50 protein-coding genes (1 of these 50 cut by a window edge) are annotated in these 56,500 nt (G+C 75.1%); 30 read left to right on the plus strand and 20 right to left on the minus strand.

Features of this window, described 5'->3' with window-relative positions:
* The 8 genes from ACFXDE_RS17835 to ACFXDE_RS17870 form a co-directional block, all read left to right on the plus strand.
* Window positions 1–203, plus strand: a 203-nt coding sequence (locus ACFXDE_RS17835; RefSeq protein ID WP_380495253.1) for a SpoIIE family protein phosphatase, incomplete at its 5' end; no start/stop codon positions are given.
* An 83-nt stretch (window positions 204–286) separates the two neighbouring features.
* Entirely contained in the window at window positions 287–1,954 is a 1,668-nt protein-coding gene (locus ACFXDE_RS17840) for a sensor histidine kinase (protein WP_380495255.1), read from the plus strand.
* A gap of 82 nt (window positions 1,955–2,036) precedes the next feature.
* The gene (locus ACFXDE_RS17845) at window positions 2,037–2,705 is read left to right on the plus strand and encodes a response regulator transcription factor (RefSeq protein WP_359971371.1); all 669 of its coding nucleotides are present in this window, start codon (window positions 2,037–2,039) and stop codon (window positions 2,703–2,705) included.
* Between the two features lie 553 nt (window positions 2,706–3,258).
* Complete coding sequence (locus ACFXDE_RS17850; protein ID WP_380495258.1) at window positions 3,259–4,077, plus strand: transglycosylase family protein; 819 nt, start codon at window positions 3,259–3,261, stop codon at window positions 4,075–4,077.
* A 222-nt stretch (window positions 4,078–4,299) separates the two neighbouring features.
* Window positions 4,300–4,980 carry a class I SAM-dependent methyltransferase gene (locus tag ACFXDE_RS17855; RefSeq protein WP_380495260.1) on the plus strand — a complete coding sequence of 227 codons (681 nt, stop codon included), beginning with the start codon at window positions 4,300–4,302 and terminating at the stop codon, window positions 4,978–4,980.
* A 107-nt stretch (window positions 4,981–5,087) separates the two neighbouring features.
* On the plus strand, window positions 5,088–5,837 hold the full coding sequence (locus tag ACFXDE_RS17860; RefSeq protein ID WP_380495262.1) for an SDR family NAD(P)-dependent oxidoreductase: 750 nt from the start codon (window positions 5,088–5,090) through the stop codon (window positions 5,835–5,837).
* Window positions 5,838–5,981: 144 nt separating this feature from the next.
* The gene (locus ACFXDE_RS17865; RefSeq protein ID WP_380495264.1) at window positions 5,982–6,590 is read left to right on the plus strand and encodes a TIGR03086 family metal-binding protein; all 609 of its coding nucleotides are present in this window, start codon (window positions 5,982–5,984) and stop codon (window positions 6,588–6,590) included.
* A gap of 95 nt (window positions 6,591–6,685) precedes the next feature.
* Window positions 6,686–7,750 carry a cobalamin-independent methionine synthase II family protein gene (locus tag ACFXDE_RS17870; protein WP_380495266.1) on the plus strand — a complete coding sequence of 355 codons (1,065 nt, stop codon included), beginning with the start codon at window positions 6,686–6,688 and terminating at the stop codon, window positions 7,748–7,750.
* Between the two features lie 59 nt (window positions 7,751–7,809).
* Here ACFXDE_RS17870 and ACFXDE_RS17875 read toward each other — a convergent pair whose 3' ends face one another.
* Entirely contained in the window at window positions 7,810–8,277 is a 468-nt protein-coding gene (locus ACFXDE_RS17875; RefSeq protein WP_380495268.1) for a (2Fe-2S)-binding protein, read from the minus strand.
* Between the two features lie 40 nt (window positions 8,278–8,317).
* Complete coding sequence (locus tag ACFXDE_RS17880; protein WP_380495270.1) at window positions 8,318–10,690, minus strand: molybdopterin cofactor-binding domain-containing protein; 2,373 nt, start codon at window positions 10,688–10,690, stop codon at window positions 8,318–8,320.
* A 249-nt stretch (window positions 10,691–10,939) separates the two neighbouring features.
* Here ACFXDE_RS17880 and ACFXDE_RS17885 point away from each other — a divergent pair, with 249 nt between their 5' ends.
* On the plus strand, window positions 10,940–12,238 hold the full coding sequence (locus ACFXDE_RS17885) for an MFS transporter (RefSeq protein WP_380495272.1): 1,299 nt from the start codon (window positions 10,940–10,942) through the stop codon (window positions 12,236–12,238).
* Here ACFXDE_RS17885 and ACFXDE_RS17890 read toward each other — a convergent pair.
* Complete coding sequence (locus ACFXDE_RS17890) at window positions 12,142–12,420, minus strand: hypothetical protein (protein ID WP_380442706.1); 279 nt, start codon at window positions 12,418–12,420, stop codon at window positions 12,142–12,144. The genes ACFXDE_RS17885 and ACFXDE_RS17890 overlap by 97 nt on opposite strands.
* Before the next feature lie 119 nt (window positions 12,421–12,539).
* Here ACFXDE_RS17890 and ACFXDE_RS17895 point away from each other — a divergent pair, with 119 nt between their 5' ends.
* The 3 genes from ACFXDE_RS17895 (at window position 12,540) to ACFXDE_RS17905 (ending at window position 15,778) form a co-directional block, all read left to right on the plus strand.
* Entirely contained in the window at window positions 12,540–13,292 is a 753-nt protein-coding gene (locus ACFXDE_RS17895; RefSeq protein WP_380495274.1) for a Mut7-C RNAse domain-containing protein, read from the plus strand.
* A 180-nt stretch (window positions 13,293–13,472) separates the two neighbouring features.
* A complete protein-coding gene (locus tag ACFXDE_RS17900) occupies window positions 13,473–13,880 on the plus strand; it encodes a cupin domain-containing protein (protein ID WP_380442721.1) in 408 nt (135 codons plus the stop codon).
* Window positions 13,877–15,778 carry a CocE/NonD family hydrolase gene (locus ACFXDE_RS17905; RefSeq protein WP_380495276.1) on the plus strand — a complete coding sequence of 634 codons (1,902 nt, stop codon included), beginning with the start codon at window positions 13,877–13,879 and terminating at the stop codon, window positions 15,776–15,778. The genes ACFXDE_RS17900 and ACFXDE_RS17905 overlap by 4 nt, the downstream gene beginning before the upstream one ends.
* 25 nt (window positions 15,779–15,803) lie before the next feature.
* Here the strand turns inward: ACFXDE_RS17905 and ACFXDE_RS17910 are convergent, their stop codons facing one another.
* From ACFXDE_RS17910 to ACFXDE_RS17925, 4 genes are all read right to left on the minus strand, one after another.
* Window positions 15,804–16,631, minus strand: coding sequence for a hypothetical protein (locus ACFXDE_RS17910; protein ID WP_380495278.1), 828 nt, complete (start codon window positions 16,629–16,631; stop codon window positions 15,804–15,806).
* A 71-nt stretch (window positions 16,632–16,702) separates the two neighbouring features.
* Complete coding sequence (locus ACFXDE_RS17915) at window positions 16,703–17,557, minus strand: hypothetical protein (RefSeq protein WP_380495280.1); 855 nt, start codon at window positions 17,555–17,557, stop codon at window positions 16,703–16,705.
* Between the two features lie 47 nt (window positions 17,558–17,604).
* Window positions 17,605–18,840 carry a DUF2306 domain-containing protein gene (locus ACFXDE_RS17920; RefSeq protein ID WP_380495283.1) on the minus strand — a complete coding sequence of 412 codons (1,236 nt, stop codon included), beginning with the start codon at window positions 18,838–18,840 and terminating at the stop codon, window positions 17,605–17,607.
* A 121-nt stretch (window positions 18,841–18,961) separates the two neighbouring features.
* Window positions 18,962–19,480: a PadR family transcriptional regulator gene (locus ACFXDE_RS17925; protein WP_380495285.1), complete on the minus strand. Its 519-nt coding sequence runs from the start codon at window positions 19,478–19,480 to the stop codon at window positions 18,962–18,964.
* Between the two features lie 167 nt (window positions 19,481–19,647).
* Between ACFXDE_RS17925 and ACFXDE_RS17930 the strand changes: the two genes are divergently transcribed.
* The 3 genes from ACFXDE_RS17930 (at window position 19,648) to ACFXDE_RS17940 (ending at window position 22,495) form a co-directional block, all read left to right on the plus strand.
* Window positions 19,648–20,175 (plus strand): inorganic diphosphatase, encoded by a 528-nt coding sequence (locus ACFXDE_RS17930; RefSeq protein ID WP_380495441.1) that lies wholly within the window; start codon window positions 19,648–19,650, stop codon window positions 20,173–20,175.
* Window positions 20,176–20,184: 9 nt separating this feature from the next.
* Entirely contained in the window at window positions 20,185–21,369 is a 1,185-nt protein-coding gene (locus tag ACFXDE_RS17935) for a cytochrome P450 (RefSeq protein ID WP_380495287.1), read from the plus strand.
* 85 nt (window positions 21,370–21,454) lie between these two features.
* Window positions 21,455–22,495, plus strand: a complete 1,041-nt coding sequence (locus ACFXDE_RS17940) for a TerD family protein (protein ID WP_380495289.1) — start codon at window positions 21,455–21,457, stop codon at window positions 22,493–22,495.
* A 28-nt stretch (window positions 22,496–22,523) separates the two neighbouring features.
* On the opposite strand, the gene ACFXDE_RS17945 is transcribed toward ACFXDE_RS17940, so the two are convergent.
* Entirely contained in the window at window positions 22,524–23,228 is a 705-nt protein-coding gene (locus ACFXDE_RS17945) for a C39 family peptidase (protein WP_380495291.1), read from the minus strand.
* An 89-nt stretch (window positions 23,229–23,317) separates the two neighbouring features.
* Between ACFXDE_RS17945 and ACFXDE_RS17950 the strand changes: the two genes are divergently transcribed.
* The gene (locus ACFXDE_RS17950) at window positions 23,318–24,913 is read left to right on the plus strand and encodes a phytoene desaturase family protein (RefSeq protein WP_380495293.1); all 1,596 of its coding nucleotides are present in this window, start codon (window positions 23,318–23,320) and stop codon (window positions 24,911–24,913) included.
* Window positions 24,914–24,974: 61 nt separating this feature from the next.
* Here ACFXDE_RS17950 and ACFXDE_RS17955 read toward each other — a convergent pair whose 3' ends face one another.
* Complete coding sequence (locus ACFXDE_RS17955) at window positions 24,975–25,589, minus strand: TetR/AcrR family transcriptional regulator (protein WP_380495295.1); 615 nt, start codon at window positions 25,587–25,589, stop codon at window positions 24,975–24,977.
* A 101-nt stretch (window positions 25,590–25,690) separates the two neighbouring features.
* On the opposite strand from ACFXDE_RS17955, the gene ACFXDE_RS17960 reads away from it, so the two are divergent.
* A complete protein-coding gene (locus tag ACFXDE_RS17960) occupies window positions 25,691–26,728 on the plus strand; it encodes an aldo/keto reductase (RefSeq protein ID WP_380495297.1) in 1,038 nt (345 codons plus the stop codon).
* 121 nt (window positions 26,729–26,849) lie between these two features.
* On the plus strand, window positions 26,850–27,344 hold the full coding sequence (locus tag ACFXDE_RS17965) for a GNAT family N-acetyltransferase (RefSeq protein ID WP_380495299.1): 495 nt from the start codon (window positions 26,850–26,852) through the stop codon (window positions 27,342–27,344).
* Between the two features lie 4 nt (window positions 27,345–27,348).
* Here ACFXDE_RS17965 and ACFXDE_RS17970 read toward each other — a convergent pair whose 3' ends face one another.
* Window positions 27,349–29,424, minus strand: a complete 2,076-nt coding sequence (locus ACFXDE_RS17970; RefSeq protein WP_380495302.1) for an MDR family MFS transporter — start codon at window positions 29,422–29,424, stop codon at window positions 27,349–27,351.
* A 160-nt stretch (window positions 29,425–29,584) separates the two neighbouring features.
* Between ACFXDE_RS17970 and ACFXDE_RS17975 the strand changes: the two genes are divergently transcribed.
* Window positions 29,585–31,054: an MFS transporter gene (locus ACFXDE_RS17975; protein ID WP_380495305.1), complete on the plus strand. Its 1,470-nt coding sequence runs from the start codon at window positions 29,585–29,587 to the stop codon at window positions 31,052–31,054.
* A gap of 78 nt (window positions 31,055–31,132) precedes the next feature.
* Here ACFXDE_RS17975 and ACFXDE_RS17980 read toward each other — a convergent pair whose 3' ends face one another.
* A complete protein-coding gene (locus tag ACFXDE_RS17980; RefSeq protein WP_380495307.1) occupies window positions 31,133–31,966 on the minus strand; it encodes an ABC transporter permease in 834 nt (277 codons plus the stop codon).
* Window positions 31,963–32,874: an ATP-binding cassette domain-containing protein gene (locus ACFXDE_RS17985; RefSeq protein WP_380495309.1), complete on the minus strand. Its 912-nt coding sequence runs from the start codon at window positions 32,872–32,874 to the stop codon at window positions 31,963–31,965. The genes ACFXDE_RS17980 and ACFXDE_RS17985 overlap by 4 nt, the downstream gene beginning before the upstream one ends.
* A 134-nt stretch (window positions 32,875–33,008) precedes the next feature.
* Here ACFXDE_RS17985 and ACFXDE_RS17990 point away from each other — a divergent pair, with 134 nt between their 5' ends.
* Together ACFXDE_RS17990 and ACFXDE_RS17995 are read left to right on the plus strand one after the other, a co-directional pair.
* Window positions 33,009–34,199: a sensor histidine kinase gene (locus tag ACFXDE_RS17990; protein ID WP_380442671.1), complete on the plus strand. Its 1,191-nt coding sequence runs from the start codon at window positions 33,009–33,011 to the stop codon at window positions 34,197–34,199.
* Between the two features lie 8 nt (window positions 34,200–34,207).
* Window positions 34,208–34,915: a response regulator gene (locus ACFXDE_RS17995; RefSeq protein WP_380495311.1), complete on the plus strand. Its 708-nt coding sequence runs from the start codon at window positions 34,208–34,210 to the stop codon at window positions 34,913–34,915.
* Window positions 34,916–35,096: 181 nt separating this feature from the next.
* Here the strand turns inward: ACFXDE_RS17995 and ACFXDE_RS18000 are convergent, their stop codons facing one another.
* The 5 genes from ACFXDE_RS18000 to ACFXDE_RS18020 all read right to left on the minus strand — a co-directional run bounded on the left by ACFXDE_RS18000 (window position 35,097) and on the right by ACFXDE_RS18020 (window position 39,651).
* Entirely contained in the window at window positions 35,097–35,840 is a 744-nt protein-coding gene (locus ACFXDE_RS18000; RefSeq protein WP_380495313.1) for a hypothetical protein, read from the minus strand.
* A gap of 102 nt (window positions 35,841–35,942) precedes the next feature.
* Window positions 35,943–36,632 carry a DUF6304 family protein gene (locus ACFXDE_RS18005; protein ID WP_380495315.1) on the minus strand — a complete coding sequence of 230 codons (690 nt, stop codon included), beginning with the start codon at window positions 36,630–36,632 and terminating at the stop codon, window positions 35,943–35,945.
* Window positions 36,633–36,821: 189 nt separating this feature from the next.
* On the minus strand, window positions 36,822–37,829 hold the full coding sequence (locus ACFXDE_RS18010; protein WP_380495317.1) for a DUF1648 domain-containing protein: 1,008 nt from the start codon (window positions 37,827–37,829) through the stop codon (window positions 36,822–36,824).
* On the minus strand, window positions 37,826–38,173 hold the full coding sequence (locus tag ACFXDE_RS18015; protein WP_380442661.1) for a GntR family transcriptional regulator: 348 nt from the start codon (window positions 38,171–38,173) through the stop codon (window positions 37,826–37,828). The genes ACFXDE_RS18010 and ACFXDE_RS18015 overlap by 4 nt, the downstream gene beginning before the upstream one ends.
* Before the next feature lie 29 nt (window positions 38,174–38,202).
* Complete coding sequence (locus ACFXDE_RS18020; RefSeq protein ID WP_380495319.1) at window positions 38,203–39,651, minus strand: purine-cytosine permease family protein; 1,449 nt, start codon at window positions 39,649–39,651, stop codon at window positions 38,203–38,205.
* Between the two features lie 348 nt (window positions 39,652–39,999).
* Here ACFXDE_RS18020 and ACFXDE_RS18025 point away from each other — a divergent pair, with 348 nt between their 5' ends.
* The 3 genes from ACFXDE_RS18025 (at window position 40,000) to ACFXDE_RS18035 (ending at window position 42,771) form a co-directional block, all read left to right on the plus strand.
* Entirely contained in the window at window positions 40,000–40,554 is a 555-nt protein-coding gene (locus tag ACFXDE_RS18025; RefSeq protein ID WP_380495321.1) for a universal stress protein, read from the plus strand.
* 6 nt (window positions 40,555–40,560) lie between these two features.
* Entirely contained in the window at window positions 40,561–40,983 is a 423-nt protein-coding gene (locus ACFXDE_RS18030) for a hypothetical protein (protein WP_380495323.1), read from the plus strand.
* A gap of 258 nt (window positions 40,984–41,241) precedes the next feature.
* Entirely contained in the window at window positions 41,242–42,771 is a 1,530-nt protein-coding gene (locus ACFXDE_RS18035; RefSeq protein WP_380495325.1) for a hypothetical protein, read from the plus strand.
* A 15-nt stretch (window positions 42,772–42,786) separates the two neighbouring features.
* On the opposite strand, the gene ACFXDE_RS18040 is transcribed toward ACFXDE_RS18035, so the two are convergent.
* The 3 genes from ACFXDE_RS18040 to ACFXDE_RS18050 form a co-directional block, all read right to left on the minus strand.
* A complete protein-coding gene (locus ACFXDE_RS18040) occupies window positions 42,787–44,472 on the minus strand; it encodes an alkaline phosphatase family protein (protein WP_380495327.1) in 1,686 nt (561 codons plus the stop codon).
* Between the two features lie 85 nt (window positions 44,473–44,557).
* Complete coding sequence (locus ACFXDE_RS18045; RefSeq protein ID WP_380495443.1) at window positions 44,558–45,532, minus strand: S1C family serine protease; 975 nt, start codon at window positions 45,530–45,532, stop codon at window positions 44,558–44,560.
* Window positions 45,533–45,636: 104 nt separating this feature from the next.
* A complete protein-coding gene (locus ACFXDE_RS18050) occupies window positions 45,637–46,929 on the minus strand; it encodes a hypothetical protein (RefSeq protein ID WP_380495329.1) in 1,293 nt (430 codons plus the stop codon).
* Between the two features lie 206 nt (window positions 46,930–47,135).
* On the opposite strand from ACFXDE_RS18050, the gene ACFXDE_RS18055 reads away from it, so the two are divergent.
* The 6 genes from ACFXDE_RS18055 to ACFXDE_RS18080 form a co-directional block, all read left to right on the plus strand.
* Complete coding sequence (locus ACFXDE_RS18055; RefSeq protein WP_380495331.1) at window positions 47,136–47,810, plus strand: response regulator transcription factor; 675 nt, start codon at window positions 47,136–47,138, stop codon at window positions 47,808–47,810.
* A 276-nt stretch (window positions 47,811–48,086) separates the two neighbouring features.
* Window positions 48,087–51,719 carry a hypothetical protein gene (locus ACFXDE_RS18060; protein ID WP_380495333.1) on the plus strand — a complete coding sequence of 1,211 codons (3,633 nt, stop codon included), beginning with the start codon at window positions 48,087–48,089 and terminating at the stop codon, window positions 51,717–51,719.
* Between the two features lie 4 nt (window positions 51,720–51,723).
* On the plus strand, window positions 51,724–52,356 hold the full coding sequence (locus ACFXDE_RS18065) for a DUF4255 domain-containing protein (RefSeq protein ID WP_380495335.1): 633 nt from the start codon (window positions 51,724–51,726) through the stop codon (window positions 52,354–52,356).
* On the plus strand, window positions 52,353–54,407 hold the full coding sequence (locus ACFXDE_RS18070) for an ATP-binding protein (protein ID WP_380495337.1): 2,055 nt from the start codon (window positions 52,353–52,355) through the stop codon (window positions 54,405–54,407). Before ACFXDE_RS18065 ends, ACFXDE_RS18070 begins: the two co-directional genes overlap by 4 nt.
* A gap of 109 nt (window positions 54,408–54,516) precedes the next feature.
* Window positions 54,517–55,206, plus strand: coding sequence for a DUF4157 domain-containing protein (locus tag ACFXDE_RS18075; protein ID WP_380495339.1), 690 nt, complete (start codon window positions 54,517–54,519; stop codon window positions 55,204–55,206).
* A gap of 13 nt (window positions 55,207–55,219) precedes the next feature.
* Window positions 55,220–56,500: the 5' portion of a hypothetical protein gene (locus tag ACFXDE_RS18080; RefSeq protein ID WP_380495340.1), read on the plus strand. The gene runs 2,049 nt beyond the window's last position; only the first 1,281 of its 3,330 coding nucleotides appear in the window; its start codon is at window positions 55,220–55,222; its stop codon lies beyond the right edge, outside the window.

Raw genomic sequence — 56,500 nt, forward strand, 5'->3', positions numbered from 1 at the left:
CCCTGTACACGGACGGGCTGGTGGAGGATCCGGCGGTGCCGATCGACCAGGGGCTGGAGCGGCTGCGGAGCGTGCTCGGACGCCCCGGAGGGGAGGGGCTGGAGGGGCTCGCGGACCGGGTGCTGCGGGAGGTCGGCTCCACGCACCGGGTGGACGACGTCGCGCTGCTGCTCACCGAGTTCCGCGGGGTCGCGGAACGGTGAGGCGCGGGCGGCGACTTTCGTCGGGAGGCGGCGCTACGAAGGGTGACGGCGGCGGGCCCCTCGGTCCGGTTAGCCTCGGACGGGTGAACGCGATTGCACGGGCCTGCACGAAGGCGGTACGGACGGCGCTGCCCGGTCCCTGGGGTCCCTGGGCGGTGGTGCGCGAGGTGCTGTCCGTCCTGCTGCTGGGCGGGTTCGCCGTCCTGCTGGAGGTCGTCGGCAGCACCGGCTTCGCGGTGCCGGTCGGGATCGGGACCGTCCTGCTGTTCCTGCTGCGGCGGGCCTTCCCGGCGAGCGTCCTGCTGGTGACGGCGGCCGTGGCCGGCTGGGCCCCCGGACCGCTCCCGCTGCTCGTCGTGGCGGGCTGGGCGGCCGGCGCGCGGGTGCGCCGGGTCGGCGTGCTGGTCGCGACCTTCGTCGCGAGCTGGGTGCTGTTCACCGTGACCGGCGTACTGAAGGACGCCGGCTCGATGTCGCCGAAGGCGATCATCGCGATCTCGCTGGGCGGCTTCCTGATCACGGCGGTGCTGCCCGCCCTGTGGGGGCGCTACCGGGCGCAGCGCCGCGCGCTCCTGGACGCGCTGCGGGAGCGCAACGACCAGCTGGTGCGCGAGCGCGTCATGGTGGTGCACCAGGCGCGGCTGCGCGAGCGGCACCGGATCGCCCAGGACATGCACGACAGCCTCGGCCACCAGCTCGCGCTGATCTCGGTGCACTCCGGCGCGCTGGAGGTGGACCGCACGCTCACCGACCGGCAGCGCGAGGCGGTCGGCGTGCTGCGGCAGGCGGCGGTGGCCGCGATGCGGGAGCTGCGCGAGGTGGTGGGCGTGCTGCACGACGAGTCGACGGCGGTGCCGCCGGCGCCGACGTCGGCGGGTGCGTCCGGCGGCCGGGGCGGGGTGGACGGGATCGAGGGTCTCGTCGAGTCCTCGCGCGCCGCCGGGGCGGAGGTGTCCTTCCGCAAGGAGGGGGAGCGGTGTGCGCTGCCCGCCGCCGTCGACCACGCGGCGTACCGGATCGTGCAGGAGGCGCTCACCAACGCGCACAAACACGCCCCCGGTGCGCCGATCGCGGTCGCGCTCCGGTACGAGCCGGACGCGCTCGTGGTCGAGGTCACCAATCCGCGTGCGCCGGAGCTCGTGGGCGCGCGTGCCGGGGTCGGGCAGGCGGTCAGCGGCGGGCAGGGCCTGACCGGCCTGCGGGAGCGCGCCCGGCTGGTCGGCGGCATGGTGCACGCGGGAGCGACGCCCGACCAGGGCTTCCGGCTGGCGGGGATGCTCCCGTACGAAGGGGCCGCGGACGGCGGGGGCGACGGCGGCGAGGCCGGCCCCGGGATCGAGGACTGGGTGCTGGAGGGCCTGCCCGCCGTCGAGGACGGCGGCCGGCGGCGCAGTCCGGCGCTGGGGTGCGCGGTGGGGGTGGTGGGTGTCGGGCTCACCGTGCTGGGACTGCTCGTGTGGGGCCTGTGGGCCTTCGTCCAGGCCAGCGACAGCGCGACCGTGAAGAAGGACGCCTATGACGGGATCCGGGTCGGGCAGTCGGAGTCGGACGTGCTCGGCCGGCTGCCGCGCGGGGCCTCCTGGCTGACCGACGGCTTCGACAAGGGCGGGCCGCCGGTGCCGGAGGGCGCGCACTGCGTGTACTTCCAGGCCGAGGACTCGAAGGAGAAGTTCGGCGAGGACAACGCGGTGCGCTTCTGCTTCAAGGACGGCGTCCTGGTGGACAAGGAGCACTACCGGGTCAAGGAGTGACCGGGCCGGTCGAGGTCCGGCCGCGTCCGGATGTGAGGATGGTGGCGTCGCCCATCCAGCACCGTTCGAGGAGATGTCCAGCGTGATCCGAGTCCTCGTCGCCGACGACGAGCCGCTCATCCGGGCCGGGATCAGGATGATCCTCGCCTCCGCCGACGACATCGAGGTGGTCGCGGAGGCCGCCGACGGACGGCGCGCGCTGGAGCTCGCGCGGGCGCACCGGGTGGACGTCGTGCTGCTGGACATCCAGATGCCGGTGATGGACGGGCTGACGGCACTCGGGGAGCTCTCGAAGGCCGCACCCGGCGCGCGGGCCTTGATCCTCACCACCTTCGGCGAGCGCGAGAACGTCCTGCGCGCCGTGACCGAGGGGGGCGCGGGGTTCCTCCTCAAGGACACGGCACCGGCCGAGCTGATCCAGGCGGTGCGCGCGGCGGCCAGCGGCAACGCCTTCCTGTCACCCGCCGCGACCAGGCACATCGTCGATTCGCTGGCCTCCGGGCGCAGCGGCTCGGCGGCCGCCCGCAGCGCGGAGGCGCGGCGCCGGCTGGAGGTGCTCACCGGCCGTGAGCTGGAGGTTCTCGCGCTGCTCGGCGAGGGGCTGTCCAACGCCGACGCCGGCGCGCGGATCCACATGAGCGAGGCGACGGTGAAGACCTACGTGAGTCGGATCCTGGCCAAGTTGGGCTGCGAGAACCGGGTCCAGGCGGCGCTGCTGGCACGGGACGCGGAGCTGGACGGGCGCGGCTGAGCGTGTTCCCGTGACGACGGAGCGTGGCGAGTGTGACGCAGGTCACTCAACTGCCGCGCGGAGGCGGGAACTTCGGTTATTTCAATGACGGTCCGTCAGTGATCCGTGACGGTCCGTCGATAGTGCGCGCGGTCTGATGAATGGACAGGTGTGACCGAGCGCACGGGAATTGAACATCTGATCTTGAAAATCCGATCAAATGCGGTCCAACTGGACGTCGCTTCTTGATCGATACCGCCGGTAACAGTCAACTGACCTGCGTACCCGAAGAATTGCTTGCCGTGCCGACCAAACCGCCCCTAGCTTCATTGGCGGCGCAACGAGCGCTACCCGGGTTCACCCCGACGCACGGCCCGCCGACTGACCCCCGGCGCGAGGGCCGTACCGCCGACGCGACCGGCCGTACCCAGGCCGTCGGCGAGCGGAGGTGCCGGGACGGCACGGCACGTCCGACACGTGCCCCGCCGTCCATCGAGTGAGGCGAACGGATTCGACCGGCCCCGTCCAGGGCCTGGTTCCGTCTGCCTGCCCGGGGCTTGTCGAGAGGATCTCCATGAATCCCCGTCACGAGACCGCCACTGCCACCGACTCCACGACCTCCACCCCCGCCTCCGCCAAGCGCAACCGCCTGCGGATCGGGATCGTCGCGGGTGCCGCCGTCGCGGCCCTGCCGGTTGCCGGCCTCGTCACGGCCACCTCGGCCTCCGCCGCGCCCACCTCGGCCTGGGACGCCGTCGCCCAGTGCGAGAGCGGCGGCAACTGGAGCATCAGCACCGGAAACGGGTTCTACGGCGGGCTGCAGTTCGCCTCCGGCACCTGGGCCGCGTACGGCGGGACCGCGTACGCCTCCCAGGCCAACCACGCGACCAAGGCGCAGCAGATCGCGGTCGCCGAGAAGGTCCTCGCCTCCCAGGGCCCGGGCGCGTGGCCCGTGTGCTCGCACAAGGCGGGCCTGAGCAAGGGCGGAGCCCCGGCGGAGGTCGCGGATTCCGTGAACGACGCCCCGGCCAAGCCCGCACAGCCGGCGGCCAAGCCGGCCGCGAAGCCGTCGAAGCCGGCGGCGAAGCAGGGCACCAGGCAGGGTGCCGAGCGGGGCACTGGGCAGGACACCAACCAGGCGGCCAAGCCCGCGACCAGGTCGACGCCGCGGACGCAGCCGCAGGCGCAGCAGGCACCGGCCCAGCCGGCCAAGCCCGCTCCGTTGACCCCGAAGAGCAGCGCGAACGGCGGCTACACCGTGCAGAGCGGTGACACGCTGAGCGAGATCGCGGCCAGGTTCGGCACCGACACCGACACGCTGTACGGCAAGAACCTCCGCACCATCGGCGACGACCCGGACCTGATCTTCCCGGGGCAGGACCTGACCGTCTGACGCATCGTCGCCACCGTTCGACCGCACACCGAGCGGCCATCCCGGGACCCGGGGATGGCCGCTCCGCGCGTTGTGGGGGCGGGGCCGGGGTCCCGGCTCCTCGGCAGGGCCGCGCGGCGCCCCAGGGGGCCCTGCGCGGCCCTTCGGCGTGTCGGGCCCGCGCCGGCGGTCCGCAGGCGGGGCATCGCGCCTGGTCGGACGGCGTGTCGATAGGGTCGCCCGATGGTGCGACTGATACCCGACGACGAGCTGGTGGGCTCGTCCGTGGTGGCCAACAACACGATGAACCGCGAGCGCGGCCTCAGCGGGGTGAACAGCTATGCGCGGGAGCTGGGGTTCGACCCGGCCGAATGGCTGCTCGGGCGCGGCGGGGCCGCGCCGGCCTGGCTGGATCTGTGCAGCGGCGAGGGGCGCGCGATGGTCGAGGCGGCGCGTCGGCTTCCGGCGGGGGCGGTTCTGACGGGCGTGGATCTCGTCGGTCCGCTCGCGCCGCCACCTGATGCCGATTCACTACCGGGACTGCGGTTGGTCACGGCGGCGCTCGCGGACTGGACCTCGCGCCGGTCGTACGACCTGATCACGTGCGTCCACGGCCTGCACTATCTGGGCGACCAGCTGGGCGTCATCGCCAGGGCCGCCGCGTGGCTCGCGCCGGACGGGCGGTTCGCCGCGCACTTCGACCCGGAGTCGGTGCGGTGGGCGGACGGGTCGAGTGCGGGGCGGGCGGTGGTCGCGGCGTTGCGCGAGGCCGGGTTCGAGTACCGGGCGCGGCGGCACCTGCTGGTACTGGAGGGCGGGCGGAGCGTTCACCTGCCGTTCGCGTACGCCGGGGCGGACGCGGATGCCGGGCCGAACTACACCGGGCAGCCGGCGGTGGCGTCGCACTACCGCGCACACTGTTGAACCTTCAACGCAACGTCCGAATACCGCCGGAGGTTTGCGCCGCCGCCGTCGAGGATCGAGTCGTGCCCGACAACGGGCTTTCAGTACTCGCGACTTGGGAGACGGCGATGAACGGTGTGATGGGGCTCGACGGCAAGGTGGCCCTGGTGACCGGCGGGAGCCGGGGGATCGGGGAGGCGATCGCGCTGCGGCTGGCCGAGGACGGTGCGGACGTCGTCCTCACCTACCAGGGGAGCGCCGAGCGGGCCGAGGCCGTCGCGGCGAAGATCACCGCGGCTGGGCGGCGCGGCTGGGCGGTCCGGGCGGACTGCGCCGACCCGCAGGAGGTCCGGGCCGTGGTGGCCGCGGCCGTCGAGCGGTTCGGGCGGCTCGACGTCCTGGTGAACAACGCCGGCGTCGGGGCCATGGGGCCGATCGGCGACATGACGGCGGCGGACGTCGACCGCGTGCTGGAGGTGAACGTCCGGGCGCCGTTCCTGTTCGCCCAGGCGGCCGCGCCGCTGCTGTCCGAGGGCGGGCGGATCGTCACGATCGGCAGCTGCATCGCCAAGCGGGTCGCCTTCGGCGGCGCCGTGCTGTACGCGACCAGCAAGGCCGCGACGATCGGGCTGACCAAGGCGCTGGCCCGCGAGCTGGGGCCGCGCGGGATCACGGTGAACGTGGTCCACCCCGGGCCGATCGACACCGACATGAACCCGGCGGACGGCGAGTCGGCCGCGTTCCAGGCCGGGCTGACCTCGCTCGGGCGCTACGGCACGGGGGCGGACGTCGCGGCGGCCGTCGCGTACCTGGTGGGCGAGGACGGCCGGTACGTCACGGGCGCCGAGCTCGCGGTGGACGGCGGCTTCGCGGCCTGACGGACGCGCCGGGCTCCCCGGCTCCGGCCTCGGCCCCCCGCCCCCGGCCCCGGCGTGGCGCCGGAGCCGGGGGCCGGGCGATGGTTCGTGGTCGCGGTTAGCATCACGGGGACCGATCACCTGCCGTCCCAGGAGGGCCGTGCCATGACCGCGACCGACGACCCGATCGACCTGCTCGCCCGGGCGCTCGCCCAGACCGCCGGCCTGATCGACGGCACCGGCGTCGAGCTGGCTGGCCACCCGACGCCCTGCCGCTCGTGGGACGTCGGCACACTGATCGGCCATCTCCTGTTCGACCTGCGGCAGTTCACCGTCCAGGCGCGCGGCGGCCGGCCGGACTGGTCGCAGTCCTTCGAGCGGGTGGAGGCGGACTGGCTGCACGCCTTCGAGGCCGGCGCCGAGGAGCTGGTCGACGCCTGGCGGGAGGCCGGGGAGCTCACCGGCACGCTGGAGGTGCCCGGGGTGGGGTCGTTTCCGGCCCGCTTCCCGGTGGACCAGGAGGTCGCGGAACTGGCCGTCCACGCCTGGGATTTGGCCAAATCCACCGGGCAGTCCACGGACGGGCTGGACCACGAGGTGGCACTCGCCGCGCTCGCGTGGGCGCGCGGAGCGCTCAAGCCGGGGTACCGGGGCGCGGACGAGGCCTCCTTCGCGTTCGGCCCCGAGGTCGCCGTGCCGGAGGACGCGCCGCCGTACGACCGGCTGGCGGGGTTCTTCGGGCGCGACCCCAAGGCGGTCGTCCCGGGGGCGTGAACCGGCGGGGCGGGGGCGTGCGGAGCGCGCGCGGGCAACGGAGTGCGCCGCGCGCCCCGTTGCACGTGCGCGGCCCGCCTTTCTAACGTCCGGTCATGACCATTTCCACGGAGCCCATCGGCAGCATCCCGCGCTCGTCCGCGCTGCTCGCCGCCATCGCCGAGCACGCCGAAGGGCGGCTCTCCGACGCGGACTTGAAGAAGCTGCAGGACGAGGCCACCGCCGAGACCCTCGCCCGGCTGGAGGAACTCGGCTGCCCCGTCCTGGTGGACGGCGAGCAGGCCAAGCCGAGCTTCGCGACGTACCCCCTGACGGGTCTGAAGTCCCTCGACGGGGGCGGCGCCGTCATCCCGTTCGCCGACGGGCACACCCGGCAGCTGCCGAGCCTGACCGCCGGGCCGTTCCGGTACCAGGTGCGCGCCGACACCTACCTGCGGGACGCGCTGCGCCACACGTCGAAGCCCGTCAAGCAGGCCGTCATCGCGCCGTCCGCGCTCAGCCTCCTCTACCCGGCCGGCGGCATCGACGGGTATGCGCGGGGGGTGTTCCTGGACGACCTGGTCGACGAGGCCGAGGCGGACATCCGGGGCTGCCTGGACGCGGGCGCCCACACCGTCCAACTCGACTTCACCGAGGGGCGGTTGTCGCTCAAGCTGGACCCGTCCGGCGGCCTCCTGGACGACTTCGTGGCCCTCAACAACCGGGTGCTCGAACGCTTCTCCGCGGAGGAGCGGGCGCGCATCGGTGTGCACACCTGCCCGGGCGGGGACCTCGACTCCACCCACAGCCTGGACGTCGACTACGCCGGGCTGCTGCCGAAGCTCTTCCAGCTGAAGGCCGGCAAGTTCTACGTGCAGCTGGCGAGCGAGGCCGACCCTGACCGCGTCCTGGCCGTCATCGCGGACCACCTCCCCTCGGACGCCAAGGTGTTCATCGGGGTGACCGACCCGATCGACCCCCGGGTGGAGACCGCGGAGGAGGTGCGCGACCGCGTGCTGGCGGCGGCCCGGCACATCCCGGTCGACCGGCTGGGCACCACCGACGACTGCGGGTTCTCGCCGTTCGCCGACGACACCTCCACCTCGCGCGAGACCGCGTTCGCCAAGATCGCGGCGCGGGTGCAGGGCACGGCGCTGGCGGCGAAGGAGCTCGGCGTGTGAGCCGGGTGTGAACCTCGGCCCCGGCGGGATTCGGCCTCCGCCGGGGCTGTCCGCTCCGCCTACGACGCCGGCCGGGTGGCGGCCGCGGCCTGCTTGATCGCCTCGCGGATGCGGGGGTAGGTGCCGCAGCGGCAGATGTTCTGGATCTGGTCGATGTCGGCGTCCGTCGGGGCGGGGGTGCGGCGCAGCAGGGCGGCGGCGGTCATGATCTGGCCGGGCTGGCAGAAGCCGCACTGGGCGACGTCGCAGGCGAGCCAGGCCTCCTGGACGGGGTGCAGGGTGTCGCCGTCGGCGAGGCCCTCGATCGTGGTGACGGCGCGGCCCGCGCAGTCCTTGACCGCCATCGTGCAGGGCTGGAACTCCAGGCCGTCCAGGTGGCTGGTGCAGGCGCGGCAGACGCCCACGCCGCAGCCGTACTTGGGGCCGGTGACGCCGAGCTTGTCGCGCAGCACCCAGAGCAGCGGCATGTCGTCCGGCGCGTCGACGGTGACCGGCTGTCCGTTGAGGACGAAGGTGTGGCTGGGCATGGGGAGGCGGGGTCCTTCGACGGGAACGTGGGTGGGAGGGTCAGAAGTTGATCGGGAACGAGCGCGGGCTCGTGCCGGTCGCGCGGGCGTAGGCGTTGGCCACCGCGGCGGAGGCGGCGGGGACGCCCAACTCGCCCGCGCCGCCGGGCGGTCCGCTCGGCGGCATGAGGTGGATCTCGACGACGGGCGGGGAATGCCGCTGCCGCGCGTAGTGGAAGTCTCCGTAACTACCTTCGCGGAAGGCGCCGTTGTCGAGGTGGTTGCCGGCCTGGAGGATCACCGAGATGCCGTCCATCAGCGCGCCGGTCAACTGGGCTTCCAGGCCTCGGGGGTTGACCACCTGGCCGACGTCGGCGGCGATCACGGCCTTGGTGACGCGCGGGTTCTTCGGGTCGGTGGCGTCGATTTCGACGAGGTAGGCGGCGCGCCCGCCGTTCTCGTCGTGGTAGCCGACGCCCTGGGCCTGGCCGGGCGGCATCGGGCGGCCCCAGTTCCCGGCCGTGGCCGCGGCGTCCAGGACGGCCCGGCCGGCGGCGTCGCGCAGCCGGGCGCGGCGGAAGGCCACCTCGTCCTGGCCCATCCGGCGGGCGAGTTCGTCCATCATGATCTCGTCGGCGACCCGGACGGTGCCGGAGTAGACCGAGCGCCAGCTGCCGGTGTGCACGTCCAGGGGTACTTCGGTGAGCAGCTGGGTCGGGAGTCCGACGTTGTAGGGGTTCTTCTCGGCGAGGAGGAAGAAGGCCTGGTTGAGGCTGATCCCGGCGAGCGAGAGGTTGAACCCGGCGGCGGTCAGGGCCTCGCCGAGGCCGTGCCGCATGTCGGTCTTGACGGTGGCGGCGCGGTGCTCGTAGCTGAGCACCTGGCCGAGGGCGTGGGTGGCCCGGACGCGGTGGTGGCTCGCGGGGCGCATGCGGCCGTGGCGCATGTCGTCGTTGCGCGTCCACATGAGCTTGACCGGGCGGCCGGCCGCCCTGGAGATCTGCGCGGCCTCCAGCGCGGCGTCGAAGAACAGCCGTCGCCCGAACGAGCCGCCGCCGCGCACCACGTGGACCGTCACGGCGTCCTGGGGGAGGCCGAGTTCGGCGGCGATGGTCTGCTGGGCGACGATCGGGGTCTGCGCGGCGAACCAGAGTTCGGCCCGGCCCGGCCGCACGTCCGCGATCGCCGTCAGGACCTCCATCGGGGCGTGGTTGACGAAGGCGAAGTCGAACTCGCCGTCCACGTGGGCGGTGAGCAGCGGCGGGACGAGGAACGGCGCGTGGGCGGCGCGGAGCCGGTCGCGGACGTCGGCGTCGGACAGGCCGGCGGCCGGGCCCGGGTGCCAGGTGGTGACGAGTGCGTCGCGGGCCTTCAGCGCCTGGTCGAAGGTCTCGGCGAGGACGGCGACGCCGCTCGGGATCCGTACGACGCCGAGCACGCCGGGCATGGCGCGGGCGGCGGTGGCGTCCAGGGAGTCGAGCGTGCCGTTGACGGTGGTCGGGCGGGCGACGACGGTCGGCACGGCGCCCGGGACGGCCAGGTCCCCGGTGTACTTGGCGCGGCCGGTGACGATGTCGCGGGCGTCGATGCGGCCGGTGGGCCTGCCGACGAGGCGCAGCCGGTCCGCCGTCTTGGGGGCCGAGGGCACGGCCGGGACGGTGATCGCCGCGGCGTCGGCGGCGAGTTCGCCGTAGCCGGCGCGGCGGCCGTCCGGGGCGAGGACGGCGGAGTCGGCGGTGCGCAGGGTGCCGGCGGGGAGGTCCCAGCGGCGCGCGGCGGCGGTCACCAGGCGGGCGCGGGCGGCGGCAGCGGCGGCGCGCACCGGGTCGTACAGCGAGCGCACCGAGTTGGAGGCGCCGGTGAGCTGGTTGAACAGCAGCTCGGGGCGGCCGTCGGAGAGCGGCACGTCGACGTCGGCGAGGCGGGCGTCGAGTTCGTCGGCGACGAGCATCGCGACGGCGGTGGTGAGGCCCTGGCCGACTTCCAGGCGGGGCAGGTGCAGGACGGCGCGCCCGGCGGCGGTGAGCTCCAGGACGAGCAGGTGGGAGGTCGGCAGGCCGGCCAGGATGAGGGCGTCGCCGAGGTCCAGGACGTCCGGGATGCCCGGCAGGCCGATCAACTGCGGCGGTGCGGAGCTGGTTTGAGCATTCCCGGCGGTCATCGCGGCGGTCTTCGCGGCGGCGTTGACGGCGGCGCGCGCGGTGGCCGGGGCGGCGGCGTCCAGGCCGAGCCGGGCGGCGACGGTGAGGGTGGGCGCGGCGAGGAGGTAGGTGAGGAAGCGGCGGCGACCGGGTTCGGCGTCGGGTGCGTCGGCCGCGTCGGGCGCGCCGGGGGCGCCGCCCGAGGGGGCGGTGGAGGTGGTGATGGGAGGAGCCCTTCGAGCCGGTGACGGCGCCGGTACGGTCGGTGCCGGGTCGCGAACGCCGTTGAGCATAGGAGGGCGTTACTGACGGGTCAACACCGGCAAATTTGGTCCGGCGGGCGGGTCGCTTGCGGGCGAACGGATGACGCCGTCGCACGGTGGTTCAGCCGTCGCGTGCCGGTGCGGGTGCCGATGGGCAAGTGGCCCAGGAAAGAGCTTGATCATTGACTCTTCCGGATGGGCCACCGGCTCCCTAGGCTGGCGTGCGAACCGTTGCGAACGGGCGGCCCGCGCGCCGTCCACCGACCTGTCAGGAGCGAAGTGCCGACTCGTCTCGTCCCGCCCGCCGGGCCCCAGCGGACGCTCGCCGCCGCCCAGTTGGCGAGCGCCGTCGGGGACGGTGCCTACTACACCTGCTCCGCGCTCTACTTCACGCACGTCGTCGGGATGTCCGCGGCCCGCCTCGGCATCGGCCTCGCCGTCGCGTGGGCGCTCGGCTCGCTCGCGGGCGTGCCGCTGGGCCAGCTCGCCGATCAGCGGGGCCCGCGCCGCACGGCGGTGGGGCTCGCGCTGGCGACGGCGGCGGTCGTCGCGCTGTTCCTGGTGATCCGCTCCTACCCGCTGTTCCTGGCCGCCATCTGCCTCTACGCGACCACCCAGTCCGGGCTCACCGCCGCGCGCCAGGCGCTCGTCGGCGGGCTGGTGTCGCCCGCGGAGCGGACCGGCCTGCTGGCCCACCTGCAGTCGACGCTCAACGGCGGACTGGCGGTCGGCGCCGCGATCGGCGGCATCGCGCTGACCGTCGGCACCCGCGAGGCGTACCTCGGGGCGTTCGTCGTGACCTCGCTCGGGTTCGTCGTCGGCGGGCTGGTCCTGCTGCGGCTGCCCGAAGTCCCTTCGACGGCGGGCCAGTCGAGGCCGGGGCCGCGCTTCGAGGTGCTGACGGACCGCCGGTACGCCGTCGTCGCGCTCGTCAACACCGTTCTGCTGCTGCGGATGCCGCTGCTGAGCCTCGTGATCCCGCTCTGGCTTGCGCAGCGGGCGTCGGGCCTCGGCTGGCTCGGGTCCGTGCTGTTCGTCCTCAACACCGTGGGTGTGATGGCGTTCCAGGTGCGGGTGGCGCGCGACGTCAGCGACCCCGCGTCGGGTTCGCGCGCGGTGCGCTCGGCCGGTGTGCTGCTGCTCGGCTCGTGCGCGGTGTTCGGCCTCTCGGCGCTGGACGTGCCCGAGTGGGCGTTCGCGGCGCTGCTGCTGGGCGGCTCGGTCTTCCTGCTGGTGGGGGAGATGCGGCAGTCGGCCGGGTCGTGGCAGATCAGCTTCGACCTCGCGCCCGCCGACCGGATCGGGCAGTACCAGGGCTTCTTCGGGACGGGCGTCGCCGTCGCGCGGACCCTCGGGCCGCTCGTCCTCACGACGCTGCTGCTCGACGGCGGACTGCCCGGCTGGCTCGTGCTCGGCGCGGTGTTCCTGGCGGCCGGCTACGCGATGGGCCCGGCCGTCCGGTGGGCCGAGCGCGACCGGCGTCACCCGTCGTCGGGCTCCTCGGCGCCGCTCACCGCCGCGTCCGACGCGCTGACGTCCGCGGCCCCGACGCCGGCCACCGCCGCCGAGGCGCCGTAGAGGTCGTCGTCGCCGCCGTAGGGCTGCTCCTCACCCTTCCGGCGGGGCCCGCGCTCGTCGCGGCCGTCGAAGAGGTCGTCCGGCTCCCCGGTGTCCAGGCGGGCCAGCGGCCCAGCCGCATCGTCGTCCCGCCGGTCGCCGTGGGCCCGCCGGCCGTCGTGGGGCTGCCTGTCACCGGCCATCGCGTGCTCCCAAGGCCGCCGTTGCTCCGGATACGTCCGATCGTACTCCGGCGCTGCACGGCCGGACCGGCGCCGGAAAACGGTGGCCCCGGCTCGCCGCCCGCTGGCATGCTGGCCGCGTGGACACCCCGGACAGACCGCAGATCTTCGTCGACTTCGCCCCTGAGCTGCACCTCTTCGTCGCCGGCCGGCGCCGCGAGGGCCGGTCCGAGCTGCGCACCGACGGCACCTCGACGCTCGGCCACGTCGTCGAGTCCCTAGGGGTGCCGCTCACCGAGGTCGGGGCCCTGCTCGTCGACGGCCGCCCGGTGCCCGACTCGCACGTCCCGGCCGACGCCGAACACGTCGAGGTGCGCGGCGTGGCCCGCCCGCAGCCCGCCCCGGGCCCGCTGCGCTTCCTGCTCGACGTCCACCTCGGCACCCTCGCCCGCCGCCTTCGCCTGCTCGGCGTCGACGCCGCCTACGAGAACCCGGACATCGGCGACGCCGCCCTCGCCGCCCGCTCCGCCGCCGAGCGGCGCGTCATGCTCTCGCGCGACCGCGGCCTGCTGCGCCGCCGCGAACTCTGGGCCGGCGCCTACGTCTACAGCCACCGCCCGGCCGAGCAGCTGCGCGACGTCCTCTCCCGCTTCGCCCCGCCGCTGGCCCCGTGGAGCCGCTGCACGACGTGCAACGGGACGCTGCGCACGGTGGAGAAGACGACGGTGCGCGAGCAGCTGCACGACGGCACCGAGCGCTCGTACGACGCGTTCGCGCAGTGCGCGGACTGCGGCCAGGCGTACTGGCGCGGCGCGCACCACGCGCGGCTGGACGCGATCGTGGCGGACGCGGTCCGCGAGTTCGGCGGGACGGCCGTCACGGCGGGTGACTGAGCGCACCGGGTGACCCGAGGGGTGACCCGGACGGCGGGCTCAGGGTAAAGCCAGGGACCGGTCCTCTGGCGGGCGTTCCGCAGCGCGTGATCCCATCGGCGGTGGGGGGCGAGCCAGCGGTGTTCCGTCGTGGAAGACGTGCCAGAGAGGCCGGGTCCGATTCACATGCATTCGTTGAACGTGCAGCCGTTCGGGACGACAGATGTAGGCGAGGCGCCCGTCGTGGTGGCGCCGGACGGTGCGGCGGTGTTCCCGCTGCTCGACCTGGCCGGGCAGGGGAGCCTCGCGGTCTTCGAGCTCGCACCCGGGGACGTGACGCGCGCGGTGTCGCACGCCACCGTGCAGGAACTGTGGTTCGTCACCGAGGGCCGCGGCCGGCTGTGGCGCCGGCAGGGGGACCGCGAGGAGACCGTCCCGCTCGCCCCCGGGACGGCCGCCTCGATACCGCTGGGCACCGCGTTCCAGTTCCGGGCGGACGACGACGCCGAAGGGCCGCTGCGCATCGCGGCCGTCACGATGCCGCCGTGGCCGGGGACGGACTCCGAGGCCCGCCCGGAGAAGGGTCCGTGGGAGGCGACGGTCCGATGAGCCGTGGAGGGGGGAGGCTCCGCCGCGCCTCGGCGGCGGCGGTCGCGGCACTGACCGTCCTCGGGCTGTCGACGGTCCCGGCCGCTGCCGCACCGCCGGCCGAACCGCACCTGCGGTCGCTGTACGTGCCCATGCCCGACGGCGTGCGGCTGGCCGTCGACGTCCACCTGCCCGCCGGCACCACCGCGGGCGCGAACCTGCCGACGGTCCTGGTCACCCAGCGCTACTGGCGGGCCCGCGTCCAGCAGGGCGTCCCCGACCAGGGCGAGAGCGGCGACGCGGCGGGGTGGAACGCCCGCGGCTACGCCTACGTCGTCGCCGACCTGCGCGGCACCGGCGCGTCCTTCGGCACGCTGGACGCCGAGATCGGCGAGAAGGCCGTCGCCGACAGCGGCTCCCTGAGCGACTGGATCGCCGCGCAGCCCTGGTCGGACGGTCGGGTCGGCACCACCGGCGTCTCCTACGGCGGCGACACGGCGATGCTCGCCACCGCGCTCGGCGACCACCACATCACCGCCGCCGCGCCGGTCTCCTACGACTTCGACCCGTACGAGGACCTGGTGCGCCCCGGCGGGGTGCTCATCGAACCGCGGATCGCGCCCTACGCGATGCTCCTGCGGATCCTCGACCGGTCGGCCGGCACCACCTGCGACACCAGCGCCGAGACCCGGGCGGTGTGCGACGCCACCGGCCTCACCGGCGCGATCCCGCGGCCGGTGGACGGTCCGGACGGCCTCGCGCTGCTGGCCGCCGCCCGGGCCGAGCACGCGGGCAACGCCAACCTCGTCGAGATGGCCCACCAGGGCGCCTACCGCGACTACCAGGACGGCCCGAAGAGCTGGACGGTCGGCAGCGTCGGCGAGAGGACCGACGCCGTCGAGGCGGGCGCGGTGCCCGTCCTGACGGACGCCGGCTGGCTCGACGCGGGCACCGCCAACGGCGTGCTGTCCCAGTTCACCACCCTGTCGAACACCCAGGACGCGTGGATCGGCCCGTGGAGCCACGGCATGGCGTGGATCGCGGACCCGTTCCGGACCCCGCGCCACCTGACGGACGCCGAGCGCGCCCAACTCGACGACCGGACCGTCGCGTTCTTCGACCGGTACGTCAAGAACGGCGAACAGCCGGATGGCAAGCGGGAGTTGCACTACTACACCATGAACGAGGGGGTCTGGCGCACGACCGACCGCTTCCCGCTGCCCGGCACCCGCGACCGCCGCCTCTACCTCGACGGCGGAAACGCGCTCTCCTGGCAGCGCCCGGAGGAGGGCGGCGGCGGCGACGGCAAGGGCAGCGGCGGTACGGGCGGGGGCAGCGACACGCTCCGCCTCGACCCGACCGCCGGGACCGGCGCGTTCGACCGCTGGAACACCAACCTCACCGGGAACAAGGTCAGTTACCCCGACCGCGCCGCCGTGGACACCCGTCTCCTCAGCTACACCGGCCCGGCCCTCGGCCGCGACACCCGGGTGACCGGCCTCGGCCGCGTGGTCCTCGGCGTCACCGGGCTGGAGGGATCGGCGAACGGCGCCCTGCACGTGTACCTGGAGGACGTCACCCCGGACGGCCGCGTCACATATCTGACGGAGGGTCAACTCGCCCTGGCCGACCGCGCGGTGGCCGACCGGGACGACAACCCCGACTGGCGGAGCCTGCGCACGCCCCGCACGTACGCCGCCGCCGACGCGACCCCGTTCCCGCAGGGCCGCCCCGAGCGGGTGACGGTGGACCTGCTCCCCACCTCGGTGCTGTTCAAGGCGGGCGACCGGATCCGCGTCACGGTCGCCGCGGCGAACCCGGACTCGTTCCAGCTGCTCCCCGCCGACGGCCGCGCCGCGTACGCGATCGGCCACGGCGGAGCCCGTCCGTCCTACGTCGAACTCCCCGTCGTGGACTGACAGACGCCCCCGAGTCCTCCGCCCGTCACTGCGGCGGGTGGAGGGCGAGCGTCCAGGTGTGCGTGAGGTATTTGTTCGGCCGCTCGGGGTTGCGCTCGCGGACGACGGCCGTGAGGCGGTCGGCGGCCGTCCGCTCCAGCGTGGCGACGAACCGCCCACTCTCGCCTTCGGGCACGGCGAAGAGCTCGGCGAGCACGGTGTCCGTCAGGTCGCGGCCGACGGCCCGCAGCACGCCCGCGTCCAGGACCAGGACCGTGCCGTCGGACAGCACGACGGGCTCGCGCACCTGCGAGGACGTGAGCAGCAGGGCGCTGCGCTCGATCACGCCGCCGGGCAGGAGGCGCACGACGCGGCTCCCGGTCGGGGTCGCGCGGTCGGCCTCGACGACGCGCACGCCGGTGCCGACGACGTAGTGGCCGTAGCTGCGCCAGGTGTCGGTGACGTTGCCGTCGCGGTCGAACTGCCAGGTGTGGAAGTGGTCGTAGCCCTCCAGCCCGAGCAGGAACCGGCCCCCGCCGAGCGTCGCGCCGCGCTCGCCGCGGAGTTCGGCGACCAGGGTGCCGTCCGCGAGGTCGAGGAGGTAGGCGGGGCCGAGGTGGCCCCACGCGTGGTAGTTGATCGAGCCGGTGGTGACGAGGACGCGTCCGGAGGAGATGTGCGCCGCGTTGGGCGTCCCCGGGACGGGGCGGGTCCACCGGAGGCGCCCGGCGGTGTCGGTGCAGGTGATCTCGCCGGTGCGGCCGCCGATGACCAGGCCGTCGCGCGCGGCGAACGGCTCCTCGCGCACCGCGTAGACCGGGTCCATGCCGCGCTTGCGCTGCTGGTCGATGACGGTGACGTGCCAGTTCCCCATGCGGGTGATCGTAGGGTGTGCCCGGGCGTCGCACGGCAGGCGGGGGTTTGGAGGCGGGCCCAGGGAGCCCGTCAGGCCGGCACGGCCCGCCGGGTCAGCCAGTGGCCGATGGCGCCGGTGGAGAGCAGGCCGGCGAGCAGGACGACGAGCGGGAGCGCCGCCCCGGACGACCACGTGACGTCCCCCGCGCGCCCGGCCAGCAGGACGGCCGACGCCAGCGCCACCCCGGGGACGGAGAGCAGGGCGGGCCGCAGCCGGGCGAGGTCGTCCTCGGCGAGGGCGCCGAGCACGCCCACCCCGAGCGCGAGGCACCACACCCCGAGGCCCTGCGCGTCGGCCCGGCCGACCGCCCACGGCACGAGCCCGCCCCAGAAACGGGGAGCGAGCACCAGGCCGGTACCGAGGCCGAGCCACCCGCAGCCGAGCACCGCCAGCAGCGGCTTCGACCACGCGGGCAGCGGGGCGGTCCGGGCCGGGGGAGCGGTGACCGGCCGCCGGTACTGCACGACGAGGCAGAGCACCGACGCTGCGGCCAGCGCGCCGAGCACGGCCACCCAGCCCAGGCTGAACATCACCAGGACGATCAACCCGCCGGTGGCGACGTGCAGTTCGCGCCCGTCGGCGACGCTGACGGCGAACAGGCCGACGAGCACGACGGCGGTCGGCAGGACGAGCGTGCGCACCTCCTCCCACACCCGCGCGCGGCCGACCACGAGCAGCCCGGGGGAGACGCCGACCATGGCCGCGCCGATCAGCCCGGGGCTGAGCGCCTCCGGCGAGTGCCACGCGCCGAAGGCGTGCCCGGTCAGGCCCGCGACGGCCATCAGCGCGCCGGTCAGGATGCTGACGACCGCGACGACGGCGGACAGCGTCGTGATGGCGGGCGACAGCTCCCGGCCACCGAGGTCCGGGTCCTGGGTGCTCATGTGTACGGTCCTCCCGCGGAGTTGGTCGTCGGCCCGGGCAGAGGTTGCTACAGCGGGAGGGCCGACGTCGGCCGCGCGGCCGACGCCTTGCTCTGACGCGTCGTCACCTCACGCGCGTACAGCACCCGCAGGCTCACCACTGCGGTGGCCGCGAAGGCGAGCATCCCGCAGCCGATGCCGACAGCGGCCATGAGCGCGGTCCGCCCGTCCAGGCGCATCCCGTGCTCGAAGAGCGGTGCCGCGACGGCGGAGAACGCGGGCGCCAGGCACAGGAACGCCAGGTGCAGCCGCCACTCCTCGCGCGCCCAGCCCGTCGTCCGCCGCTGCCGCACCATGATGAAGACGTACGTCAGCAGGAGCGGGATCAGGTAGGCGAGCAGAAGCCGCCGGCCCTCCGGGCCCCAGGCCGCGAACGACCGGACCAGCCACACCACCCCGGCTGCGCCGACGAGTTGGGCGGCGGCCAGGACCGCGGGCGGGCACCACGTGCCGGTCATGCCGCGCACGGTGGTCCGCCGGTCGAGGGCCCGGGAGGCGGCCAGGGCGCCGAACGTCACGATCGACCCGAGGTGCATGATCGCCACCCGGTTGAGCTCGGCGACCGGCCGGCTCCCGAGGACGAGCGGCAGCGCGCCCCACTCCAGGCGCAGCAGCGGCGCCGTCATCAGGTAGCCGTAGCAGAGCAGCAGCCAGCGCTGGTGCAGGTCGGGGAAGCCGGTGAGGGCGGCGCCGATGCCGAGCGTCGTGCTCAGCACCGTGCCGACCAGGATGGTGGCGAGGACGACCCAGAACGCGGCCCCGCTGAACGCCTGGGCCGGCGGGGTGCGGGCCAGGTAGACGGCGGCGCCGGCCATCGACGCGTACACCGTGACGGCGAAGACGACGCCGACGGTGCGGTGCAGCCGGATCCGCCGCCGGACGGCCGACCAGAGCTGGAGCGGGCCGAGCAGCATCAGGACGCCGCCGAGGACCGTGTGCACCAGCAGCGGCACGAAGCTGCGCCGGTACGGTTCGAGGCGGTCGGCGAGCGCCTCGGCCACGTAGGCGGGCGAGACCCCGGAGTGGGCGAGCACCCACCGGCCGGGCGCGAACGCGCCGGGGTGCTCGTAGGGCCAGACGTCGGTCATGGCGATGGGCGCGTAGACGACGCAGAGCCCGGCGACCGCGAGGGCGGCCACCCGGCCCCAGCGGACCTGCCGCGGTCCTTCCGTCCGTCCGCCCCGGTCGTCCGTCGTGCCGTTCAGCCGCCGCATCGCGACCCTCCCGCCTGTGCGGTTCCCCATGGTCCTGATCAGATGGTCCAGAAAGGACTATGGGGACCGTAGGGCCGTCCGACGGTGCGGTCAATGGGTGCGGCGCGGATCGCTACCGTCAGGTAGGCGTGGGGTGGGCGCCGCGCGGGCGTCAGGAGTTGTCGCGGGACTGCACCCACTGCCAGAAGTCCACCATCATCCGCTCGTACCGGATGCCGAACTCCAGCGCCTCGCGCTCCCCCCGGCTCAGCAGCTCGCCGACCTCCTCCGCCAGGTGCTCGTACTCGCCGAGCGTGCGGCCGTGCTCCAGCACCTGCCCCGGCGCGAGGATCCGCGGGCTGCCGCCGAACCACAGCTTGAGGATGTTCCGCTCCCGCGCCTCCACCGGCTCGAAGCCCGGATCGGCCAGCCACTCGGCCAGCGCGGCCCTCCCCCCGTCGGTGAGCCGCATCAGCCGTCGGCCCCGTCCGCCCTCCTGCCGCACCTCGGACAGCAGCCCGCCCTGCAGCAGGCGGTCGCACTGCGCGTACACCTGCGCGTGCGGCACCGACCAGAACGGCGCGACCGTCCGGGCCGCCTCCACCTTGACGTCGTACGGGCTGGCCTCGCCCAGCTTGTCGATGATGCCGAGCACGAGGAACGAGGGGGTGGTCAACCGGGTTTCGGGCATGCGGTGACGGTACCGCGCGCACCCCGCGCCCCAACACGCGTCGCGGGGGGTGGGCAGCGCGGGCCCCCGCGGCGGACAATCGCCACAGGACCGGCGAGGAGGCCGCAGTGGAGGCGCAGGTGGAGTTCGAGGACCGGGGCGGACCCGGGTCGACGTTCTTCGAGGTCATGATCGAGATCCCGCAGGGATCCCGCAACAAGTACGTGATGGACTTCGCCGCGGGCCGCATCCGCCTCGACCGGACGCTCTTCACCGCCACCCGCTACCCGGCGGACTACGGCTACGTCGAGGGCACCCTCGGCGGCGACGGCGAACCGCTGGACGCCGTCGTGCTCGGCGGCGAGCCGGCCGTGCCGGGCTGCGTGCAGACCTGCCGGGCCGTCGGCATGTGGGTCATGCGCGACGAACGCGGCCCGGACCAGAAGGTGTTGTGCGTGCCGGCCCGGGACCCGCGCTACGAGGGCCTGCGCGACATCGGTGACCTGCCGCGCTTCGACCTGCTGGAGATCACCCACTTCTTCCAGGTCTACAAGGACCTGGAGCGCGGCAAGTCCGTCGAGGGCTCGCACTGGGCGGGCCGCGCCGACGCCTACCGCGAGATCGCGGGTTCCCGGGCCCGGGCGGCGGGGACGCGCTTCGCCGGCCCGGCCCGCGCGGCCCGGGGCAGCGGAAACGGGGTCCGCCGCCGGCCGTAAGGTGATCATGTGACGTCATCCGACCTGACCGTGAAGGCCCTGATCGCCGACCCCTACGCGGGCTACGCCGCCCTGCGCGCCGCCGCCCCCGTCCACCGGGTCGTCGGACCGGACGGACTGCCCGTGTGGCTGGTGACCCGCTACGCGGACGTCCGCCAGGCCCTCGCGGACCCGCGGCTGTCCCTCGACAAGGCCCATGCGGCGCCCGGCAACTACCGCGGCTTCAGGCTGCCGCCGGCCCTCGACGCCAACCTGCTCACCATGGACCCGCCCGACCACACCCGCATCCGCAGGCTGGTCACCAAGGCGTTCACCCCGGGCCGGACCGCCGCCCTGCGCGCCCCGATCGAGCGGGTCGCCGAGCAGCTGCTCGACGCGATGGCCCCGCTCGGCCGCGCCGACCTGCTCGCCGCCTACGCCGCGCCGCTGCCCATCACGGTCATCTGTGACCTGCTCGGCGTCCCCGAGGACGACCGGCACGACTTCCGCGCCTGGACCGACGCCCTCATCACCCCCGACCCCGAGCGCCCGCAGGACGCCAAGGCCGCCGTCGGCGCGATGCTCGCCTTCTTCACCGGCCTCATCGAGCGCAAGCGCTCCGCCCCCGCCGACGACCTCCTCTCCGACCTCATCGCGGTCCGCGACGCCGAGGACCGGCTCAGCGAGGACGAACTCACCTCGCTCGCCTTCCTGATCCTCTTCGCCGGCTACGAGAACACCGTCCACCTCATCGCCAACGCCGTCCTCGCCCTGCTCACCCACCCCGAGCAGCTCGCCGCCCTGCGGGCCGAACCGGCCCTGGTCGAGGGCGCGTTCGACGAGTTCGCCCGCTTCGACGGCCCGGCCCCGCTGTCCATCCGGCGCTTCCCGCGCGAGGACGTCACCATCGGCGGCGTCACCGTCCCGGCCGGCGAGACCGTCCTGCTCGCCATAGCGTCCGCCAACCGCGACCCCGACCAGTTCGCGGACCCGGACCGGCTCGACCTGCGCCGCCGCGAGAGCGGCCAGCTCTCCCTCGGCCACGGCATCCACTACTGCCTCGGCGCGCCGCTCGCCCGCCTGGAGACCGAGATCGCGCTCGGCGCGCTGCTGCGCCGCTTCCCCGACCTGGCCCTCGACGTGCCCGTCGAGCAGCTGCGCCACCGGCCCGCGCTGCGCGCCCGCGGCCTGCTGGAGCTGCCCGTCCGGTACTGACCTGTCGGCGGGAACCGGCACGGGCTCTACAGCGTTGTCGAGGTCGGCAGTGCAAAAAGCAAGGGTGTGGAGGAGAGGAAGCGCCATGGGTGTGGCCCTGACGAAGGGCGGCAACGTCTCGCTGGGCAAGCAGGCCCCCGGGCTCGGGGCCGTGCGGGTGGGCCTCGGCTGGACGGCGGGCCCCGGATACGACCTGGACGCCAGCGCGCTGCTGTGCGGGCGCTCCGGGCAGGTCGTCTCGGACGGGCACTTCGTCTTCTTCAACAACCTGCGCAGCCCGGACGGCTCGGTCCGCCACCACGGCAGTGACCTGGGCGCCGGCGGGGACCGCGAGCGGATCGACGTCTCGCTCACCGACGTGTCCGCCGACGTCGAGCGGATCGTCTTCGCCGTCGCCATCTACGACGCGGCGCAGCGCCGGCAGTCCTTCGGCCAGGTGAGCGGCGCGTACATCCGCATCACCGACGCCGACGGCGCCACGGAGGTGGTGCGCTACGACGTCGCCGCCGAGGCGGGCAGCGAGACGGCGATGGTGTTCGGCGAGCTCTACCGCAACGGCGCGGACTGGAAGTTCCGGGCCGTGGGGCAGGGCTACGCGACCGGGCTGGCGGGCATCGCGACCGACTTCGGCGTCGCGCTGCTCCAGCCGGCCGCCCCGGCGGCGCCTGCGGCCCCGCCGGCCGTCCCCTCTGTTCCTCAGGCAGCAACGGTCCAGCAAGCAACAGGGAGTTCCGCAGTGACGTGCTTCTTCGACCCCTCGCACGGCGTCGGCTCGACCGCGGTGCAGTGGTCGCCGCAGTGGGGCGTGCCGCGCCCGATCCAGGCGTGCGCCGCCTGCGCCCAGCGCGTGCAGACCACCCCGCCGCCGTTCTACACCCCGCAGCAGGGGTACCCGCAGCCGGTCCAGCAGGGGTACCCCCAGGGCTACCAGCAGGGGTACCCGCAGGTCCCCGGCCAGGGCCACCCGGAGCAGCAGGGCGGCCGCCGCTTCGGCACCGGCGCCCTGCTGGGTGCCGGTGCCGCGGGCCTGGTCGGCGGCGCGCTGCTCAACGAGGCGCTGAGCGACGACGAGCCCCAGGTCGTCGTCAACAACTACTACGAGGGCGACGACGACAGCTTCTTCTAGGCCGTCCCGCGGCGGGTGGCGGTCCTCGTCAGTCGACGACGACCGCCATCCGGCCGTAGGTCGCGTAGCCGTTCTCGAAGTCCGTCTCCGAGACGGTCGTCCGGCCGCGCGCGGGGTCGTTGACCGACACCGTGCCGTCGCCGAACCCCGTGACGACGACGGCGTGTTCGGCCGGTCCCGCGTAGAGGACCTTGACGTCGTCGTACGCCGTGTAGGTGGTCGACCTGAGGTGGCGCCACAGGTAGTCCACCCACACGATCGCCGGGCGGCCGGCGGCCAGGCTGTCCTTCAGGGTCTGGACCGAGATGCCCGAGCCCGAATGGGCCACGGAGAGCCCGAAGGCGCGGGCGGCCTTCGCCACCGGCGGGGCGTACACGCCGAAGCCGGTGCCGTCCACCTCCGAGCCGTCCGGGTCGCCGACGAAGGCCTCGTACGGGTCACCGGAGAGCGGGCCGGAGTGCCCGAACTCGGGGTGGTCCCAGTCGACGCCGATCCGGTCCAGGACGTCCTGGTCGCTCGCCGTCACGCCGCGCGAGGCCAGGACCATGCGCAGGGCCGCCGCCTCGCAGTCGTTGGCGAGTGCCTGGTGGTAGTACGGCACCGACGCCGCCTCGATGCCGCCGACGCCCCCGCCGACGCCGCCGCCGGCCGTCGCGGTCCCGGTGCCGGCCGCCAGGGTCGCGCCGACGAGGGCGGCGACGCAGGCCGCGCGTGCTTTCGCAATGATCGTCATGGCCATGACGCTACGAAGGACGGCTACGGAGCGCAGCCGGTGCGCCCCGAACCGGTGACGCGGCGTCCGTTCGGTCGTACCGTGGCCGGATGAACACGAACGCGTCCTCGCGGTACGACGTCGTGATCGTCGGCGGCGGGCACAACGGACTGGTGGCGGCGACGTACCTCGCGCGGGCCGGGCGGCGGGTGCTGGTGCTCGAACGGCTGCCGCGGGTGGGCGGGGCGGCGGTGTCGGCCGAGGCCTTCCCGGGGATCGACGCGCGGCTGTCGCGCTACTCGTACCTCGTGAGCCTGCTCCCGCGCGCGATCGTGCGCGAGCTCGGCCTGCGGCTGGAGCTGCGGCGCCGCCGGATCTCCTCGTACACGCCGGTGGTGCGGGACGGGAAGCCGACCGGCCTGCTCGTCGACGCGGCCGACCCGGACCGCACGCGCGAGTCCTTCCGGGCGCTGACCGGCGGCGAGCGCGAGTGGGAGGCCTGGCGCCGCTTCTACGGCACGACCGGGCGGATCGCCGAACGCGTCTTCCCCACGCTCACCGAACCACTTCCCTCGCGCACCGAGCTGCGTCGCCGGATCGGGGACGCAGCCGCCTGGGAGACGCTGTTCGAGCGGCCGCTGGGCGAGGCGATCGAGCGGACCTTCGCCGACGACCTCGTGCGCGGCGTCGTGCTGACGGACGCCCTGATCGGCACGTTCACCCACGCCCACGACCCCTCGCTGCGGCAGAACCGCTGCTTCCTCTACCACGTCATCGGCAACGGAACGGGCGACTGGGACGTCCCGGTCGGCGGCATGGGCGCGGTCACCGGCGCACTCACGGAGGCGGCGCTGGCGGCGGGCGCCGAGCTGCGCACCGGGTGCGAGGTCACGGCGATCGCGACGGACGGCCACGGCGAGGCTGAGGTGACGTACCGTCATAATGACTGCGAAGTCGTCGTGGTGGGTGCCAAGGTGCTGGTGAACGCGGCGCCGGCGACGCTGGCACGGCTTCTCGGTGGCGAGCCTTCAGCTGAACTTCCGCCGGAAGGGGCGCAGTTGAAGGTCAACATGGTGTTGTGCCGACTTCCCGCCCTCCGCGACTCCGTCGTCGACCCGCGGGACGCCTTCTCCGGGACGTTCCACATCGCCGAAGGCTACCGGCAGTTGGAGGCGGCGTACGGCGAGGCGGCGTCGGGCCGGCTGCCCTCGGCGCCGCCGTCCGAGATCTACTGCCACACGCTCACCGACAGCTCGATCCTCGGCCCTGGCGCGATCGGGCAGGGACTCCACACCCTGACCCTCTTCGGGCTCCACATGCCCGCACGGCTGTTCGCGGACCCGTCGACGCGCGAGGACGCCAAGGCCCGTGCGCTGGCGGCGAGTCTGGCGCAGCTGGACGAGGTGCTCGCCGAGCCGGTCGCCGACTGCCTGGCGACGGATGCCGACGGGCGGCCCTGCGTGGAGGCGAAGACGCCACTGGACCTGGAGCGCGAGCTCGGCCTGCCGGGCGGTCACATCTTCCACCACGACCTGTCCTTCCCGTACGCGGAAGGGGATCCGGCCGGCGCCGCCGAACGCTGGGGCGTGGCGACGGCCCACCCGAACGTGCTGCTGTGCGGCGCGGGGGCGGTACGCGGCGGGGGAGTCAGCGGCATCCCCGGCCACAACGCGGCGATGGCGGTCCTGGAGGAGACGGCCCGGTGACCCTGGTGTTCCTGGCCCCTTCGGCCGCACAACGCCCATGCGCTGTGCGGCCGTTCGCGTTTCAGCGGCAGTACGCCCCGGCCCGGGCCGCCGCCTCGGCTGCTGCTGCGGCGCGGTCGGCGGCGGCCTCGTCCAGCGGGTCGGCCGTCGTGAGCATCCGGTAGTAGAGCGGGGCCGAGACGGCCCGCACGACCTCCGCCGGGTCGGTGCCGGCGGGCAGTTCGCCGCGCTCGACGGCCTCGGCGACGCACGGCGCCCACTCGGCGACCCGCACCTCGTAGAAGCGCCGGAGCGCCTCCGCTGCGCCCGCGTCGCCGTTCGCCGCGACGATCACCGCGCGGAACAGCGCGCCCTGGCGCGGGTCGGCGAGGGTGCGCTGGACCAGCCGGGCGTTGGCGCGCAGGTCCTCGGCGAGCGAGCCGCTGCGGGTGCGCGGCAGCGACTGCTCGGCCATGTCCGCGAGCAGGTCGGCGACCAGGGCGCTGGTGCCGCCCCAGCGCCGGTAGACGGTGGTGCGCCCGACCTCGGCGCGCTGGGCGATGTCGCCGAGGTCGAGGCCGGCGAAGCCGTGCTCGACGAGCGCGTCCTCCGCGGCGCGCAGGACGGCGGCGCGCACGCGTGCGGTGCGGCCGCCGGGGCGGACGGTGCCCGGGACGGGCTGGCTCTCGTCGACCATTAACGGGATTCCTGTTCCATTAGCTCGTCGGATTCTGCTACGGTCGAGTCATCCTAACGGAACGACCGTCCCGTTAGCCGCCTCCTGGGGGAGCAACCACCATGGAATACCGTCAGCTCGGCGCGTCCGGCCTCAAGGTTCCCGCGCTCAGCCTCGGCACCGGCACCTTCGGCGGGCGGGGCCCGCTCTTCGGCGCCTGGGGCACCACCGGCGACCAGGAGGCCCGCCGCCTCCTCGACATCGCCATCGACGCCGGCGTGACGATGTTCGACACCGCCGACGTCTACTCCGACGGCGCCTCCGAGGAGGTGCTCGGCAAGGCCGTCCACGGCCGCCGCGACCGGGTCCTCATCTCCACCAAGGCCGGCCTGCCCACCGGTGAGGGCCCCAACGACGCCGGCACCTCCCGGGCCCGCCTCACCAAGGCCGTCGACGACGCCCTGCGCCGCCTCGGCACCGACTACATCGACCTCTTCCAGCTCCACGCCTTCGACGCCGCAACCCCCGTCGAGGAGGTCCTGGCCACCTTCGACGACCTCGTCCGCGCCGGCAAGGTCCGCTACACCGGCGTGTCAAACTTCTCCGGCTGGCAGCTCATGAAGTCCCTCGCCGCCGCCGACCGGCACGGCCGGCCCCGCTACGCCGCCCACCAGGTCTACTACTCGCTCGTCGGCCGCGACTACGAGTGGGAGCTGATGCCGCTGGCCGCCGACCAGGGCGTCGGCGCCCTCGTCTGGAGCCCGCTCGGCTGGGGCCGCCTCACCGGCAGGATCCGCCGCGGCACGCCCGTCCCGGCCGGCAGCCGTCTCCACGACACCGCCGACTACGGCCCCCCGGTCGAGGACGACCACCTCCACCGCGTCGTCGACGCCCTCGACGAGATCGCCGAGGAGACCGGCCGCACCGTCCCCCAGGTGGCGATCAACTGGCTCCTGCGCCGCCCGACCGTCTCCTCCGTCATCATCGGCGCCCGCAACGAGGACCAGCTCCGCCAGAACCTCGGCGCCGTCGGCTGGTCCCTCACCCCCGACCAGGTCACCCGCCTCGACGCCGCCAGCCTCCGCACCGCCCCCTACCCCTACTTCCCCTACCGCCGCCAGGAGGCCTTCGCCCGCCTCAACCCGCCCATGACCGGCTGACGGACGGTGCGGAGCGATCCCGTCTCGGCCGGTCGTGACGGTCCTCCGAACAAGGGCGGACCCGCCCCTCGCCGGATAATGGGCTTGCCGTACCGGTGCCCGGTGCGGCAAGGTCCGCACCATGCTTGAACTGCGAATCCTCTCCTCCGACGACTGGCCCGTCTTCCGCGAGCTGCGCCTCGCCGCGCTCGCCGAGGCGCCGTACGCCTTCGGCTCCACCCTGGCCGACTGGCAGGGCCCCGGCGACCACGAGGACCGCTGGCGCTCGCGCCTGGAGATCCCCGGCGCGCTCGACCTGGTCGCCGTCCTGGACGGCACGCCCGTCGCCATGGCCAGCGGCGTCCCCGCCGACGAGGACCCGACGGCCGCCGAGCTCATCTCGATGTGGGTCGCCCCGCAGGCCCGCGGCCGGGGCGCCGGCGACCTCCTGATCACCGAGATCGCCACGTGGGCCGCCGCCCAGGGCTGCACCACCCTGAAGCTCGCCGTCACGCCCCACAACGACGCCGCGATCGCCCTCTACCGCCGCCACGCCTTCGCCGACACCGACGAGCTCGGCGACCTCCTCGACGACGGCACCGGCCGCGAACTCGTCCTGGCCAAGCCGCTGGTGTGAGGGCCTACTCGGCCGGCACCGTCGCCGAGGCCTTCGGGCGGGCGTGGGTCGGGAGGCCGTTGGTGAGGTCCTCGACGAGGAGGCGCCAGGCGATGGCGTCGGCGGCGGTGCGCAGTCGGGGGCTGCGGGGGCGGCCGGCGTCGGCGTCGAGGCGGGCGTTGAGCCAGTCGGACCAGGCGCGGGCCAGGGCGGTGATCTGCCGGCGGCCGGCCTCGGTGGGGATCAGCTGGTCGCCGTCGCGGGTGAGGTAGCCCTCGTCGGTCATGCGGTCGAAGACCGGTTCCAGGACCTCGGGCGGGACGCGCTTGCGTGCGGCGATGAGGTCGAGGGAGGCCCGGCCGACGGCCTTGGTGTGGCCGGCGACCTCCATGAGGGCCCAGGCGCCGGCGAGGTCGACGCGGGTGTCGGCGGTGGAGACGATCGAGCGGACGGCGTCGAGGTCGACCCCGCGCACGATCTTGCAGACCGAGTACTCCAGGTGCGGGTCGGCGTCGCTGGTGGTCGGCTGGGCGAAGGCCTCGCCGAGGTCGGTGGAGCCGGCCCGCGCGGTGTCGCGCAGCTTGACCTGCTTGAGGAACAGCGCGACGACGAAGCCGACCACCGCGACCGGGATGGTCCACAGGTAGACGGTGTGCAGGGCGTCGGAGTACGCCTGGACGATCGGCGCGGCCTGGTCGGCGGGCAGCGCGTGCAGGCCCTGCGGGCTCTCGGCGGCCTTGCCGAGCACGGCCGGGCTCGCGCCGGTGAGGCGGGCGGAGGAGGCGATGCCGTCGGCGAGTTCGGTCTTCAGGCTGTTGGCGTAGATGGTGCCGAAGACGGCGGTGCCGAAGGAACTGCCGATGGTGCGGAAGAACGTGACGCCGGAGGTGGCGGTGCCGAGGTCCGCGTAGTCGACGGTGTTCTGCACCGCGATGGTGAGCACCTGCATGCTCAGCCCGATGCCGACGCCGAGGACGAACATGTACAGCGAGGCGAGCGCGGTGCCCGTCCCGGGTTTGAGCAGCGAGAGCAGGTAGAGGCCGAGGGCCATCACGAGCGTGCCGGCGATGGGGAACAGCCGGTACTGGCCGGTCTTGCTGACGACGTTGCCGCTGGCGATGGAGGCGAGCAGCAGGCCGATGACCATCGGGAGCATGCGGACGCCGGAGACGGTGGCGGAGTCGCCGTCCACGTACTGGAGGAAGGTCGGCAGGAAGGTCAGCGCGCCGAGCATGGCGAAGCCGACGATGAAGCTGAGCACCGAGCAGACCGCGAACACCGGGTTGCGGAACAGCCGCATGGGCAGCATGGGTTGGGCCGCGCGCGTCTCGACCACGCAGAACAGGCCGAGCGCCACGGCGCCGCCCGCGAACAGGCCGATGATCGTCGCCGAGCCCCACGCGTACTGGTTGCCGCCCCAACTGGTGGCCAGGATCAGGGCGCCGGCCCCGACCGCGACCAGCGCGATCCCCAGGTAGTCGATGACCGGCCGGACGGCGGCCCGCACCGAGGGGATCGTCCGGGCCGCCGCGACGACCACGAGGACGGCGATCGGCACGTTGACGTAGAACGCCCAGCGCCAGGACAGGTGGTCGGTGAACAGCCCGCCGAGCAGCGGGCCGATGACCGTCGCCACGCCGAACACCGCGCCGATCGCGCCCTGGTACTTGCCGCGCTCCCGCAGCGGGATGACGTCGGCGATCAGCGCCATCGCGGTGACCATCAGGCCGCCCGCGCCGATGCCCTGGAGGGCGCGCCAGGCGATCAGCAGCGTCATGTTCGTCGCCAGGCCGCAGAAGAACGAGCCGGTGATGAAGACGATCGCGGACACCTGGAAGAGCAGCTTGCGCCCGTACAGGTCGCCGAACTTGCCGGCCAGCACGGTGGCGACGGTCTCGGCGAGCAGGTAGGAGGTGACCACCCAGGACATGTGGGCGGCGCCGCCCAGGTCCGCGACGATGGTGGGCAGGGCGGTGCCGACGATCGTCTGGTCGAGGGCGGCCAGCAGCATGCCGAGCACGATCGTGGCGAAGACGACGTTCCGCTGCCGGACGTCCAGCACGGGCGGGGCGGACGGCGTGGTCTCGGTGTCGACGGTCATGCGCCCAGCCTCGCCGCGCCCGCGGGCCCGCCGCGCGGCGGTTCGGCCGTCCGGGTGAGCCGGGTGGCCCCCGCGGTCGGGCGGGGCGAGGATGAGGCCCCCAGGGCGATGCCGGGCGTCCGACGATGCCGGGCGTCCGGAGGTCCGGAGAAGGCTCCCCATGAACCCCGATCCCCCCAACAGCACCGCGCGCCCGCCGTCCCGGGGCGCCTCCGCCGTCGGCGGGCGGGCCGGGGCGCGGCGCTGGCGGGCGCTCGCGGTGTGCCTGGTGGCCGGGTTCATGACGCTGCTGGACGTCAGCATCGTGAACGTCGCCCTGCCGACCGTCCGCACCGGGCTGCACATGTCGGAGAGCGGCCTGCAGTGGGTGCTGAGCGGCTACGCGCTGGCCTTCGGGCTCGTGCTGGTCCCGGCCGGGCGGCTCGGGGACGCGCGCAGCCGGAGGGCGGTGTTCCTGACCGGGCTGGCGCTGTTCACGCTGGCCAGCGCGCTCGCGGGGGCGGCGCAGGACCAGACGTGGCTGGTGCTGGCCCGGCTGTTCCAGGGCGCGGCGGGCGGGGTGCTGGTGCCGCAGGTGTCCGGGTTCATCCAGACGCTGTTCCAGGGGGCCGAGCGGGGGCGGGCGTTCGGTGCGCTGGGGTCGACGATCGGGGTGTCGACGGCGGTCGGCCCGCTGCTGGGCGGGCTGCTGATCCACCTGTTCGGGCCGCAGGACGGCTGGCGGTGGGTGTTCCTGGTCAACCTGCCGATCGGGATCGCGGCGCTGCCGGTCGCCTACCGCCTGCTGCCGCCGCCCCCGCCGGCGGGTGAGCGGGCGGGGCACCGGGACTTCGACCCGGTCGGGGTGGTGCTGCTCGGCGGCGGGACGGTGGCGCTGCTGCTGCCGTTCGTCCAGGAGCAGCAGTGGCACAGCCCGGCGCGGTGGCTGCTGCTGCCGGCGGCGGTGCTGCTGCTGGGGGCGTTCGTCGGGTGGGAGCGGCACTACGCGCGGCGGCGGGAGCCGCTCGTGAACATGGAGCTGTTCGCGGTGCGCCCGTACGCGGCGGGGGTGGCGCTGTCGCTGGTGTACTTCGCGGGGTTCACGGCGATCTTCTTCATCTTCACGCTGTACCTCCAGGCGGGGCTGCACTACTCGGCGCTGGCGGCGGGTCTGTCGATCACGCCGTTCGCGGTGGGTTCGGCCGTCTCGGCGGCGCTCGGCGGGCGGGTGGTGACCCGGCTGGGGCGGCGGCTGGTGGTGTTCGGGCTGGTGCTGGTGCTCGTCGGGCTCGGGGCGTCGATCCTGGCGGTGCGGCTGGGGCCGGGGACGTGGGCGGGCTGGGCGACGGCGCTGCCGCTCCTGGTGGCGGGGACGGGCAGCGGGCTGGTGATCTCGCCGAACCAGACGCTGACGCTCTCGCAGGTCCCGCTCGCCCGGGCCGGCAGTGCGGGCGGGGTGCTGCAGACCGCGCAGCGCGTCGGTTCGGCGGTGGGGATCGCGATCGTCGGCTCGGTCTTCTTCGCCCACGCCCGCGGGCGGAACCCGGACTGGGCGGTCGCCTTCGAGCTGGGGGCGACGGTCGCGGCGGGCCTGGTCCTGGCGGCGCTGGTGGTCGCGGCGGCGGACCTGGCGGCCGGGCGCACCAGGTGACGCGGGGCCCGCACCCCCGTGGCGGGCCCCGCTCGTCGTTCGGTGCGCTCGTCGTTCGCCCGCCATTCGGCGCGCCCGTCAGTGGTCCCGGCGCCGGATCGTGAGCGCGGCGATCGCGACCGCCGCGACGGACCACACCGCGAACGTGATCCAGCCGCTCTCGACCGTGGCCGGGTACGGCGACACCCGCTGGTTCGTCAGGTCCACCTGGGCCAGCCGACGCCACGCGGTGAACGGCAGGGCGTGCGCGACGTCGGCGGACCAGTGGTAGGTGTCGGTGAAGAACGACGGCACGAAGAACAGCACCAGGATCGTGCTCACGACGCTCGCCGCCGTGTGCCGGATCAGCACGCCCAGGCACAGTCCGACGAGCGCGCAGACCGGCGCGAACAGCGCGGCCGCCGCGACGAACCGGAACGCGCCCGGGTCGGTGATCGGCAGCCCGATGCCCCGGCCGCCGATGATCGCCTGTGCCACGCCGAAGGCGGTGCCCGAGACCGTGGCGCCCCAGCCGAGCATCACGCCCGTCAGCACGGCCGCCTTGGCGAGCAGCAGCGCCCGCCGGTCGGGGACGGCCGCGAGGCTCGCCCGGATGAGGCCACTGGCGTACTCGCAGACGACGACGAACGCGCCGAGCCCGCCTCCCACCAGCATGACGACGTCGGCGCCGACGGCGCTGAACGCCGAGTCGAGCGCGGCCTGGTGGTAGCCGGCCGTCGGGCCGGGCTCGAAGTGGTCGTACGTGTAGGTGGCGTTCTTGACGGCGGCGAGGACGACCACGGCGGCGCCGAGCAGCAGGACCCACGGGGTCGAGCGCAGCGACCAGAACTTGATCCACTCGGCGGCGAGGAGGTCGCGGAAGCGGGCGCGGCCCGGAGCGGTGGTGGTGGCGGTCATGGCGAGGGTGCTCAACGGGACTCTCCGGCGAGGTATTCGACGCTGTCGGCGGTCAGTTCCATGAACGCCTCCTCCAGGGAGGCGCCGCGGGTGGTGAGGGCGTGCAGCAAGAGGCGGTTTTCCAGGGCGAGTTCGCCGATCCGCGGGGCGGAGAGGCCGGTGACGGCGAGGGCGCCCTCCGGGGCCGGCCGGACGGTGGCGCCGGCGGCCGTCAACACCCCGGCCAGGCAGGCCGGTTCGGCCGCGACGACGGTCACGCTCGACCGGCCGGCCCTCGCGGAGAACTCCGTCAGGCCCTCGTCGGCGATCAGCCGGCCCCGGCCGATCACGACCAGCCGGTCGGCGGTGTGCTCCATCTCGCTCATCAGGTGGCTGGAGACGAAGACCGTCCGCCCCTCGGCCGCCAGGCGGCGGAACAGCCCGCGCACCCACAGGACGCCCTCCGGGTCGAGGCCGTTGAGCGGCTCGTCGAAGAGGAGCACCGGCGGGTCGCCGAGCAGGGCGCCCGCGATGCCGAGCCGCTGGCGCATGCCGAGCGAGTACCCGCCGATCCGGCGGCGCGCGGCATCCGCCAGGCCGACCTCGGCGAGCAGCCCGTCGACCCGCCCGAGCGGGATCGCGTTGCTGCGCGCCAGTGCCCGCAGGTGGGCGCGGCCGGTGCGGCCGCCGTGGACGTCGGCGGCGTCGAGCAGTGCGCCGACGTGGCGCAGGCCGCGCTTGAGGTCGCGGAAGGAGCGTCCGTCGACGGTCGCGGTGCCGGAGGTCGGCTCGTTGAGGCCGAGGACCATCCGCAGGGTGGTGGACTTCCCGGCGCCGTTGGGGCCGAGGAAGCCGGTGACGTGGCCGGGGCGGACGGTGAAGGTGAGGCCGTCCACGGCGGTCCGGCGGCCGTAGCGCTTGGTCAGCTCGGTGACTTCGATCATGGGCAATACGGTGCCGGAGCGGACCGGACCGCCGCATCGGACCGGTGCTGACACCGTGCGGCCCCGGCCGTCATCCCCGGTCGTACAACCACGGTTTGATGACCCGCCGACGATCCGTCGATACGATCACCACCATGATCACGACGCCGACCCCGCCGCTGTTCCGGCGCGTCCCGCCCGAGGCCTGGGTGGGACTCGCCTGGTGTGCGGCCGCCGCCTACCCCGCCGTCGTGCTCGGCGGCACCGCCCGGCAGCACAGCGGCGCCGCCGCGCACGGCGGCCTGGCGTTCACCCTGCTCGACACCGCCGTCGCCTTCGCCGGCGCCGCCCTCGTGCGCCGTCTGCCGGTGCTCTCCGTGGCTCTGCTGCTGATCGCCACCTGGACGGAGACGGACGGCTGGGCCGCGAACACCCAGGTGCCCCCGGCCTCGCTGCTCGCCGTCGACGCCGCCCTCTGCCTGATCACCGCCACCGCGCCGCGCCGGTCCTCCCGGAGTGCGTTCGCCCTGGTCATGACGTTCCTCGTGCTGCACATGGGGCTCGTGCACGGCAACACCGTCGGCATCTTCACCGGCACCCACATCGGATCCGCCGACGGAGCCGCGCTGCTCGCCCTCGTCGCCTGGCTGGCCGGGCGTTCGGTGCGGCAGAACCGCGAGCACGCCGAGGCGCTGAGCACCCGGGCGGCCGCGGCGGCCGTCACCGGCGAACGCCTGCGGATCGCCCGCGAGATGCACGACACCGTCGCCCACAGCATCGGCATCATCGCCCTCCAGGCCGGCGCCGCCCGCCGGGTCATCGACACCCGGCCGGAGCGGGCCAAGGAGGCGCTCGGCGCGATCGAGACCGCCGGACGGGAGACGCTCGCCGGGCTGCGCCGGATGCTCGTCGCGCTGCGCCAGGCCGAGGGGGAGGCCTCGGCCACCGTGCCGCAGGGCCTGGCCGACCTCGACCGGCTGGCCGCCGCGACCACCGCCGCGGGTGTCGCGGTGGAGGTCCGGCGGCTCGGTGAACAGGCCGGGCTCCCGGACGAGTTGGACCTCGCGGTGTTCCGTGTCATCCAGGAGTCCGTCACCAACGTGGTGCGCCACGCGGGCGCGAGCGCCTGCCGGGTGTCCGTCGACCGCACGAAGGAGGACGAGGTGTCCGTCGAGATCACCGACCGGGGCCGGGGCCACGGCACCGCCCCGGGCAGCGGCTTCGGCCTGGCCGGGCTGCGCGAGCGGGTCGCGCTGCTGGACGGCGAGTTCAGCGCCGGGCCGCGCCCCGGGGGCGGGTTCCGGGTCGCGGCCCGGCTGCCCCTGCGGGCGGAGGCGGGTCGGTGAGCGGGTCGGTGAGCGGGACCGCGAGCGGGCCGGTGGAACAGCGGGTGGTCCGCGTCGTACTGGCCGACGACCAGCCGCTGGTGCGCGCCGCGCTGGAGATGGTGATCGCGGAGACGGACGACGTCGAGGTGGTCGGCGAGGCCGGCACCGGCGCCGACGCCGTCCGGCTGGCCGTCGAACTGCGGCCGGACGTCGTCGTGATGGACATCCGGATGCCCGGCACGGACGGCATCGAGGCCACCCGCCTGGTCACCGCCGCCGGCGGGCCGACCCGGGTCGTCGTGCTCACCACGTTCGACGACGACGACCACGTGTACGCGGCGCTGCGGGCCGGGGCGTCCGGGTTCCTGGTCAAGGACATGGCGCTGGACGACATCCTCGCCGCCGTGCGGGTGGTCGCGGCGGGGGAGGCGCTCATCGCGCCGAGCGTCACCCGCCGCCTGATCTCCACCTTCGCGGGGCAGGCCCCGGCACCGGTCTCTGCGTCGGCGCCGGAGCACCCGCGCCTCGCCGCGATCACCGGGCGCGAGCGCGAGATCCTCACCCTCGTCGGGCGGGGCCTGTCCAACGGCGAGATCGCGGCCGAGCTCGTGCTCAGCATCGCCACCGTCAAGACGTACATGACCCGGCTGCTCGCCAAGCTCGACGCCCGCGACCGCGTGCACCTGGTGATCCTCGCCTACGAGGCGGGCCTGGTCTCCGCGACGGGGTCGTGAGGCCGCGCGCTCGGCGCTCGACCGCCACGCTCGCGTCCATCGCGATGTCCCGGTCGCGGCTGGGTGCGACCGCGTTCTTCGTGGTGCGTCCGTCCGTGCTCCGTGGTGCGTCCGTGTCGCGTCCAGCGGGCCGCCGCGCGGGGTCGGCCCCGCGCAGCGGTCACGCGAACCGGTGCGTCGGCTACTGCGGCGCCGGGTCCGCGGTCGGTGCGACGGTGGCGCGCGAGCCGGACGGGCCCGCCGCGGCGGCGAGTTCGACCGCGGCGCCCGTCCAGGCCGCGCCGAAGGCCCAGGTGGCGAGCCATTCGCACAGGTAGACCGGGCGGATCGGCCAGTCCGTGCCGAGGTGGGTGAGCGCGGCGACGGCGGCCAGCAGGAGCAGCGCGGGGATCAGCACGCCGGCCGCCAGGTAGCCGCGGGCGACCCACGGCTTGCGCTCGTACCGCGGGTCGCGGAAGGAGTAGACGGAGAACAGGGCCAGGACGATGTACAGCAGCGCGGCGAGGACGAGGTGGACGGCCCCGATCGTGGCCTGGAACGCCGTCGGGTTCGGTGGCGAGGTCGGGCAGAGCGCGACACCGAGCGCGCACGCCCCGGCCGCCGTGCTCCAGCGGTCGTCCCGGCGGTCGAAGCGGTAGCAGACGAGGAACACCCCGAGGGCGCACAGGCTCCCGACGAAGACGTTCCGCGTGCTGGAGTAGTAGGCGCCGCTCATCGACGCGGGCCAGTAGCCGTTCGTGCTCAGGCCTCTGAGCTCGGCGAACAGCCAGTTGCCCAGCGGCAGGGCGACCGGCAGGAGGATGCCGATCAGCCCGACGCCGAGGCGCAGGAAGGTGACGGTCCGTTCGTCCTGGGAGCCGGACGGGTCGGTCGGGTCGGACGGATCGGGTGAGGGAGTTCTGACGGCACGCCAGTGGGGGATCATGGACGCCTCCTTGAGGCTCGGCGCTGCCTCTGTTGTACCCGCGCCGCCGCACGACCCCACACCACCGGAACGAGTGGTTTCCGCCGGGTGCGGCCTCCGGCCTTACCCCCGGTAGCCGGTGCCCGGTCGGCGGGGCTCGAACTCGGCGCAGTGGAAGGTCTCCTGGGCGAAGCCGGTGCGGCGGTCCCAGAGGCGGAAGATGTCGGCCTTGCCGGTGACGCCGCGGTAGGCGTCTTTTGCGTCGCGGAAGCAGGCCATCGAGCCGATGAAGCCGGAACCGGCCGGGGAGTAGTCGGAGAACGCGCACGCGATGCAGGCCGCGAGGGCGACGCCGGGCGGGAGCCGGCGCTGGAGGTCGAGGAGCGCGTCCTCCATGTCCTCCCAGGGCCCGCCGGAGGCGACGGTGCCGCCGTCGTCGGGCAGGTCGAGTTCGAGGGTCACGTGCAGGGCGTCGAGGCTGCCGTCGGGGTTGGCGTCGCCGAGGACGAGCCGGGCGTGCAGGAGGCCGGGCCGCGGGTCCGGGCCGGGGCCGGTGACCTGGAGCGGGGTGCGCCACTCGATCGTGCAGGAGCAGAGTTCGTCGAGCCGGGTCAGGTCGGGCGGCAGGGCGTCCTCGTCGAGCCGGCCGACGAGTTCGAGGGAGTCGAGGCTGTCGCCCTCGTACCGGTTGCCCCGCAGGAGCAGGGAGAAGGTCTGCCCGTCGTTGACCAGGACGGTGTCGGCACGGCCCCAGCGGTCGGTGACGACGGCGGGCAGGCGCAGCGGCGGCTCGTATCTCAACTCGCTCGGCATAGGGGAATTATGAGGCGCGGGGCGGGGCTCCAGCCATCGTTTCGAAGGACTTCGAAGGGCTGCGCAGGACTTCGGGGAACCACGACACGGCCTCCGCGCCCGGATCCTGGACGGAACGCCGCAGCCCGGGAGGGAACGCCGCAGCCCGGGACGGCACCCGTCCCGGGCTGCGGAAGGTGGCGGGGGAGTTCAGGCGGTCGTGGCCTTCGCCCGTTCGGCGAGGGAGTCGAGCAGCGCGGCGCCGCGTTCGGCGTCGTCGACGCTGACGGCGAACCGGTGGCCCTGGCGGCTCTCGACGACCAGGCAGTCGCCGCCGCGGAGCATCAGGGTGGTGCCGAGGCCGTTGACCCGGTAGCCCCAGCCGCCCGCCTGGGCGGCGGTGCGCCGCTCGGCGCGGGCCGCGCCGATGTCCGCGGGGGACCAGTGCCGCCGGGGCCAGCCGAACGGGCCGAAGCCGATGTCCAGCCCCTTGGTGGTGACCCGGGCCTGCACGGAGGAGCAGGCGAGGACGGTCAGCGCGAGGATCGCGAGCGTGGTGGTGAGCGACCAGTGCCCGGGGGTCAGCCCGGTGGCGCCGGCCAGGGCGGTGCCGGCCGCGCCGAGGCCGAGGACGGCGGCGGCGAGCTGCATCCAGACGTTGGAGGCGCGGGACAGCCAGACCACCCGCTCCCCGGCCGGGAGCGTCATGACCGGGCCGCGCGGGCCGGTGGGGGCGGTGCCGGTGGCGGGCGTGCGGGTCGCGAGCCAGGTGACGAGGCCGGCGGCGCCCGTCGTCAGGACGATGAGGATCACCCAGGCGTCCATCGAGGCGGCGTCCTGCCAGCGTGCGCGGTCGAGGTTGGCGTGCACGATCGACGCCTGGGCGCCGCTCAGCAGCACCCCGCCGGCGGCCAGGATCGCCCCGGGCGCGCCCGGCGCCTGGCGGCTCCGGAAGCGGCGGACGACGGCGGCGAGGGCTACCAGGCCCAGCCAGATCACCGCGGGGAACAGCGCGGCGGCGGTGAGCGACATCGAGCCGTCCGGCCGACTGCCGCTCCAGTGGGTGGCCACCGGGTCCGGCAGCCGGTCGGCCGCCGCCAGCGGGAGTGCGACGAGCAGCCCGAGCACGCCGGCCGCGAAGGCCGCGGCCGCCCAGGGCCCTCCCCGGCGTGGCCCTCGCTCCGTCGCGGTGGGTACTACAGGCTCCGAGTCGTTCACGGCATCCCCCTGATCAGATCCACGAGATCGTTCCTGCTGTAGCCGGCCTGGGCCGCGTCCGCGATCAACTCGCGTACGCGGTCGACCAGTTCGGCGCGCGATCCGGCGTCGGCGGCGATCGTGATGCCGCGGCCGCGGCGGAACTCCAGCACGCCCTCGTCGCGCAGGGCGCGCAGCCCGCGCAGGACGGTGTTGGTGTTGACACCGAGGGCCCGCGCGAGGTCCCGGGCGGGCGGCAGCTTGTCACCGGGGGCGCACTCGCCCTCGGCGACGGCCCGACGGATCGCGCCCGCCACCTGCTCGTGCAGGGGACGGGCGTCGCCGATGTCCAGCTTCAGCAACATGGTGCTACTGACGATAGCACCATGCGGTCTCAGTGCACCGTTTCGGAGGTCGTCTCCCGGACCGCCTCCCGCTTCGGCAGCGCCGGCGCCTTGCCGCGCGCCCCGCGCGAGAGCAGCACGTAGAGCGCGGCCGCGAGCGCGCCCGACAGCACGAAGCTCAGGTCGATCCCGCCGGTCAGCGGCAGCAGCGGCCCCTGGTAGGCCGGGGTGTCCACCGCGCACAGGCCGAGCGCGCTGCCCGCCGCCCAGGCCACCGTCGCCGGGACGTTCCAGCCGCCCCGGTACCAGTAGATGCCGCCGCGGGTGCGCTGGTTGAGCACCTGGAGCGAGTGCTGGTCGTAGTCGCCGCGGAAGCGCCGGTGCCCGATCAGCGTGATCACGGCCCAGGGCGCGCCGATCGCGGTCAGCACGAGCACGAAGGAGGTGACGGCGTCCTGCGCGTTCCACACGAAGTGGCCCAGGAAGACCAGCACGGTCGAGAGCGCCGCCACGACGTAGGTGGCCTGCAGCCGGGTGGCGCGCGGCAGGATCGCGTCCAGGTCCAGGCCCATGCTGTACAGCATCAGGCCGGTGTTGCCCGCGCTGCCCAGCAGCCCGTTGATCAGCAGCGGCAGCAGGAACCAGGCCGGGGCGCCGGCGATCAGCCCGTGCACGTAGTCGTTGCCCGCGCCGGTCGCGACGGCGGTGAAGGTGCCGAACACCTGGGGGATCAGCAGGCCCAGGAACAGGCCCAGGCACGTCGACCACAGCACCTTGCGCGGCGCGTGCCGGGCCGGGGAGACGTACCGGGTGTAGTCGCCCAGCAGGGTGATGAACGCGATCGGCCCGCTCAGCCCGGCCGCGACCACCGCCAGCAGCCAGGTCGGCCAGAATCCGCCCAGCAGGTAGGCGCCGTGCGCCGAGCCGTCGAAGTGCGGGGCGAACGCGAACAGCCCGGCCAGCAGCAGGGCGCCCATCGCCCACATCAGCACCCGCTCCAGCTTCAGCAGCAGCCGGTAGCCGAACACGGCCGCGGTCGCGCTCAGCACCGCCAGCACGCTGTACGTCGCCACGTACGCGACGCCGTCGGCGGGCAGCCCCAGCATCCGGTTGAGCGCCCCGACCACCACGTCGCCGCCCACCCACAGCGCGAGCGCCGTGTACCCGAGCGACAGCAGCAGGCCGACCACCGAACCGATCAGCCGCCCGCGCACGCCGAAGAACGCGCCCGAGCTGGTCGACAGGTTCGTCGCGGTGCGCAGCGACACCAGTGCGAGCGGCGCCGTCAGCACGATCCCGGCGACGGTGCCGAGCACCAGCGCGCTCAGGCTCGCCCAGAACGAGAGCCCGAACGAGACCGGCAGCCACCCGAACACGACGACGCCGAACGCGAGGTTCGAACCGACGAGGATGCTGACCACGTCCCGGGGAGTGCTGGTGCGGTCGGCGTCCGGGATGGTGTCCACCCCGTACTGCTCGATGTGGGTGCTCTGCGGCATGAGGGAAGCCTTCTGGTGCAGGAATCCGCCCGGAATCGGTCACTCCGGACGGCCTGCCAATCCTTCGCCACCCGTCGCCGCCGCAATAGGGGCGATCCGGACGAACCGCCGCCTCCGGATTCCGGACGCGCCTTGTTGCATGCCACAAAGCCGCAGGTCAAAGCCGCCGTCCCGGAGCGAACCCGGCCACGGCCCCGGGCCCGGCGTATGGAACGCGCTCGGAAGGCCGCCCCGGACGTCAAGGAAGCGCCAAGAAACGCCACCCGTGGTTCTTCCGGCGATTGGCTGGAGGCGAACGCGGCACCGCGGTGAACGGCGGCCCGCGAACGACGACCCGAGGACGACACCATGCACGGCAACCGGCGGTACGACGACTGCGGCACCACCCGGGTGGTGGTCGGGGTCAGCGGCTCACTGGGCAGCCTCGCGGCGCTGCACCGCGCAGCCGCCGAAGCCCGGCGCACCGGCGCCGCGCTGGTGCCGGTCCTCGCCTGGGAGCCCCCGGGCGGCGAGCTCGGCTACCGCCGCTCGCCCTGCCCGCCGCTGCTCACCGCCGCCCGCGACGCCGCCGACCAACGGCTGCGCGACGCGCTCGACGCGGCCTTCGCCGGCGCCGACCCGGGGGTGCCGGTGCACCCGGTGGTCGTCCGCGGTGAGACCGGGCCGGCGCTCGTCCACATCGCCGACCGCCCCGACGACCTCCTCGTCCTCGGGCACGGCGGCAACCTGCTGCGCCGCGGCTTCCGGCGCTCCGTCGCGTCCCACTGCCTGCGCGAGGCCGCCTGCCCGGTGCTGACCGTCCCGGCCCCGCCGCTCCAGCGCGAGCTGGAGGCCCTGCACCGGCGCACCCGGTGGCACCTGCCGATCGGCCACGTGCCCGAACTCGTCGGCACGAAGGGGTAGTCGCCCGTGCGGATGTACTCGGCGCGCCCCGGCGGGCAGCGCTACCGCCCGGTCGTGGACCGGCTCGCGGTGGCGGTTTCCGGCACCGTCGCGCTCGTCGCCGGGGGCGTCCTCGCCCTCGGCCTCGGCGCGCTCGGGGAACTGCACTCGGGCTGGTTCGCCCTGGCCGCGTACGCGGCGCTCAGCGGGCTGACGGGCGCGTTCTCCCGGCCGTCGGCGGCGCCGGTGATCGGGCTGTCGGCCTGGCTGTGCTGCAACGCGTTCGCCGAGCACCGGCACGCCGAGCTGGGCTGGTCCGGCCCGTGGCCGGAGGGCGGCCACTTCGCGCTGTTCACGGCCGCGGCGCTGCTGGTGGCGCTGCCGAGCGCCGTGCCACGCCGGACGGTCCGGGTCGCGAGCGTGCGCCTCGGGCGGCGGCCGGGCCTCTGACCCGGCGTCCGGCCTGGGCCCCGGCCCCGGGCGTCCGACGCGGCCGCCAAGGCGGCGTAAAGATCGGCGGGTGGCGCGTCAGGGAGTCGTCAGGAACGGTCGGCCGGGCGCCCGGCGAACCTAGCGTGAGCTGCGCAGAAACGGTTCGGCGCCGGGCTTGCAAGGGCCCGTCGGCGAACCGCGCCGACCCCGGGTCCCGGCCGGTTCCTCCGGGACTCTCGGCAGCCGGTGGAAAACAGGTGAAGGGGGCGCGCGGCGATGCCTACAGGTACGTCGAGCGGTACGGTCGTCGTTCGGACAGCGGAATCGCCCGGGGAGGCGAGCCCCGCCACGGCCGGACCGCCCGCCGGGCCGCGCGCCCCCCGCCCGTGGAAGCCCCGGAGACCGGCGGCACGCCGGACCTGGAGCACGCCCCGACTGGTCCGCGTCCTCACCGGCACCTGCCTCGCCGCCCTCGCCCTCTCCGGCGTCGTCACCGCCACCGTCCTCGGCGGCGCCCACGACGGCACCGACGCCATCGGGCACAAGGCCGCCCCGCAGGTCGTCCGCTCCGCCGACCTCTACTTCGCGCTCAACGACATGGACGCGCAGGCCGCCGACCTCCTCCTCTACGGCGCCGACCCGGACTTCGCCAAGGCCCGCCGCGAGAGCCTCGACACCTACGACCAGCGTCGCAACCAGGCCGCCACCGACCTCCAGCAGGTCGCCGAGGCCACCGCCGACGACCCCGCCGGGCGCGCCGCCGTCCAGACCGTCATCGACGAACTCGGCCGCTACCAGGCCCTCGTGGCCCAGGCCCAGCTCCTCGACGACCAGGCCCACGCCGCCGCGGGACGCCCGCCCGCGGACGCCCTCGCCGCGTACCGCTCCGCGACCGACCTGCTGCGCCAGCGCCTCCTGCCCGCCGCCGACAGCGTCACCGCCGCCAACGCGGGCACCGTGGAACGCCGGTTCGCCGCCGAACGCGGCGACCTCGGCAGCGGCCGCTGGTGGATCGTCGCCGCAGGCGTGCTCGCCCTCGCGGCCCTCGCCGGGCTCCAGCGGCTGCTCGCCGTCCGGTACCGGCGCGTCCTCAACGCTCCGGTCGCCGCCGCGACCCTGCTCGCCCTCGGCGGGCTCGTGGGCGGCGTCGTCCTGGTGAACCGGGCCGCCGACCACCTCGTCGTCGCCAAGCACGACGCCTTCGACTCGGTCATCGCGCTCAGCCGCGCCCGGGCGACCGCCTACGACCTCAACGCCGACGAGAGCCGCTTCCTCAGCGACCCGGGCCGGGCGGCCGCCTACGAGCAGGGCTACTTCGACAAGACGCAGTCCTTCGCCCGCGTCGGCGGCACCACCCTGGCCGGCTACCCCGCCGCCCTCGCCCCGCTCGCGGACCACCACCGGGCCGACCACACGACGATCGGCTTCGGCGGCTTCCTCGGCGACGAGCTGCACAACATCACCTTCGCCGGCGAACAGGACGCCGCCGAGCGGGTGCTGGCGGCCTTCCAGGACTACCAGCGCGACGACCACAAGATCCGCGACCTCAACGCGGCCGGGCGCCTCAAGGAGGCGATCGCCTTCGACACGGGCACCGCCGCCGGTGAGTCCAACGCCGACTTCGCCCGCCTGGCGGCCGCCGTCGACGACGTGCAGGCGATCAACCAGAAGGCCATGGACCGGGCCGTCGCGGCGACGGACGACGACCTGGACGCGGTGACGGCGGCCCTCGGCGCCGCCGTGCTCGCGGTGGCACTGGCCCTCGTCGTCGCGGGTGTCCGCCCGCGCCTGCGCGAGTACGCCTGAGTCCGGATAGGGCCCTCAGCTCCGCGGCGGGCGGGCGATGCGCAGCCCGGCCCGGCCCAACTGCGCGGTGATGTCCGCGAGGTACCGCTCGGCGTCGGCCACCGTCCCGATCCCGCCGGCCCGCCGCCGGATCCGGTCGTGCTCCTGCGGGTGCAGGCGCGCCTCCTGGATCGCGGCCGTCTCGACGAAGCCGCGCAGCGTCGCCGTGACGGGCCGGCCGGGATCGGCGGGGGCGGCGGCCTCCGCCTTCCAGGTCACGCCCGACTCGGCCGGGTCGGGCAGGGTGCCGGGCGTGTCGCGCGGGGCGTCGGCGGAGAGCAGGTGGAGGAAGTCGTTGGCGCGCGCGTCGCGGTCGGTGAGCGGGGCCAGTCCGAACAGCCGTTCCACGGTGGCGAGGAGCGAGCCGTGGTCGTACTGCGTGTGGTCGATCAGGTTGCAGTTCCGTCCGGCCCGGTCGCCCGGCGCGGCCGCCGGGACCCACGGCGAGACGACGACGGCGGGCACCCGGACGCCGAGTCGGTCGAAGCGGAAGCCGTGGGCGCTGTGCTCCGGGTCGGTGCGGTCGCCCGGCGGGACGGCGGCGGGCGGCGGCACGTGGTCGTAGAAGCCGCCGTGCTCGTCGTAGGTGATGACGAGCACGCTGGACTCCCAGAGCGGCGAGCGGCGGAGTGCCTCGTAGACGTTCTTGATCAGGGCCTCGCCGTCGGTCACGTCGTCGAGCGGGTGCTGGCTGTTGCCGCAGCGGAAGTCGCCGCCGTGGGTGAGGACGTGCCCGTAGTCCGGCTCGATGAAGGTGTAGGCGGCCGGGTAAGCGGGGTCCTGGAGGTGCTCGGCCAGGTCGTCGAGGTGGTGGTAGTGCTCGACGGTCGTCGCCAGGTCCATCCCGGCCAGCGCGCTGACCTGGGGGAGCGCGTCGCCGGCGTAGACGCGCCACGGCAGGCCCTTGCCGTCCAGGGCCTCGTAGAGCGTCCCGTGCTCGAAGGTGTAGCCGCTCAGGCGCGACCGGACGGTGTCGACCGGGTCGGGGCTGTGGTCGAGGCCGGCCGAGCTCGCCGCGTGCAGGAAGAAGCGGTTGGGCCAGGTCGGCCCGGGCAGGGCGGAGAACCAGCGGTCGCAGACGGCGAACTCGCGGGCCAGGGTGCTGAGGACGGGGAGCTGCTCGGCGGTGAAGCAGGCCATGACGGCGCCGGGGTCGGCGAGGGCCTCCGCGTCCTTCTTCACCGTCGCCTCGTTGGCGTAGTTGTCGACGAAGCCGCCCAGGGTGATCGGCGGGTAGGTGCCGTCGTAGGCGCACCGGTCGTCGTGCGGGCTGCCGGTGATGGGGGTCGAGGCGAGCTGGAGCCGGACGTCGCAGAACTCGTGCGGCGGGTCGACGGGCAGCGCGAAGGGCGCGCCGATCCGCACGGGGTACGCGGTGCCCGCGTGGTGGTTGCTCGCGCCGGTGTCGGGGCCGTCGACGGTGGCCGGCGCGCCCGTCACCGCGTCCGTGCCGACGCCGTGATGGAGGACGCCGTCGGCCACCGTGCCCGTCGACACCCCCAGCATGTGGTCGAAGGAGCGGTTCTCCAGGACGAGGACGAAGACGTGCCGGATCCGGCCCTGCGGCGCCGGTGCCCGGCCGGCCCGCAGCCCGGCGAGCCAGGCCCGCCACTCCTCGCGCTCGTGGGTGATCGCCTGCCGGATGCGTTCGATGGGCTCCATGGGGCCACCCCAGCACCGGTGGTGACGGACCGTCAAAGACCCACGCCGGTCCGTCCGGGCGGTCGGCCGGATGCGCTGATGGATGTCAGTCGTCCGCGTGGAGCTCGGTGGGCGTGGCGATGACGTCCACGAGGGCGTCGCCGCGCAGGACGGTGAGGGGCAGGGGCCGGCCGATGGCGTCGGCGAGCATGAGGCGCTGGAGGGACTGGGCGGTGCTCATCGGCTCGCCGGCCGCGGTGAGGAGGAGGTCGCCCTGGCGGAGGCCCGCCCGGGCGGCGGGGGCGTGCGGGACGACCTCGACGATCCGCAGGCCCGCCTGTTGCCCGGTGCGCCGGCGCAGCGCGGGCGGCAGGGGTGCGGGGACGCCCGCGAGGCCGAGGTAGGCGCGGCGGATGCGGCCCTCGGCGAGGAGGGCGGCGATGATCTGCCGGCTGGTCGCGTTGATGGGGACGGCGAGGCCGAGGCCGTTGCCCGCGACCGCCGTGGTGATGCCGACCACCTCGCCGTCCGCCGTGGTGAGCGCGCCGCCGGAGTTGCCGGGGTTGAGGGCGGCGTCGGTCTGGATGACGTCGTCGATGACCCGCACGGCGCTGCCCGCCCGCGCGGGCAGCGAGCGGCCGAGGGCGCTGACGACGCCCGCCGTGACGGTGCCCGCCAGCCCGAGCGGATTGCCGACGGCGACGACCAACTGGCCGACGCGCAGCGCCGTGGCCTCGCCGAGCCGCACCGGCGGCGGGGTGGCGCCGTCGGCGCGCAGGACGGCGAGGTCGGAGAGCGGGTCGGTGCCGATGGTGTGGAACGGCGCGGTGGTGCCGTCGCCGAAGGCGAGCGTGCCGGCGTCGGCGTGGCCGACGACGTGGGCGTTGGTCAGGAGGAAGCCGTCCTCGGTGAAGACCACGGCGGAGCCGAGCGCGGTGGAGAACCAGCCGCCCCGGCCGCGCCGGGGCACCTGGAGGGCGGCGACCCGTGGGGTCACGGCCTCGGCGACGGAGATCACGATCCGCGAGTAGGCGTCGAGGGCCGCCGCGCCCTCGTCGGTGGCGCGGCCCGGCCCGGGCATGTCGGTCACCTGGCACCCCTTCGTGAGAGAGGGTTCTCCCCGGTGCCAACAACGCGGAGCCGCCCGGACTTCCGGACGGCTGCGAGGGCCCGTTCCCGCTGCGGCTATTCCAGCGAGCCGCTCAGCAGCGCCGCCGCCGAGCAGGTCGCGGGCGCCGGGCCGCTCGCCGGCAGGCCCACCTGGCGGCAGGTGACGGTGACGGTGAGCTTCTGCTTCTCGCCGACGAGGATCGGCGAGCCCCAGTGGAAGTCCTGTTCGCGGAAGTTCTCCAGGGCGGGCGCGAGCAGGGGCGCGTCGCCGACGGCGATGGTGATGGTGCCGGCGTCGCCCTGCGGGTTCTCCAGGACGAGGTCGGTCAGCCGCAGCGTCTTGCCGTCCGGCACCTGGTAGGTCTCGGTCCGGGTGGAGCCGGCCGGGGCGGTCGCCTTGAGCCGCTGGGAGAAGAGCGCCGCCCCCGGCGCCGGCACCAGGCCGGTGCCGGGCGTCACGGCCGGCACCGGGGAGGCCGTTCCCGCCCCCGAGGCCGCCTGCTGCGCGGCCTGCTGGGCGGCCGCGGCGGCGCCCTGGGCGTCGGCGGCCTTCTGCTTGGCGTCCGCCGCCTGCGACTGGGCGGCCGTGACCGGGCCGGCCACGGCGTTCTTCGCGGTCGAGCGCACGGCCGGCCGGAGCAGCCCGAACCAGGCCGCGGCGAGTGCCCCGGCGAGTGCCACCACCGCGATCGCCGCCTTCAACAGGCCCTTGGGCAGCACCGGTCGCTGGAGGTAGGTGCCGTCCAGCGCGATCGGCTCGCCCTCGCCCGGGGTCACCACGATCTGGAACGCGTGCGGCACGGCGGTGCCGCGCCACAGCCGCCGCGCGGGCCGCACGTCGGCCCGGACGAACACCGCCCGGCCCGGCTCGACCGTCGTCGCGGCGGCCGGGAGCGCGAAGCGCAGCAGCCCGCCCCGGTCGCTGCCGGCGAGCGTCACCGAGACCGGCAGGTTGCCCCGGTTGTCGACCGCCACCTGGTGCCGGCCGCGTCCGCGCCCCTGCGACATGCGGGGCGTCAACTCCGCCGTCAGCCCGGCGAACGGCAGCACCTCGACCACGCCCTCGGGCACCGTCGCCTGCTCCGGCCGCTCCTGCGGCACCACCCGCACGCCGAACGGGACCGGCCCGGCCGGCGTCGTGCTCTCCCGCGGCGGGCGGAAGCGCAGCACGACCCGCCCGGCCGTCCCGGGGTAGAGCGAGAGCGACTCCGGCTCCACGGCCGTCCAGGCCCCGGCCGGGCCGAGCACCTCGAAGCGGTACGCCTCGACGAGCTCGCCGCCGTTGCGCACCTCCAGCGAGGCCTGCGCCTCCTCGCCGGGCAGCACCTGGACGGCGGACGGGTCGAGGTGGGCCGATGTGGTCGTCATGCGCCGAGCGTAGGGAGCCGTCCGGCGGTGGGCAGGTGCCCGGCGGCCAGCCTTCGGGGCAGTTCCGCTGCCCGTTAAGTCGTTGTGGAGTGCCTGATGATTTGCCGGGTGTTGACTCGTCGGGACGGGAAGCGCCCGGCGGTCCGCCGACCGCCGGGCCGGGGGCGCCCGCGGGTACGGCCGGGCGCGCGAGGGCGGAGGACGCGATGCGCTATCACGGCAACACCGGCGGCGACCGGATCCCGGTCCGGATCACCGCCGAGGACCCGGTCTCACGGGCCGGGCTGGCGGGCCAGCTGCGCACCTGCCCGGAGGTCCGCCTGCTGGACGGGGCCGGGCAGGAAGGGCCCGACGAGCCGGACGGGGAGGACGGGCGGACCGTCGTGGTCGTCGCGGTGGACAAGGTGGGGGAGGAGGCGCTGCGCACGCTCCGCCAGCTGCGCCGCACGGCGGCCGGGCGGATCGTCCTGGTCGGCACCGAACTGGACGACGCCGGGCTGGTCGCCGCCGTGGAGTGCGGGGTGGTCGGGGTGGTCCGGCGGCGGGAGGCGACGGCCGAACGGCTGGTGCAGGTGATCACCGCGGCGGCGCGCGGCGAGGGCAGCGTCCCGGCGGACCTCCTCGGCCGCCTGCTGGAGCAGGTGGGCCGCCTGCAGCGCCAGGTGCTCGACCCGCGCGGCCTGGCCTTCACCGGGCTGGCGCCGCGCGAGGTGGAGGTGCTGCGGCTGGTCGCGGCCGGCCGGGACACGGCGGAGATCGCCGAGGAACTCTCCTTCTCGGAGCGGACGGTGAAGAACGTCCTGCACGAGGTGACCACCCGGCTCCAACTGCGCAACCGCTCGCACGCCGTGGCGTACGCGCTGCGCGAGGGGCTGATCTGAGCCGCGTGCGCGAGGGCCGGACAGTGTCGCGTGCGCGCTGCACGAGGGGCTGATCCAAGGCGCGTGCGCGAGGGCCGGACCGCGTCGCGTGCGCGCTGCGCGAGGGCTGATCCGACGGCGGCCGTGGCCCGATCGGGCAGGCACCGCTACCCGGACCGCTGCCCCGGCCGCTGCTGCCGGTCGGGGTGGCGGCGGCCAGGGTTGCGGTGAGGAGGAGCATCCGGATGCCGTCGGCCCGCCCCCGGCGTGCGCGGGGGAACCGTCCGGGGGGACACGGTGCGACGACGCGTTACGACCCAGGGCCCGCTGCGGCGGTCGTTCCTGGCGCTGCTCTCGACGGCGCTTGTGGCGGCCCTGCTGGTGGCCGTCTCGGCGGCGGTCCGCCCGGGGCGCCCGGAGCCGATGGCGCCCGCCGCGGCCGAACCGGCGCCCGGGCGGATCGCCTACACCTCCGAGGACCAGGAGCACCGCGCCCTGGCCCTGGCCGACGGCGGCCGGCTGACCGCGCTGCTCGGCGCCGCCCAGGCGGGCGACGACTGCCAGCCGTCCGCCCGCGGCGACACGGTGGTGTGGGTGAGCGACCGCAGCGGCACCGGTGAGAGCCTGCTGTGGCGCCAGGGCGCCGGGCCGGTCAAGGTGCTGCTGGAGCGCCCGGGTTGGCGGCTCAAGCACCCGGTGCTCTCCCCGGACGGCGCCTGGGTGGCCTTCACCTCCTGGCAACCGGGCGCGTCGGACCCGAGCCGCGACTGGTGCCGGCAGACCTCCCTCGCCGATCCGGACACTCCGGGGGCCGACGGCGCCGACCGCACGGCCTCGATCTGGGTGGCCAGGACCGACGGCGGCGAGCTGCGCCGCGTGGTGGTCGGCGGCGGCTGGGCGAGCTGGTCGCCGGACGGCGGCGCGCTCGCGTTCGAGCGCGGCGGGAAGCTCTTCCGGGTCCCGGTCGCGCCCGGCGGCACGGCCGTGCCCGTCGACACCGGTCCGGACCCGGCGCACCGGCCCGCCTGGGAGCCGTCGGCCGGGGCCGGGCACGACCGGATCGCCTTCGTCACCGTCCAGGGCGGCTACCAGGAGCTGGCGCTCGTCCCGGCGCGGGGCGGGGCCGTGCGGCCGGTCGCCCGGGGGTCCCGGAGCCAGTGGGTGAACAGCGACGTCACGTGGTCGCCGGACGGCGGCGCGCTGGCCTTCCTCTCCGACGGCGTCTTCCGCGTCGATCCGGCGGGCACCTGCCCGGCCTGCCCCGGCACGGCCGTGCTGGACGGCGTCAACAACACCGTGGAGTCGGCCGGGTGGTACACCCCGGCGGGCGGGACGCCGACGGTCCTCGTCACGCGGCTCACCGAGTACGTGCCGCGGATCGAGGGCGTCCACCCGGCGCCGCCGCTGGACCGGCTGGACCTCAGGCCGCAGGCGGTGGACGGCACGGAGAGCACCGCCGACCCCGCCTGGTCGCCGGACGGCCGACGGCTCGCCTTCACCCGGACGGAGTACGCCCAGGGCAGCCCGGCGCCCACCGCCGGCCGGCCGCCGACCCGGGTCATGGTCGGCGACGCGACGGACCCCTCCCGCGCCACCGCGCTCGCCGGACAGGGGATCGACCCGGCCATGGACCAGATCGAGCCGGCCTGGTCGCCCGACGGCAAGCGGCTCGCCTTCGTCCAGACCACCCGGAGCTGCACCGACTGCGTCCAGGGCACGGCCGACCGGATCCTCGTGGCCGACGTCTCCGGCGGCGTCGACAAGGCGAAGGTGGTCCTCACCGTCCCCGCGCGCACCCGGAGCGGCTACAACTGCACCTCCACCGACTCCGACCCCGCGTGGTCGCCGGACGGCAGCCGGCTCGCGTTCTCGCGGGCCGGCACGTGCACGCCGATCATCCACCTGGCGGACCTGCGCGAGGCCCCGGCGCTCGCCGCCGTCAGCGGCGTGCGGCACCTCTGGTCGGTCGAGGCCGGCGCCGGGGGAGACCAGCGGGACCTCACGGCCGCCCAGTGCGGCGACCCCGACTGCCCCGTCCTCGACGAGCGCCCCGCGTACGCGCCCGACGGCGGCGGGCTCGCCTTCGCCCGGAAGCTGCTGGCCGCCACGCCCGACCCGAACTCCCCGCCGCCCTCGTGCACGTCCGGCTTCTGCCCGCCGCCGAACGGCCCGCCGCGCGCGACCAGCCCGCTGCGCGTCCTGCTGGAGCTCGGCCCCGACGGCGCGAGCTGCCACGGCGTCATCCCGCCCGCCCCGACCTGCCGCACCCTCGGCCCGGTCAACGGCTCGCCGCCGCAGCCGGTGGCCTTCTACCAGCCCGCCGACCCCGCCTGGTCGCCCGACGGCAGGCAGCTCGCCTTCGACACCGGGATCCGCAACGGCGAAACGCTGTCCGGGCGGATCGCGGTGGCCGACGCGGCGACCGGGACCGGGCAGGTCCTTCCCGCGCGCTACCTCGCCGATCACCGGCGCCCGTCCTGGCAGCCCACCGCCGACCTCGCCGTCGCCCTGACGGCCGCGCAGCCGCAGGTCTCCCTGGGCGGCACGACCGAGCTCACCCTCACCGTCACCAACCTCGGCCCCGCCCCGGCCAAGGGCGTCACCGCCGGACCCGCCCTGCCCGCCGGGCTCCAGGCGGTCGGCGTCCCCGTCCCTTCCCAGGGCACCTGCCCGGCCTCGACGCCGTACCACTGCGCGCTCGGCGGCCTGGCGAAGGGGGCGAGCGCCACCGTCCGGCTCACCGTCAAGGGCGTGGCGACCGGCGCCCAGCGGGCCACCGCCCAGGCGGGCGGCGACGTGCTCGACCCGAGGACCGAGAACGACCAGGCGGAGACCGTGGTCACCGTCCTCGCCCCCGGCCTCGCCGTCACGGCCACGGCGACGCCCGGGTCCGTCCGGCCAGGCGAGCCCGTGACGGTCGCGTTCACCGTGCGCAACCAGGGCGACGGGACGGCCTCCGGCGTGACGCTGACGCCCGTGGTGCCGGCCGGGCTGCGCGTCGTGTCCGCGACGCCCGCGTGCCCGTCCACCGGCTGCGTCCTCGGCGATCTCGGGCCGGGCGCGCAGACGGTGGTGGAGGTCGTGGTGACGGGTGACGCGGTGTTCGGCGGGCAGGTCACGGGGACGGTGACCAGCTCGAACGGGGAGCCGGTGACGGCCGGGGCGGGCGTCGTGATCACCGATCCCGGGACGGCGACGCCCACGGCCACGCCTACACCCACGGCCACGGCGCCGCCGCCGACCGGCACGCCGACCGCGACGCCCACCGGCACGCCGAGCGCCACCCCGCCCGACACGCGCTCGCCCGAGTTTGCCGTCACCGCCGCCGCCGACCCCGCGCTGATCCGCGTCGGGCAGCGGGCCACCGTCACCCTGACCGTCCGCAACGGCGGTGCGGTCCCGGCGGGCGGCGTCGTACTGACACCCGCCGTGCCGTCCGGGCTGCACGTCGAGCAGGGCTGTCCGCCCGCCGGCTGCGCGCTCGGCACGCTGGCGCCCGGGGGCGAGGCGAGCGTGGCCGTCGTGGTCACCGGCACCGCCGCCGGGAGCGCCACGGTGACCGGCACCGCGACCACCCAGGGCCGGAGCGCCGGCGCCACGGCCACCCTGACCGTCGTCGACCCCGCCGTCACGCTCGACCCGAAGGTCGGCCCGCCCGGGCTCGTCACCCTCGCCCACGGCACCGGCTTCCCGCCCGGCGCCGCCGTCCGCCTGCGCTGGAGCGCGGGCGTGACCGCGGCCGCCGCCCCGGTGACCGCGGCCCCGGACGGCACCTTCACCGCGCCCGTCCTCGCACTCGCCCAGGACACCCTCGGCCCGCGCGAGCTGATCGCCACGCTGCCCGACCTGCCCGCCCTCGGCGAGGTGCGCACCGGGTTCGTGGTCGTGCCCGGCGTCCTCCAGCCCCAGCAGTACCAGGAGCGGCGGTGACACGGTGATCCACGAGGTCGACGAATCGCTGCGCACCCTCGTCCGGACCGAGGCCCTGGACGGCACGGACGTCGAGCTGGTCTTCGACGCGCCCACCCGCGACTGGGCGGCCCGGCGCAACACCCCCACCGTCAACCTCTACCTGTACGACATCAGGGAGGACCTGCGGCGCGGCTCCCGAGGGAGGCAGAACGTCTACGACGAGCAGGGCACGGTCGTCGCGCGGACCCTGCCGCCCCGCTACTTCAAGCTCTCGTACCTGATCAGCGCCTGGACCCAACGGCCGGAGGACGAACACCGGTTGCTGTCCGCGCTGCTCGCCTGCTTCCTGCGGCACACCGCCCTGCCGGCCGACGCCCTCGGCCCCGCGCTCGCCGCCACCGGGCTGCCCGTCCCCGTCGGCATCGCGCTGCCGCCACCCGAGGACCGGGCCTTCGCGGACGTCTGGACGGCGCTCGGCGGGGAGCTCAAACCCTCGCTCGACGTCGTGGTGAGCGCGCCCTTCGCCGTGGCCCCGGTCTACCGGGCCGGACCGCCCGTCCAGGAGGGCCTGGTGCTGCGCAGCGGCGAACTCGCGCCCCCCGCCGGGGAATCGTCCACCGTGCACGCCGCGCCGCGCCGACGGAGGGCGCGATGACCGACCCCGGCCTCGCCCACCTGCTGGAGCGGCTCGCCCTGGTCGAGGAGCGGGTGCGCCGGGCCGTCACCGCCCGCCGCGCCACCGACCCCGAACCGGACGACCCGTTCCGCGGCCTCTACCTCTCCGACGAGACGGTGCGCCGGCTCCTCGACGAACCGTCGGCCGTCCCCGCCCCCGACGCGGTGGACGCCGCACGGCTGGCGGCCGTCGAGGAGCGGGCGGACGCCGCCGAGCGGGCCGGAGGCACCCTCCGACTCCGCTTGCTGGCCGTGGAGTTCGACCTGAATCCGCTCGACACCGAACTCCTCCTCGTCGCCCTCGCACCCGACCTGGACGGCCGCTTCGAACAGCTCTACGGCTACCTCAACGACGACGTCACCCGCCGCCGGCCCACCGCCGGGCTCGCCCTGGCGCTGTGCGGCGCCCCGGCCGCCTCGGCCGCCGCCCGCCGGCGGCTGGACCCGACCGCGCCCCTGGTGGCCCGCGGAGTCCTGCTCGTCGAGGAGACCGAACGCCCCTTCCTCAGCCGGTCGTTGCGCGTGCCCGACCGCGTCGCGGCGCACCTGCTCGGGGACGACACCCCCGACCACCGGCTCGCCGACCTCCTCACGCCACTGGAACCCGGGGACCCGGGCGCCCCGGCCGCCCCGCTCGGCGCCGCGCTGGCCGGCGGCCCCGCCCTCGCCTACCTGCGCGAACCGCCCGGCGGCTCGGCCCGCACCCTCGCCGCCGACGCGCTGCGCATCGCCGGGCGCCGGGCACTCGCCCTCGACCTCGGGCAGCTCGCCCGCGACCCGGCCGCGCCCGGGGCCGTCGTCGCGGCCGGCCGGGAGGCGGGCCTGACCGGCGCCGGGCTCGTCGCCGGTCCCGTAGAGGCACTCGCCGCCGAACGTCCCGCACTGCTCCGGGCGTTGGCCGCGCTGCCGTGCCAGGTGCTGCTCACCGGGCGCGTCTCCTGGGAGCCCGAGTGGTCGTCGGCCGTGCCGCTCCTGGTGGACGTGGCCCGCACCGGCGCCGCCACCCGGGCCGCACTGTGGCGGGCGGCGCTGGGCGGGGCACCCGTCGACCACGACGCCGCCGCCGCCTTCGTCCTCACCCCCGACCAGGTGGAGCGCGCCGTCCGGACCGCGCACCAGCAGGCCGTCCTCGCCGGGGGTCCGCTCACCGAGGACCACCTCCTGCACGGCGCCCGCGCGCAGAACAGTGCCGGGCTGGAACGCCTCGCCCGGCGGATCCGGCCCACGGTCGGCTGGGCCGACCTCGTCCTGCCCCCGCCCGTCCTGGCCCGGCTGCACGAACTCGCCGCCCGCGCCCGGCACCGCGACCGCGTGCTCGGCGACTGGGCGATGCGGCCCGGCGGCGGGCGCGGGCGCGGCGTCATGGCGCTGTTCGCGGGCGACTCGGGCACCGGGAAGACGATGTCGGCCGAGGTGATCGCCGGCGACCTCGGCCTCGACCTCTACACCGTCGACCTCGCGACGGTGGTCGACAAGTACGTCGGCGAGACCGAGAAGAACCTCGAACGCATCTTCACCGAGGCCGCCGGGGTCAACGCCGTGCTGCTCTTCGACGAGGCCGACGCGATCTTCGGCAAGCGCTCCGAGGTCAAGGACGCCCACGACCGCTACGCCAACGTCGAGAGCGCCTACCTGCTCCAGCGGATGGAGTCCTTCGACGGCCTGGCCGTCCTCGCGACCAACCTGCGCGCCAACCTCGACGACGCCTTCACCCGCCGGCTCGACCTGGTAGTCGACTTCCCCCGGCCCGAGGCCGGCCAGCGGACGGCGCTCTGGGCACGCTGCCTCGGGCCCGCGCTGCCGCGCGCCGACGACCTCGACCTCGAATTCTGCGGCAGTGCCTTCGAGTTGGCCGGCGGTGACATCCGCTCCGCCGCCGTCACCGCCGCGTACCTGGCCGCCGAGGCCGGCCGCCCGGTCGCCATGGCGGACCTGATCGCGGCGGTGGCGCGGGAGTACCGGAAGCTGGGGCGGCTGTGCCTGGAGAGCGAGTTCGGGCCGTACCACGCGCTCACCCGGCTCGCCGCGTAGTGCCCGTTCGGGCAGCAGGGGGTGTCCGGTCGGCACGTCGGGTGCTCCTGGCGGTCGGTTCCCCGGCGCGCAACTCTCTTGATGACGACCGTGGTTGGGGAGTGATGGGATGCGCGATCACGAACTCGGGGCCGAACAGCTCCCCGACGCCGGGCCCCGGGCCGAACGGGCGCCGCACGACCATGCCGGGCTGCTGCTCCGGGCCGCCGCGGGCGGGCGCGCGGGCCTGCTGGGAGCGGGCGGTCTGCTCGGGCTGCAGCGTGCGGTGGGCAACGCCGCCGTCGGCGCGGCGCTGGAGGAGGAGCGTGCGCCGGTCTCTCCCGTGCACGACGTCGTCGCTTCCGGTGGCAACGCCCTTGACGGGGAGGTGCGTTCGGACATGGAGGCCCGCCTCGGCCACGACTTCGGCGACGTCCGCGTGCACACCGACAGCGCCGCCCACGACTCCGCCAAGGCCGTCAACGCCCATGCCTACACGGTCGGTTCGCACATCGTCTTCCAGCGCGACGCCTACGACCCCGGTTCCCACCAGGGCCGTACGACACTCGCCCACGAGCTCACCCACGTCGTGCAGCAACGCTCCGGTCCGGTCGACGGCACCCCGGCGGCGGGCGGCATCGCGGTGAGCGACCCGGGCGACCGCTTCGAGCGGGAGGCGGCGACGACGGCCGAGCGGGTGATGGCGGCTCCGGCGGTCCAGCGGGACGTGGAAGAGGAAGAGCCCTCGGTGCAGGGCCTGTTCGTGCAGCGGACGGAGGCGCCCGAGGAGGACGAAGCAGCCGCGTCCCAGGACAGTTGAGAGGCCGCCGCCCGTGAAGGCCGTCCCGGAGCGCGCCGACGACCAGGCGGTGGCCCCTGCACGCGCGCCGGCCGCCCAGCACGGGGACGGCCCGCCGCCCGCACGGGGGAGGCTCGACCCGCACGCGCTGCGGCGCCTCCAGGCGGGGGCGGGCAATGCAGCGGTGTCCCGGTTGGTCGCGCAGCGGGCGGTGCAGCCCGTCCAGCGCCTCGCCTCCGGCCTTCCGGAGGCACCCGCGAAGACCCAGCCGCAGGACGATCCCCGCTTCCGCGCCGCCGCCGGCGAGATCCGAGCCAAGGGACGGGCCCTCGCCGGACATCCCCCGCCCGCCGCCGAGGCGCGTGCGGCTCAGGACGCCGCCGTCGCCCCGGCCGACGACCGGGAGGCGCAGGCCAAGGCGGCGCAGGTCGGCCGGATGGACGCCGCGAAGCCCGGCGCGTTCGACAAGGCCGCCTTCGTGGCCGCCGTGGAGCGGGCGGTGGCCGCCCAGGCGCCGAAGAACCTCGACGAGGCCGACTCCTTCGCCTCCTCCGGCCGGGCCGACGGGATCAGGAGCCAGGTGCTCGGTCAGGTCACCGCCGGCCGGCAGGCCTCGGCCCGGGACGTCGCCGAGCGGGCGGCCGAGCCTCCGGACCCGTCCCGCGTGCTCGAACGGCCGGTCACCGCCCTGCCCGAGCGCCCCGCCGCCGTCGCCCCGCCCGCTCCCGACCCCGCCGCGATGGCCGTCGCCCCGGCCCCGCCCCCGCAGACCGACCTCTCCGCCACCCCGCAGCGCACCGACGCCACCATGGCCGAGTCCGGCCTCACGCCCGCCCGACTCGCCGCCTCCAACGAGCCGCAGTTCGAATCCGCCCTCGCCGCCAAGCAGGCCGCCGACCACCACGCCGCCACCGCCCCTGCCGCCCTCCGCGCTGCCGAGCAGCAGAAGGTGGCGGCCGAGCGTTCCGCCGCGTCGGCGCTGGGGGCGGCGGGGATGCAGGGAATGGCGGCGGCCCGGACCACGACCGGCGCGCACGTGACGGCCGGCCAGGCCGCCGCCAAGGCCCGGGACGAGGAGGCGCGGGCGAAGGTCTCCGCCGAGCTGAAGGCCGTCTACGACGGGACGAAGTCCGATGTCGACAAGCTGCTCGCCGACCTCGACGGCCAGGTGGGCGCCGCCTTCGACCAGGGCGAGGCCCAGGCCAAGGCGGCCTTCACCGCCGATCACCAGGCCCGGATGCAGCGGTACAAGGACGAGCGGTACGCCGGGGTCTCGGGCGCGGCGCGGTGGGTCGCCGACAAGTTCACCGGCCTT

The sequence above is a fragment of the Kitasatospora sp. NPDC059408 genome (genome assembly GCF_042751525.1).
Classification (GTDB): Bacteria; Actinomycetota; Actinomycetes; order Streptomycetales; family Streptomycetaceae; genus Kitasatospora.

Bases quoted from the DNA above. Each gene is read 5' to 3' on its own strand.
- ACFXDE_RS17850 (WP_380495258.1), top strand. From the start codon at position 3,259: ATGAATCCCCGTCACGAGACCGCCACTGCCACCGACTCCACGACCTCC.
- ACFXDE_RS17855 (WP_380495260.1), top strand. From the start codon at position 4,300: ATGGTGCGACTGATACCCGACGACGAGCTGGTGGGCTCGTCCGTGGTG.
- ACFXDE_RS17860 (WP_380495262.1), top strand. From the start codon at position 5,088: ATGAACGGTGTGATGGGGCTCGACGGCAAGGTGGCCCTGGTGACCGGC.
- ACFXDE_RS17865 (WP_380495264.1), top strand. From the start codon at position 5,982: ATGACCGCGACCGACGACCCGATCGACCTGCTCGCCCGGGCGCTCGCC.
- ACFXDE_RS17870 (WP_380495266.1), top strand. From the start codon at position 6,686: ATGACCATTTCCACGGAGCCCATCGGCAGCATCCCGCGCTCGTCCGCG.
- ACFXDE_RS17875 (WP_380495268.1), bottom strand. From the start codon at position 8,277: ATGCCCAGCCACACCTTCGTCCTCAACGGACAGCCGGTCACCGTCGAC.
- ACFXDE_RS17880 (WP_380495270.1), bottom strand. From the start codon at position 10,690: ATGCTCAACGGCGTTCGCGACCCGGCACCGACCGTACCGGCGCCGTCA.
- ACFXDE_RS17890 (WP_380442706.1), bottom strand. From the start codon at position 12,420: ATGGCCGGTGACAGGCAGCCCCACGACGGCCGGCGGGCCCACGGCGAC.
- ACFXDE_RS17905 (WP_380495276.1), top strand. From the start codon at position 13,877: ATGAGCCGTGGAGGGGGGAGGCTCCGCCGCGCCTCGGCGGCGGCGGTC.
- ACFXDE_RS17910 (WP_380495278.1), bottom strand. From the start codon at position 16,631: ATGGGGAACTGGCACGTCACCGTCATCGACCAGCAGCGCAAGCGCGGC.
- ACFXDE_RS17915 (WP_380495280.1), bottom strand. From the start codon at position 17,557: ATGAGCACCCAGGACCCGGACCTCGGTGGCCGGGAGCTGTCGCCCGCC.
- ACFXDE_RS17920 (WP_380495283.1), bottom strand. From the start codon at position 18,840: ATGGGGAACCGCACAGGCGGGAGGGTCGCGATGCGGCGGCTGAACGGC.
- ACFXDE_RS17925 (WP_380495285.1), bottom strand. From the start codon at position 19,480: ATGCCCGAAACCCGGTTGACCACCCCCTCGTTCCTCGTGCTCGGCATC.
- ACFXDE_RS17930 (WP_380495441.1), top strand. From the start codon at position 19,648: ATGATCGAGATCCCGCAGGGATCCCGCAACAAGTACGTGATGGACTTC.
- ACFXDE_RS17940 (WP_380495289.1), top strand. From the start codon at position 21,455: ATGGGTGTGGCCCTGACGAAGGGCGGCAACGTCTCGCTGGGCAAGCAG.
- ACFXDE_RS17945 (WP_380495291.1), bottom strand. From the start codon at position 23,228: ATGACGATCATTGCGAAAGCACGCGCGGCCTGCGTCGCCGCCCTCGTC.
- ACFXDE_RS17950 (WP_380495293.1), top strand. From the start codon at position 23,318: ATGAACACGAACGCGTCCTCGCGGTACGACGTCGTGATCGTCGGCGGC.
- ACFXDE_RS17955 (WP_380495295.1), bottom strand. From the start codon at position 25,589: ATGGTCGACGAGAGCCAGCCCGTCCCGGGCACCGTCCGCCCCGGCGGC.
- ACFXDE_RS17960 (WP_380495297.1), top strand. From the start codon at position 25,691: ATGGAATACCGTCAGCTCGGCGCGTCCGGCCTCAAGGTTCCCGCGCTC.
- ACFXDE_RS17965 (WP_380495299.1), top strand. From the start codon at position 26,850: ATGCTTGAACTGCGAATCCTCTCCTCCGACGACTGGCCCGTCTTCCGC.
- ACFXDE_RS17970 (WP_380495302.1), bottom strand. From the start codon at position 29,424: ATGACCGTCGACACCGAGACCACGCCGTCCGCCCCGCCCGTGCTGGAC.
- ACFXDE_RS17975 (WP_380495305.1), top strand. From the start codon at position 29,585: ATGAACCCCGATCCCCCCAACAGCACCGCGCGCCCGCCGTCCCGGGGC.
- ACFXDE_RS17985 (WP_380495309.1), bottom strand. From the start codon at position 32,874: ATGATCGAAGTCACCGAGCTGACCAAGCGCTACGGCCGCCGGACCGCC.
- ACFXDE_RS17990 (WP_380442671.1), top strand. From the start codon at position 33,009: ATGATCACGACGCCGACCCCGCCGCTGTTCCGGCGCGTCCCGCCCGAG.
- ACFXDE_RS18000 (WP_380495313.1), bottom strand. From the start codon at position 35,840: ATGATCCCCCACTGGCGTGCCGTCAGAACTCCCTCACCCGATCCGTCC.
- ACFXDE_RS18005 (WP_380495315.1), bottom strand. From the start codon at position 36,632: ATGCCGAGCGAGTTGAGATACGAGCCGCCGCTGCGCCTGCCCGCCGTC.
- ACFXDE_RS18015 (WP_380442661.1), bottom strand. From the start codon at position 38,173: ATGTTGCTGAAGCTGGACATCGGCGACGCCCGTCCCCTGCACGAGCAG.
- ACFXDE_RS18020 (WP_380495319.1), bottom strand. From the start codon at position 39,651: ATGCCGCAGAGCACCCACATCGAGCAGTACGGGGTGGACACCATCCCG.
- ACFXDE_RS18025 (WP_380495321.1), top strand. From the start codon at position 40,000: ATGCACGGCAACCGGCGGTACGACGACTGCGGCACCACCCGGGTGGTG.
- ACFXDE_RS18035 (WP_380495325.1), top strand. From the start codon at position 41,242: ATGCCTACAGGTACGTCGAGCGGTACGGTCGTCGTTCGGACAGCGGAA.
- ACFXDE_RS18040 (WP_380495327.1), bottom strand. From the start codon at position 44,472: ATGGAGCCCATCGAACGCATCCGGCAGGCGATCACCCACGAGCGCGAG.
- ACFXDE_RS18045 (WP_380495443.1), bottom strand. From the start codon at position 45,532: ATGCCCGGGCCGGGCCGCGCCACCGACGAGGGCGCGGCGGCCCTCGAC.
- ACFXDE_RS18050 (WP_380495329.1), bottom strand. From the start codon at position 46,929: ATGACGACCACATCGGCCCACCTCGACCCGTCCGCCGTCCAGGTGCTG.
- ACFXDE_RS18055 (WP_380495331.1), top strand. From the start codon at position 47,136: ATGCGCTATCACGGCAACACCGGCGGCGACCGGATCCCGGTCCGGATC.
- ACFXDE_RS18070 (WP_380495337.1), top strand. From the start codon at position 52,353: ATGACCGACCCCGGCCTCGCCCACCTGCTGGAGCGGCTCGCCCTGGTC.
- ACFXDE_RS18075 (WP_380495339.1), top strand. From the start codon at position 54,517: ATGCGCGATCACGAACTCGGGGCCGAACAGCTCCCCGACGCCGGGCCC.